This window comes from Synechococcus sp. CCY9202 (assembly GCF_034931685.1).
Lineage (GTDB): Bacteria > Cyanobacteriota > Cyanobacteriia > PCC-6307 > Cyanobiaceae > CBW1002.
On the sequence record NZ_JAYGID010000127.1, the window covers coordinates 1 to 47,318 of the forward strand.

General features: G+C 65.7%; 47 protein-coding genes. 17 read left to right on the top strand and 30 right to left on the bottom strand.

Annotated features, from left to right (window positions below; genetic code table 11):
- Positions 1-144 precede the first annotated feature (144 nt).
- The 5 genes from VB777_RS15425 to VB777_RS15445 all read right to left on the bottom strand — a co-directional run bounded on the left by VB777_RS15425 (position 145) and on the right by VB777_RS15445 (position 4,406).
- Positions 145-837 carry a DUF429 domain-containing protein gene (locus tag VB777_RS15425; RefSeq protein WP_323250026.1) on the bottom strand — a complete coding sequence of 231 codons (693 nt, stop codon included), beginning with the start codon at positions 835-837 and terminating at the stop codon, positions 145-147.
- A 56-nt stretch (positions 838-893) separates the two neighbouring features.
- Entirely contained in the window at positions 894-1,445 is a 552-nt protein-coding gene (locus VB777_RS15430) for a hypothetical protein (RefSeq protein ID WP_197155033.1), read from the bottom strand.
- Positions 1,446-1,496: 51 nt separating this feature from the next.
- Positions 1,497-2,882: an oxygen-independent coproporphyrinogen III oxidase gene (gene hemN, locus VB777_RS15435; RefSeq protein ID WP_323250028.1), complete on the bottom strand. Its 1,386-nt coding sequence runs from the start codon at positions 2,880-2,882 to the stop codon at positions 1,497-1,499.
- A 71-nt stretch (positions 2,883-2,953) separates the two neighbouring features.
- Positions 2,954-3,643: a biliverdin-producing heme oxygenase gene (locus VB777_RS15440; protein WP_197170052.1), complete on the bottom strand. Its 690-nt coding sequence runs from the start codon at positions 3,641-3,643 to the stop codon at positions 2,954-2,956.
- A gap of 97 nt (positions 3,644-3,740) precedes the next feature.
- Complete coding sequence (locus VB777_RS15445; protein ID WP_197155027.1) at positions 3,741-4,406, bottom strand: Fe2+-dependent dioxygenase; 666 nt, start codon at positions 4,404-4,406, stop codon at positions 3,741-3,743.
- 184 nt (positions 4,407-4,590) lie between these two features.
- On the opposite strand from VB777_RS15445, the gene VB777_RS15450 reads away from it, so the two are divergent.
- The 4 genes from VB777_RS15450 (at position 4,591) to VB777_RS15465 (ending at position 7,991) form a co-directional block, all read left to right on the top strand.
- Complete coding sequence (locus tag VB777_RS15450) at positions 4,591-4,842, top strand: hypothetical protein (RefSeq protein WP_197155025.1); 252 nt, start codon at positions 4,591-4,593, stop codon at positions 4,840-4,842.
- Complete coding sequence (locus VB777_RS15455; protein WP_322757093.1) at positions 4,839-5,777, top strand: ion channel; 939 nt, start codon at positions 4,839-4,841, stop codon at positions 5,775-5,777. The genes VB777_RS15450 and VB777_RS15455 overlap by 4 nt, the downstream gene beginning before the upstream one ends.
- Positions 5,778-5,952: 175 nt before the next feature.
- Positions 5,953-6,750, top strand: coding sequence for an acyl-CoA desaturase (locus tag VB777_RS15460; protein WP_322757094.1), 798 nt, complete (start codon positions 5,953-5,955; stop codon positions 6,748-6,750).
- A 302-nt stretch (positions 6,751-7,052) separates the two neighbouring features.
- Positions 7,053-7,991 carry a phycobilisome rod-core linker polypeptide gene (locus VB777_RS15465; RefSeq protein WP_197159233.1) on the top strand — a complete coding sequence of 313 codons (939 nt, stop codon included), beginning with the start codon at positions 7,053-7,055 and terminating at the stop codon, positions 7,989-7,991.
- A gap of 147 nt (positions 7,992-8,138) precedes the next feature.
- Here VB777_RS15465 and VB777_RS15470 read toward each other — a convergent pair whose 3' ends face one another.
- Both VB777_RS15470 and VB777_RS17510 read right to left on the bottom strand, forming a co-directional pair.
- Positions 8,139-9,440, bottom strand: coding sequence for a NupC/NupG family nucleoside CNT transporter (locus tag VB777_RS15470; RefSeq protein ID WP_323250032.1), 1,302 nt, complete (start codon positions 9,438-9,440; stop codon positions 8,139-8,141).
- A gap of 182 nt (positions 9,441-9,622) precedes the next feature.
- Positions 9,623-9,967 carry a ferritin family protein gene (locus tag VB777_RS17510; protein ID WP_416238375.1) on the bottom strand — a complete coding sequence of 115 codons (345 nt, stop codon included), beginning with the start codon at positions 9,965-9,967 and terminating at the stop codon, positions 9,623-9,625.
- Positions 9,968-10,296: 329 nt separating this feature from the next.
- Between VB777_RS17510 and VB777_RS15480 the strand changes: the two genes are divergently transcribed.
- From VB777_RS15480 to gorA, 3 genes are all read left to right on the top strand, one after another.
- The gene (locus tag VB777_RS15480) at positions 10,297-10,602 is read left to right on the top strand and encodes a metalloregulator ArsR/SmtB family transcription factor (RefSeq protein ID WP_323250034.1); all 306 of its coding nucleotides are present in this window, start codon (positions 10,297-10,299) and stop codon (positions 10,600-10,602) included.
- A 41-nt stretch (positions 10,603-10,643) separates the two neighbouring features.
- Positions 10,644-11,312, top strand: a complete 669-nt coding sequence (locus VB777_RS15485; protein WP_323250036.1) for a pentapeptide repeat-containing protein — start codon at positions 10,644-10,646, stop codon at positions 11,310-11,312.
- Positions 11,313-11,411: 99 nt separating this feature from the next.
- Entirely contained in the window at positions 11,412-12,818 is a 1,407-nt protein-coding gene (gorA, locus tag VB777_RS15490) for a glutathione-disulfide reductase (protein WP_323250038.1), read from the top strand.
- A 5-nt stretch (positions 12,819-12,823) separates the two neighbouring features.
- Here the strand turns inward: gorA and VB777_RS15495 are convergent, their stop codons facing one another.
- The 4 genes from VB777_RS15495 to cysK all read right to left on the bottom strand — a co-directional run bounded on the left by VB777_RS15495 (position 12,824) and on the right by cysK (position 18,134).
- Entirely contained in the window at positions 12,824-15,613 is a 2,790-nt protein-coding gene (locus VB777_RS15495; protein ID WP_323250040.1) for a cation-transporting P-type ATPase, read from the bottom strand.
- A gap of 81 nt (positions 15,614-15,694) precedes the next feature.
- Positions 15,695-16,093, bottom strand: a complete 399-nt coding sequence (locus tag VB777_RS15500; protein WP_197155004.1) for a hypothetical protein — start codon at positions 16,091-16,093, stop codon at positions 15,695-15,697.
- A gap of 154 nt (positions 16,094-16,247) precedes the next feature.
- Complete coding sequence (locus VB777_RS15505; protein ID WP_197155003.1) at positions 16,248-16,712, bottom strand: CAAD domain-containing protein; 465 nt, start codon at positions 16,710-16,712, stop codon at positions 16,248-16,250.
- A 444-nt stretch (positions 16,713-17,156) separates the two neighbouring features.
- Positions 17,157-18,134 (bottom strand): cysteine synthase A, encoded by a 978-nt coding sequence (cysK, locus tag VB777_RS15510; protein WP_197170045.1) that lies wholly within the window; start codon positions 18,132-18,134, stop codon positions 17,157-17,159.
- 238 nt (positions 18,135-18,372) lie between these two features.
- Between cysK and VB777_RS15515 the strand changes: the two genes are divergently transcribed.
- Positions 18,373-20,061 carry a SulP family inorganic anion transporter gene (locus tag VB777_RS15515; protein WP_197170044.1) on the top strand — a complete coding sequence of 563 codons (1,689 nt, stop codon included), beginning with the start codon at positions 18,373-18,375 and terminating at the stop codon, positions 20,059-20,061.
- Between the two features lie 27 nt (positions 20,062-20,088).
- Here VB777_RS15515 and VB777_RS15520 read toward each other — a convergent pair whose 3' ends face one another.
- Positions 20,089-20,784, bottom strand: coding sequence for a Coq4 family protein (locus VB777_RS15520; RefSeq protein WP_322757101.1), 696 nt, complete (start codon positions 20,782-20,784; stop codon positions 20,089-20,091).
- A 103-nt stretch (positions 20,785-20,887) separates the two neighbouring features.
- On the opposite strand from VB777_RS15520, the gene VB777_RS15525 reads away from it, so the two are divergent.
- Entirely contained in the window at positions 20,888-22,426 is a 1,539-nt protein-coding gene (locus VB777_RS15525; protein WP_323250042.1) for a SulP family inorganic anion transporter, read from the top strand.
- A 39-nt stretch (positions 22,427-22,465) separates the two neighbouring features.
- Here the strand turns inward: VB777_RS15525 and VB777_RS15530 are convergent, their stop codons facing one another.
- The 6 genes from VB777_RS15530 to corA form a co-directional block, all read right to left on the bottom strand.
- Positions 22,466-23,671 carry a HAMP domain-containing sensor histidine kinase gene (locus VB777_RS15530; protein ID WP_323250044.1) on the bottom strand — a complete coding sequence of 402 codons (1,206 nt, stop codon included), beginning with the start codon at positions 23,669-23,671 and terminating at the stop codon, positions 22,466-22,468.
- A 32-nt stretch (positions 23,672-23,703) separates the two neighbouring features.
- A complete protein-coding gene (locus VB777_RS15535) occupies positions 23,704-24,408 on the bottom strand; it encodes a response regulator transcription factor (protein WP_197159232.1) in 705 nt (234 codons plus the stop codon).
- Positions 24,409-24,491: 83 nt separating this feature from the next.
- Positions 24,492-25,136 carry a Crp/Fnr family transcriptional regulator gene (locus tag VB777_RS15540; protein WP_197154993.1) on the bottom strand — a complete coding sequence of 215 codons (645 nt, stop codon included), beginning with the start codon at positions 25,134-25,136 and terminating at the stop codon, positions 24,492-24,494.
- A 306-nt stretch (positions 25,137-25,442) separates the two neighbouring features.
- Positions 25,443-26,459: a phosphate ABC transporter substrate-binding protein PstS gene (gene pstS / locus VB777_RS15545; RefSeq protein WP_323250046.1), complete on the bottom strand. Its 1,017-nt coding sequence runs from the start codon at positions 26,457-26,459 to the stop codon at positions 25,443-25,445.
- 179 nt (positions 26,460-26,638) lie between these two features.
- Positions 26,639-27,619 carry a phosphate ABC transporter substrate-binding protein PstS gene (gene pstS / locus VB777_RS15550; RefSeq protein WP_323250048.1) on the bottom strand — a complete coding sequence of 327 codons (981 nt, stop codon included), beginning with the start codon at positions 27,617-27,619 and terminating at the stop codon, positions 26,639-26,641.
- A gap of 113 nt (positions 27,620-27,732) precedes the next feature.
- Positions 27,733-28,842, bottom strand: coding sequence for a magnesium/cobalt transporter CorA (gene corA, locus VB777_RS15555; RefSeq protein WP_323250050.1), 1,110 nt, complete (start codon positions 28,840-28,842; stop codon positions 27,733-27,735).
- Positions 28,843-29,150: 308 nt separating this feature from the next.
- On the opposite strand from corA, the gene VB777_RS15560 reads away from it, so the two are divergent.
- The 3 genes from VB777_RS15560 to VB777_RS15570 all read left to right on the top strand — a co-directional run bounded on the left by VB777_RS15560 (position 29,151) and on the right by VB777_RS15570 (position 31,629).
- Positions 29,151-29,441, top strand: a complete 291-nt coding sequence (locus VB777_RS15560) for a hypothetical protein (RefSeq protein WP_323250052.1) — start codon at positions 29,151-29,153, stop codon at positions 29,439-29,441.
- Positions 29,438-30,604 carry an esterase-like activity of phytase family protein gene (locus VB777_RS15565; protein WP_323250054.1) on the top strand — a complete coding sequence of 389 codons (1,167 nt, stop codon included), beginning with the start codon at positions 29,438-29,440 and terminating at the stop codon, positions 30,602-30,604. Before VB777_RS15560 ends, VB777_RS15565 begins: the two co-directional genes overlap by 4 nt.
- An 89-nt stretch (positions 30,605-30,693) precedes the next feature.
- Positions 30,694-31,629, top strand: coding sequence for a CHAD domain-containing protein (locus tag VB777_RS15570; RefSeq protein ID WP_323250056.1), 936 nt, complete (start codon positions 30,694-30,696; stop codon positions 31,627-31,629).
- 235 nt (positions 31,630-31,864) lie between these two features.
- Here the strand turns inward: VB777_RS15570 and VB777_RS15575 are convergent, their stop codons facing one another.
- Positions 31,865-33,094, bottom strand: coding sequence for an NAD(P)/FAD-dependent oxidoreductase (locus VB777_RS15575; protein ID WP_197154983.1), 1,230 nt, complete (start codon positions 33,092-33,094; stop codon positions 31,865-31,867).
- A 191-nt stretch (positions 33,095-33,285) separates the two neighbouring features.
- Here VB777_RS15575 and VB777_RS15580 point away from each other — a divergent pair, with 191 nt between their 5' ends.
- From VB777_RS15580 to VB777_RS15590, 3 genes are all read left to right on the top strand, one after another.
- The gene (locus VB777_RS15580) at positions 33,286-33,498 is read left to right on the top strand and encodes an acetyltransferase (protein WP_197154981.1); all 213 of its coding nucleotides are present in this window, start codon (positions 33,286-33,288) and stop codon (positions 33,496-33,498) included.
- A gap of 164 nt (positions 33,499-33,662) precedes the next feature.
- The gene (locus VB777_RS15585; protein WP_197154980.1) at positions 33,663-34,076 is read left to right on the top strand and encodes a cupin domain-containing protein; all 414 of its coding nucleotides are present in this window, start codon (positions 33,663-33,665) and stop codon (positions 34,074-34,076) included.
- A gap of 183 nt (positions 34,077-34,259) precedes the next feature.
- Positions 34,260-34,796: a thermonuclease family protein gene (locus VB777_RS15590; protein ID WP_231597851.1), complete on the top strand. Its 537-nt coding sequence runs from the start codon at positions 34,260-34,262 to the stop codon at positions 34,794-34,796.
- Positions 34,797-34,960: 164 nt separating this feature from the next.
- Here the strand turns inward: VB777_RS15590 and ppk2 are convergent, their stop codons facing one another.
- From ppk2 to VB777_RS15615, 5 genes are all read right to left on the bottom strand, one after another.
- The gene (gene ppk2, locus VB777_RS15595; protein ID WP_322758834.1) at positions 34,961-35,773 is read right to left on the bottom strand and encodes a polyphosphate kinase 2; all 813 of its coding nucleotides are present in this window, start codon (positions 35,771-35,773) and stop codon (positions 34,961-34,963) included.
- 350 nt (positions 35,774-36,123) lie between these two features.
- On the bottom strand, positions 36,124-36,492 hold the full coding sequence (locus VB777_RS15600) for a hypothetical protein (protein ID WP_231597850.1): 369 nt from the start codon (positions 36,490-36,492) through the stop codon (positions 36,124-36,126).
- A complete protein-coding gene (locus VB777_RS15605) occupies positions 36,489-36,734 on the bottom strand; it encodes a hypothetical protein (protein ID WP_197154977.1) in 246 nt (81 codons plus the stop codon). The genes VB777_RS15600 and VB777_RS15605 overlap by 4 nt, the downstream gene beginning before the upstream one ends.
- A gap of 45 nt (positions 36,735-36,779) precedes the next feature.
- The gene (locus VB777_RS15610; protein WP_323250064.1) at positions 36,780-37,406 is read right to left on the bottom strand and encodes a DUF4335 domain-containing protein; all 627 of its coding nucleotides are present in this window, start codon (positions 37,404-37,406) and stop codon (positions 36,780-36,782) included.
- A gap of 108 nt (positions 37,407-37,514) precedes the next feature.
- Positions 37,515-38,075, bottom strand: a complete 561-nt coding sequence (locus VB777_RS15615) for a DUF3038 domain-containing protein (protein WP_416238376.1) — start codon at positions 38,073-38,075, stop codon at positions 37,515-37,517.
- Positions 38,076-38,171: 96 nt separating this feature from the next.
- On the opposite strand from VB777_RS15615, the gene VB777_RS15620 reads away from it, so the two are divergent.
- Complete coding sequence (locus VB777_RS15620) at positions 38,172-38,711, top strand: adenine phosphoribosyltransferase (RefSeq protein ID WP_322757112.1); 540 nt, start codon at positions 38,172-38,174, stop codon at positions 38,709-38,711.
- 6 nt (positions 38,712-38,717) lie between these two features.
- Here the strand turns inward: VB777_RS15620 and VB777_RS15625 are convergent, their stop codons facing one another.
- The 5 genes from VB777_RS15625 to dapB all read right to left on the bottom strand — a co-directional run bounded on the left by VB777_RS15625 (position 38,718) and on the right by dapB (position 42,065).
- Positions 38,718-38,930 (bottom strand): DUF2949 domain-containing protein, encoded by a 213-nt coding sequence (locus VB777_RS15625; protein WP_197154965.1) that lies wholly within the window; start codon positions 38,928-38,930, stop codon positions 38,718-38,720.
- A 12-nt stretch (positions 38,931-38,942) separates the two neighbouring features.
- Positions 38,943-40,124, bottom strand: a complete 1,182-nt coding sequence (locus VB777_RS15630) for an FAD-dependent monooxygenase (protein ID WP_323250067.1) — start codon at positions 40,122-40,124, stop codon at positions 38,943-38,945.
- Positions 40,125-40,197: 73 nt separating this feature from the next.
- Entirely contained in the window at positions 40,198-40,464 is a 267-nt protein-coding gene (locus VB777_RS15635; RefSeq protein WP_197154963.1) for a high light inducible protein, read from the bottom strand.
- 99 nt (positions 40,465-40,563) lie between these two features.
- Entirely contained in the window at positions 40,564-41,208 is a 645-nt protein-coding gene (locus tag VB777_RS15640; RefSeq protein ID WP_197154962.1) for a hypothetical protein, read from the bottom strand.
- Entirely contained in the window at positions 41,208-42,065 is an 858-nt protein-coding gene (gene dapB, locus VB777_RS15645) for a 4-hydroxy-tetrahydrodipicolinate reductase (protein WP_323250070.1), read from the bottom strand. The genes VB777_RS15640 and dapB overlap by 1 nt, the downstream gene beginning before the upstream one ends.
- Before the next feature lie 181 nt (positions 42,066-42,246).
- Here dapB and VB777_RS15650 point away from each other — a divergent pair, with 181 nt between their 5' ends.
- Positions 42,247-46,254, top strand: a complete 4,008-nt coding sequence (locus VB777_RS15650) for a magnesium chelatase subunit H (protein WP_323250072.1) — start codon at positions 42,247-42,249, stop codon at positions 46,252-46,254.
- Between the two features lie 37 nt (positions 46,255-46,291).
- Here the strand turns inward: VB777_RS15650 and VB777_RS15655 are convergent, their stop codons facing one another.
- A complete protein-coding gene (locus VB777_RS15655) occupies positions 46,292-46,999 on the bottom strand; it encodes a response regulator transcription factor (protein WP_323250074.1) in 708 nt (235 codons plus the stop codon).
- Positions 47,000-47,318: the final 319 nt, after the last annotated feature.

The following is a 47,318-nucleotide window of genomic DNA, read 5'->3' on the forward strand; positions in this document are numbered from 1 at the left end:
CCAGGCGCCAGGGCCCGGCAACGGCCGGCTCCGGCGGCGGCGCGGGTGGCGATGCGGGTGGCGGAGCGGGCAAGCAGGAACGGGGACGGGATCCGGACACGGCAACCAGCCGAACCAGCTCACAGTAGTTCATCTGTACCAGATTCAGACCAGAATCTGCATCGGCAGGCCCGTGCCGTCGAGGTCGCCGCCGAGGCGCAGGGCCGTGCCGGCCTCGATGCGCGCGGCGCTCCACAGGGCCGCCAGGGCATCGAGGATGTCGTCATCGGCCACCTGGCGGCGCAGGAAACGGGCGCGGATCGCGGCCGCCGCCCCCGGAAAAATCCGCTCCACCAGGGCCAGGCGATCGGCGGCGCCGGCGGCGCTCCTCTTGGGGTGCGGCATCGGCACACCACCGTTCCACTCGCGGAAACACAGCTCCGGGTGCACCTCCACCAGGCAGCGGGCCTGGCCTGGATCGCGCTGCAACCAGGCGTCCACCTGGCGCACCTTGGCGAGGATGTGGAACGCCTGCTTGCTGAGCTTGCAACCCTGGGCCGCCTGGGACAAGGCACAGGCCTCCGGGTAGCTGGTGGCGGCCAGCACGCCGCGCAGGGGCGCTGAAAAGACACTGCTGCGGCGGGGGCCCAGCAGGCGGCGGGCTTCGCGATCGCAGCGGCGGGGCCCGGCTTCGGGCAGACCGATGGGGATGTCGATGGCGGTGAGGTGCCAGCCCGGCCCCTCCAGCAGCTCAAGGGCGGAGGGGAACAGCCGGGCGGTGACGGGCTCCCCCGGTCCCTCGCAGGACACCGCCAGCCAGCCGGCCCGGCAGCCATCCACCCCGCGCAAGCCCTGCATGCCGTTCCGTCCGTGCTGGGGAGGCGATCCTGGCGCGCGGCTGTTGGCCGCGGCCCTCAAGGCCCTGGGGCAATCCATTCCAGCCGCCGCACGCTGCGCCGCAGCACCTCCACCAGCTCGCCGCGCATCAGCAACCCCGTCCCGCCCCACACCAGGCGCAGGGCAAGATCGAGCGGACCGGCGCCGAGGTCGCGCAGCGGCATGAAGCCAAGTCGCTCGAAATAGCGCACCAAGCGGCGGTGCTGACGCGGATCGTCGCGGATGGCGAGCAGGCGCGCCTGGCGGCAGGGCGTGCACTCCAGGGCCCAGGCGCCGGTGGCGGCCCAGATCAAGGGGCCCACCGCGGCGGTGTCCTGTCCCTGCACCCGCATGGTGTCGAGCTGCAGGCCCGCGGCCGTGGGGAGCGCCCAGCCCTTGAGCTCCCCCAGCAGCAGGGGAGGCTGCTGCGGCCGCGAGCGGGCCACCACCACCCGCAGGCCCCGGATCCCCAGACGGTCGGACACCTGCAGGCGCAGAAGCAGGCCGCCGCCTGCGGCACGGCGTTCCAGATCCGCCAGGGAGGGCAGCGCTGCCAGGGCCGGCAGCGCTGACGGGGAGGCAGGGGCCATCGCACCGGCAGCCAGACCAGGCCATCCTGACGGCGGGCCGCCGCGCAGGTGTCAGACCAGCCGGGAACCGCTGGCCCGCCGGCGCTGCTCCGGATCGAACACCGCGGCGATCGAGCGGATCAGCCAGCGGCCCTGGGACGTGACCTCGACCAGGCCCTGATCGCCCTGGCGCTGCAGCTGCACCAGGCCATCCGCGGCCAGGGCCTGAAGGTCGTGCCACTCCTGCGCGAAACCCTCCAGGGGCAGCGCAACCCGGAAGCGGCACATCACCTCCTGAATCAGCCGGCGCCGTTCCAGCACCGCCGGATCGCGCACCACCAGGCCCCGTTCCACCGGCAGGCGACCGGCCTCGAGCGCGGCGTAGTAGGCGCGCAGATCACGCAGGTTCTGGCTGAACAGATGGGGGAACTGGCTGATCGCCGTGGGGCCCACCCCCAGCAGATCGAGCTCACCACCGGTGGTGTAGCCCTGGAAGTTGCGGTGCAGCCGGCCCTCGCGGGCCGCGACCGCCAGGCTGTCGCCCGCCAGGGCGTAGTGATCCATGCCGATAGCGTCGTAGCCGGCGGCGGCGAGCAGCTGGCTGGCGGACTCCAGCATGGCCAGCCGCTGGTGCTGGCTGGGCAGATCCTCGGCCGCGATCTTGCGCTGCAGGGGCAGTTGCTGCGGCAGATAGGCGAAGGAGAACAGGGAGATGCGATCGGGCCGCAGCTCCCGCACCAGCTCCAGGGTGGTGCGGAAGCGCTCCGGTGTCTGCAGCGGCAGGCCGCAGATCAGATCCACGTTGACGCTCTCGAACGAGGCCTCCCGCATCCAGGCCATCGCCCGGCGGAGCTGCTCGACGGGCACCACCCGATTGACCGCCTTCTGTACCTCGGGATCGGCATCCTGGATGCCGAAGCTGATGCGATTGAAGCCGAGCCGGCGCAGGCCGAGCAGCTCGTCACGGCTGAGGAACTCGGGATTCACCTCGATCGAGGCCTCCAGATCGGTGGCGAGATCGAAGTGCTGATCCAGCAGCTCCCACAGCTGCCCCTGTTCCGCCGGCGTGAGGTAGTTGGGGGTGCCGCCGCCCCAGTGCAGCTGCCCCACCCGCCGCCGCTGGCCCGCGGCGGCCCCGATCAGCTGCAGCTCCCGCTCCAGCGCCTGCAGATAGGGGCCCACCACCCGGGAGCCGGCCTGGGTGGTGACCCGGTTGCAACCGCAATACCAGCAGGCATGGCGGCAGAAGGGCACATGGACATACAGCGACAGGGGTTCGGCAGCGGGCCTGGCCAGCTGGGCCGCCAGATCGGCGGCGCCCACCGCCTCCGAGAAGGAGGCGGCGGTGGGGTAGCTGGTGTAACGCGGCACCGGCTTGTCGTACTTGAGCAGCAGCGCGATCGGGGTGGAAACCGAGGGCTTGGCGGCAGAAACGGAACGGGATGGCGCGAACGTCATCAGATCGGGGGCTAGGGGAGCGAAGGGTGCGGCGAGAGCGGATGGGGAACGGCTGGACAGCGGCGCTCCGCTCAGACCAGCTCGCCCAGTTCGGCCAGCAGGCGCTGGGTGGCGAGGAAGGCGTCCTCCGCTTCCTGCAGCAGCTCCTGCTCCTGGGACTCGCTGAGCCGCAGCTGCTCGAAGCCGTCGTGGAGACCCTGCTTGAGCTCACTCAGGGGCCGGTCGAACTGCCAGAACTCCACGGCAGGCAGGCCGTGGCGGCGCAGGATGGCATTGGCCTGCTCGCTGAGCTGCTGCCCGCCGGAGAGATCACCGCCGTAGCGCACATACACGTGGGCGAGGAAGCGGTGGGGCGCGGTCTCAGCGAGGGTGGAGAGCTGCTCGAGCCAGGAGCTGGCGGCGGCAGACGGAGACGTGGCGGGAACGGCCGCAGCCTCCAGCTGGGCCAGGTCATGGCCGAGGGCGGCGCTGCGAGCCAGATCAGCCCAGGGCAGCGTGGCCCCGAGGGCCTCCGCCAGGGCCGGCCCCCGCCGCTCGATCAGGGCGTAGGCGGGTGCCAGGGCCCGCAGCAGGGCGGCCAGCTGCAGCGGACTGGCTTCTCCGGCCAGCAGCGAGCGGGAGAAGGCCATGCCTTCCGCTTTGTGGTGCGCGGCGCCGATGCGGCCATGCAGCCGCCGGACGCGTGGCCCGAACCCCTTGCGCATCACGGCATCGGCAGGCCGGGCATGGTCCGAGATGGACCCGGGGATGGCAGCAGTCATGGGCGGACACGCCGAAAGCGACGAAGCAACAGTCAAACTGTATAACGCTACTGTTGTTACGCAGAAAAATTGTTACATGGCTTCCGGGGCGCCGGCCTCACTCGCCCCACATCCGCAGCAGGTTGGTGTAGCTGCGGCAGAGCAGATCGAAGATCTCCCCCTTGCCCTGCTGCTGAAACAGGGCCCGCCGCGCCGCGTCCAGCTCAAACAGCAGTTCCCGCTGTTCACTGCTGCGGATGCGACTCTGGATCCAGCCCACCGCCACCAGGCGCTCACCGGCGGTGACCGGCTCGACCCGATGCAGCAGGGTGCTGGGATACACGATCGCCTGGCCTGAGCCGAGACGCACGCGCTCCTCCCGATCCGGCGACTCCAGCACCAGATCACCACCCTCGTAGGCCGCTGGATCGGTGAGGGCCACCGTGAAGGACAGGTCAGAGCGACCACCGGCCATGAAGGCGTTATCCACGTGGCGCCCATAGCCCTCGCCAGGGCCGGTGAGGCTGAACAGCACCCCATGGACATGCAACGGCAGGGCCGCCGAACGCACCAGCGGATCGGCCAGCAGGGCCTCCCGCACCTGAGCCTCCAGCTGGTGATGCAGGTCGGAGCCCCGCTCCAGCTGCCGGTTGCGTTTCACCCCGCGGGCATGCCAACCGGCGGTTTCGGCACCGGGCCGCCAGGGAGCGTCGTCGGCCCGCAGCGCCTCAGCCAGGGCACGGGTCGCCTCAGGGCTGAACAGGGGCTCGACAATGAAGCGCATGAACGGAGGCCGTCGGTGGATCCCACCATGCTTTGCCGTTGGATCACGCCGCGCTGTGCCTGTTGATCCGCGCCACTGCGGCGGTTGATCACGTCAGCCAGGCCGATGGATCACGACCTGCTCCGCCCAGCAGCCACCGCCGGGCGCGGTCTCCTCAAGAATGGTGGCCAGCCGCACCACCTCCATGGCCCGCCCCAGCATCGCTCTGTTTCTTGCCACCGCCGGCCTGATGGCCGGAGCCGTGGGCTGCGGCAAGGCACCCGACTCCGGCAGTGGCGGCGAAGAGTCGTCCGGCATGAGCACGCCGGCTCCGCAGACCGCACCGAAGATGCAGAAGGAAGCGATGGGCGAGGGGGCGATGCAGGGCAAGACCAAGGATCAGGAGATGCACGGTTCAGATGAAGGCGGTGAAGGCGGCGAAGGCGGCGAGGAGTGAGCCAGAGGCGGCCGCAGCGCCGACCCGAACAACGGGAACAGGCCAGACGACTGAGGGGCCTGCTCACGATCACCGAGGCACAGAGCGGCTTCCGCCACTGGCGAGAGCCCTACCTGCTGATGCTGTCCGTGTCGTGGCCCCTGTTCCTGGGGCTGATCACGACGCTGTACCTGCTGATCAACCTGCTGTTCGCCGCGCTGTACCGGCTGGATCCGGCCGGCATCGGCGGGGTTTCAGGCGGAGGCGCGGCCAGTTTCGCGGACGCCTTCTTCTTCAGCGTCCAGACCCTGGGCTCGATCGGCTACGGCGTGCTCCACCCCAGCAGCCTCACCGCCCACCTGATCGTGACCGCCGAGGCGCTGACGGGGCTGATCTTCATCGCCCTCACCACCGGCCTGGCCTTTGCCCGCTTTTCCCGCAGCTCGGCCCGGATCCGTTTCTCCAGCCTGGCGGCGGTGCATCCCTACAACGGCGTTCCCACCCTCACCTTCCGGGTGGCCAATGAGCGACGCAACACCATCCTGGGAGCGAATCTGAAGGCCTACCTCAGCATCGACGAGCGCAGCAGCGAAGGCCACCGGATGCGGCGACTGCATCCCCTGCGCCTCAGCCGGGAAGACGGCATCGCCTTCACCCTGGCCTGGACGGCGATGCATCCGATCAACCGCGACAGCCCCCTGTGGGGACTGGGTCCCGACCAGCTGGCGGTGGACCATGCCGAGGTGGTGGTGTCCTTCAGCGGCACCGACGGAATCCTGGAGCGTCCGATCCACGCCCACGCCAGCTATCCGGTCGACTGCATCGCCTACGGGCGCTGCTTCGTGGACATGGTGGAAACCGACGGTGCCCGGGCGGTGATCGACTTCTCCCGCTTCCACCAGACGCGCGCCTGCCCGATGCCAGACCCCGGGGAAGAACGGGCGGAGGAAGGCTGACCGTTCAGTCGAGCCGTGTCGGCTGCCTAGGATCAGTCCTGCTGTGAGCTGATTTCTGATCCCTCTTCGCCGCCGGCTGGCCTACGGATGTGGCCCCGTTCTGATCATCCTCAGCCATCTGGGCTGCCTGCTACTGCTGAGCACGGGCCTGGAGCTGGGAGCAGCGCTGTGGGCCGTGGGGCTGTATCTGGCGCGGATGCTGGCCACCACGGCGATCTACCACCGGCTGATCACCCACGGCAGTTACCGGGCACCGCGGCCGATCTGGTGGCTTGGCTCCCTGGTGGCGGCCTCCGCCGGACAGATGGGACCGAGCTGGTGGAAGGCCCATCACCAGCAGCACCATCGCCATGTGGACACCCCCCGCGACCCCCACAGCCCCCTGCAGCCGGCGACGGGCTGGTGGCATGGCCTCTGGCGTTCCCAGGCGGGCTGGCTGCTGAGCAGCAGCTTCTTCCCCGAACAGCTGCCTGCGGATGTGGAAGCCGATCCGGTGTTGCGGGCGATCGACCGCTTGCACATGCTGCCGGTGCTGGCCCTGGCGGGCCTCTCCTACGCCCTGGGCGGCCTGCCCTGGCTGGCGGCCTTCTGCCTCAGCACCACGGTCCTGTTCCACGGCGTGGCGACGGTGAACTCCGCGGCCCACCTCTGGGGAGAGCAGCCCTTCGAGAGCGGCGATGCCAGCCGCAACAACCGCTGGGTCGCCCTGATCACCCTGGGTGAGGGTTGGCACAACCTGCACCACGCCTTCCCCTCCTCAGCCCGCCAGGGCCTGGGCCTGCGCCAGGGCGAACCGGTTGTCCTGCCCGATCCCACCTATCGCTTCATCCTGCTGCTGAAGCAGCTGGGCCTGGCCAGCCAGCTGCGCCTCCCCTCCGACCAGGCCCTGCGGGCCCGTCGCCGCCAAAGCGGTGGCAGCACAGCTGACCTGATCCGACTGGACAGCCATCAGGCCAGCCGCATGCGGGCCTGACGCCGAAGCCCGGGCGAAGCTTCAGCTTCAGGGACGAGGAGCCAGGAACGGAGGCCCAGGAGCTCGAGAGATCAAAAGCTCAGGGGGTTCGAGCCGGAGGGGATGGATAGGGAGGTCGACCGGACGAGATGCTCATAACATGACTACATATTTCGTGAGCAAACGCATCATTCAAGCAGTAGATTCGTAGAGCTTGCATACAGCGACGCCGTTGCATGATTTCCTCGGACAGTTACACCTAGCATCGCGCCGGCCATGACTGTTGCCATGTGCCCTCCCCTAGCCCTTTTGCCATTCTTCGCATGACCCTGGTCAGAGCGCCCCAGCTGGGCATTGATCGCTTCGCCAATGATCGCGACAAGGAAAGCTGGTCGCACGCCTCATCCGAGGACCGAAGCACCATCATCCGGGCGGTCTATCGGCAGGTTCTCGGCTATCAATACGTGATGGCCAGCGAACGGCTGAGCGCCGTGGAATCCCTGTTCCGCAACGATTACCTCAACGTCCGCGAGCTGGTGCGGGCCGTCGCCAAGAGCGGCCTCTACCGCAGCCGCTTCTTCGAGAACAGCAATCCCTACCGTTTCATTGAGCTCAACCACAAGCATCTGCTCGGCCGGGCTCCCCAGAACAAGGCGGAGATGCTGCATCACTTCACAATCCTGCAGGAGCAGGGTTATGATGCAGAGATTGATTCCTACATCGATAGCGTCGAATATCAGGAGCGTTTTGGTCAGGATACCGTTCCCTATCTGCACGGCTGGGATTACTCCAAGGGCCATGAGGGCCGCCAGTTCTCCTGGCTGATGCAACTGGCCCGTGGCGCCGCCGCCTCAGCCAAGGGCGACGCCTCCGGCAACCAGTTCCGGCTTGGGAAAGCCCTCCATCAGGATCGGGCTCTGCCCGTCCAGGGTTCGGCACCCCGAGTGGTGATTGTCTCCACCGAAGGACCGTTCCAGGCCCTGGTGAGCACGACCCACGATCTGGGCGAGTCGTTCGAGTCCGGTGAGTTCCGCAGCACCCCCACCCAGAGCCATCGCCGCGAAGCCCTGCGGGTGGATGCCGGCAGCCGCAGCAGCGACGCCTCTGGCCGCGTGGTGACGATCACCGCCACCGGCATCGCCGACAATTCCTACGTCCGCAGTGGTGCCTACGTGCTGCGGATTCCCTTCAGCCGCATGAATGAAGCCCTGCGTCGGGTCAATCGCCTCGGCGGCCGGGTTGTGGATGTAGCGGTGAGCTGAGAGCTGCTGCCCAGGGTCGCCAACAACACCTGAGCAGTGGGGGCTCCCCGATGGCGGGAGCCCCTCAACCAAAAGTTTTCGGCGCGTCGTCATGCTTCGGGCCAGCACATCTGGTGCCCGCAGCTCTGGCATCAGCACCAACAACGCTTATGGTGTCAACGAGAATCCCGTGAATCCACCCAGCAATCCTGCCACTGCACCGGTGAGCAGGCAAGCCAGCGTGGAGGCCAGCAGCACGCGCCAGGCCAGTGTTCCCACCACTCCCTTCTGCTCGGGCGCCAACGCACACAACCCCCCCACAAAGATTCCCAGCGAGGGGAGATGGGCAAAGCCGCAGAGTGCGTAAGCGAGGATCACCACCGAGCGCGGATCGCTCCATTGGCCCGCCTGCAGGCTGCTGGCCAGGCTGACGAACGCAGGCACCTCCGTGGCCACCAGCCGCAACGCCAGCAGTTCCGAAGCTGGTACCGCGTCGCTGAAGGGCACTCCGATCATCCACACAAACGGAACAAACACCCAGGCCAGCAGGGATTGCAGCGTGACCTGCGGCTGGCCGAACCAGCCGCCCACCCAGCCGATGCCTGAATTGGTCAAGGCGAGCAGTCCAACGAAGGCAATCAGCACGGCCGTGATGCCCACGGCCAGCTTCAGGCCATCGTTGGCGCCCTGGGTGATGGCCTCCACGCTGCTCCCATAGCGCACCTCTTGCACCGGCTCGGGCAGCAGCGGCCGTGATTCGCTGGCTGGTACAGGCAGCCGCACCAGCGGTGCCGGCACGAGGAGGCGCGCCATCATCACTGCCGCCGGAGCACTCAGCAGGTTGGCCGTGATCAGATGGCCGGCAATGCCCGGAAAGTGGGGCTGGAGCACACCCACATACAGCCCCAGCATGGTGCTGGCGATGGTGGCCATGCCGGCGGTGAGTACCACCGCCAGTTCATGCGGCTGGGCAGTGGCCAGATAAGGGCGAATCGTGAGCATCGATTCAATCCCCACAAACACATTGCTGGCGGTCACGGTTGCCTCCACGCCTGTGATTCCCAGGCTCCGGCGGAAGAAGCGCGCCAGAGTGGCAATCACCCTCTGCATGACCCCCAGGTGATAGAGCAGAGCCGTGAGAGCTGCGAAAAAAATGGCAATCGGGAAGGCCTGGAAGGCCAGGATCAAGCCCAGGCTGCCCTGTTCGCCCGCGGGCACCGCCAGCGGGCCAAACACGAATTCAGCACCCGTGCGGGCAGGCGCCAGTAGCGCCACCACAGCCCCATTCAGCCAGGAAAACACCACCCGGCCGAACGCCAGCTGAAACAGCAACACCCCAAGCCCCAGCTGGGTGGCCAGGGCCACCCCGATCAGCCGCCAGGGCGTGGCCCTCCGATCCTGCGAGAACAACCACGCCACCAAGAGCAGCAGTGCAATTCCGAGAGTTCCTCGCACCGCCTGCCAGAGCATGGTCCTTTTGCCACGGGTGCTGTAGCGGCGTCAACTTAAGGCGGCGCGGCCCATGCTGCGGCCATGGCTGCGATGGCAGAACATTGGAGATCGACGAAGCAGTCGCCCTTGAAGCCCCTGACGCAGGCCAGGCCAGCAACGGATCAACGGGTTGAAAAGTCTCCATGCCGATTCGCGTCCTGTCACCAGGGCTCGAAACAGTCGAACAACGGCGCGAAGGCATGGTCAGGATGGGCCTTGAGAGGGCGGTCGATGAGGATGGAACGCCAGGTGCCGATGTATTCCGTGAGGCAGAACGAATCCAGCACCCAGCTGAGCGGAAACCAGGTGATCGGTCGCTTGGTGCCGAGGCTGGGCAGATCGATCTCGATGCCTTCGGCCATCAGGGCACGGTTGAGAAAGCCTGCATGGCGCGCCTCATCGAGGGCCATCAGGTTGAACAGGCGGCTGAGCTCCGGACGGCCAGCCTTCTGCAATCGGCTGGAGAGCTCCTTGAACAGCAGAAAGCCGGAAAATCCAATACGCACGACCGCACCAGATCACTCTCTTGGTCCTCCGTCTCCGCTGCTGAACGATGACCCAGCCGGTTCAACGGCGCCTTGCGATCAACGTGCTCGCGGTTGTCATCGGCCTCCATCGCGCCGAGCATGGAATGGACTCGAAGCCGGGGCGAGGGCGAGGGCGCGACCGGAACGGCCGGGCTGTGCCGGGTTGGGACAGGACAACTTGAAACAACGTCATCGCAATACAACGTCTTCCCAGTTTTCTTGAAACAGCAGAGCGCGTTGACCAGATGATGGAGATCCACGCTAGGCTTGGACTCCAGCCATCGCCGCCTGTTGCGGCCCTCTCCGCGATGGACGCCCTCGCCGAATACTTCAAGGTCTTTTCCGAACCCAACCGGCTCGCCGTGCTCGACGCCCTGCGCGCCGGACCGCTCAACGTGACGGCCGTGGTTGAGAAGACAGGCCACAGCCAGGCCCTGGTATCGAAACACCTCAAGCTGCTCACCATCGCCGGTGTGGTGCGGCGACGGCCGGAGGGAAGCCTGGTGTTCTACGAGGTGATCGATAAAAGCGTGTTCAAGTTGCTGGCCCGCGCCGAAAAGTTGATGCTCTCGGCGAAGCGCCAGCAGCTCGACGCCCTGGCGGCGATCCTCTGACAGGCTGCCGAGCTGCTGTGTCGTCTCCCTCCTCTGCAGACGTGCCTGTCTCGCCAGGTCTGCCCACCGATCTTGAAAGCCTGCGCCAGGCCCTCGCCGCTGGAGATCGGCAGTTCCCGGGCCTGCAACTCCGTGATCTCGATGGTGTCGATCTCGACCTGAGCGACTGTGACCTCAGCGGCGGCACCTTCCAGGAAGCCCGCTTCGGCCGCAGCCGCTGGCAACGGGCCCGGGTGACCGGTTGCCGTTTCCAGGGGGCCCTGCTCTGGGGAGCGGATCTTTCCGGGCTGCAGGCCGCGGGTTCCTTCTGGCACGACGCCGATCTCTCCGGCGCCCGGCTCCAGAACGCCGACTTCTCCGGGGCCCTGATGCACCGCTGCTGCCTGCGGGGGGTGGTGGCAGCCGGCAGCCACTGGCGCGACACCCGCCTGGTGGAGGCCGATTTCCGCAGCGGCCTCGACCAGCTCACTGATCTGGGCCGCGCCGATCTGCGGGGTGCCGATCTCAGCTATGCCCAGCTGCAGGGCTCCCAGCTGCACGGCGCCGACCTGCGCGGCGCCTGCCTCTACGGCGCCTGCCTCTACGGCGCCAACCTCTCGGGCGCCGATCTGAGTGAAGCCGATCTGAGCGGCTGCGACCTGCGCGACACATCCCTGGCCAGCGCCCGGCTCGACAAGGCCGTCCTCAGCGGCACCCTGCTGCCCGACTGAACGCCCGCTGATCACCTGACCTCAGAGACCTCGCCCAAGTGAGTTCGCCTGATTGACATAGCTTGAGGCCCAGCGATAGGCATCGAGAGCTCCCCTGCCATGAGCGACCACTTCGATCTGATCGTGCTCGGTGCCGGCTCCGGCGGCCTGGCCGCCGCCAAACGGGCCGCGTCCTATGGCGCCCGCGTGGCGATCGTGGAAGGGGATCGGGTGGGCGGCACCTGCGTGATCCGCGGCTGCGTGCCCAAGAAACTGCTGGTCTACGGCTCCGCCTACAAGCACCTGCTGGCCGATGCGGCCAGCTACGGCTGGTCGATGGGAGAGGTGCGCCACGACGCCGGCACCCTGCTCGCCAACGTGCGCGCCGAAGTGGATCGGCTCAACCAGTTGCACATCGGCCTGCTCGAGAAGGCGGGGGTGGAGCTGGTACGTGGCTGGGGCCACTTCCTCGATTCCCACAGCGTCGCGGTGACGGCAACACCAGCCACGCTCCGGGACCAGTCCTCGGAAACGGATCCGGCCCCCGGCAGCCCTCCCCGCATCCTGCGCGGTGAACGGATCCTGATCGCCGTGGGGGGCCGACCCACCCGCCCGCTGATCCAGGGGGCCGAGCATTGCTGGGTGAGCGACGACCTGTTCCTGCTCGAATCCTTGCCGGAACGGGTCGTGATCGTGGGTGCGGGCTTCATCGCCTGCGAATTCGCCTGCATCCTCAATGGGCTCGGCGTCCAGGTGACCCAGCTGGTGCGCGGTGATCACCTGCTGCGCGGCTTTGATCTGGAGGCCGCCCACGCCGTGCAGGAGGGCATGGAAGCGGCCGGCATCGACATCCGCTTCGCCCACAGCCCCGCCCAGATCGCAGGAGAGCCGGGGGCCCTGGTGGTGACAGCCCAGAGCGGCGAACAGATCGCCTGTGGTGGGGTGTTGCTGGCCACCGGCCGCCATCCCTATCTGGAGCCTCTGCACCTGGATGCGGCCGGCGTGGCCACAGACAACGGCCGGCGCATCCCGGTGGACAGAAACCAGGCCACCAACGTGCCCCATATCTACGCGGTGGGAGATGCCACCGACGTGATCAACCTCACCCCGGTGGCGGTGGATGAGGGGCGCGCCTTCGCCGACTCGGTGTATGGCGGCAAACCGAGGCAGGTGAACCATGACCTGGTGGCCAGTGCCGTGTTCAGTCAGCCGGAACTGGCCACGGTGGGCCTGAGCGAAGAGGAGGCGATCGCCCGCTGCGGCCCTGAGGGCCTGCGGGTGCATCGGGCCCGGTTCCGCCCCATAGCCCAGGCCCTGCCCGCTCGAGGTCCGCGGGTACTGCTCAAACTGGTGGTGGAGGCGGCCACCGACAGGGTCCTGGGGGTTCAGATGGTGGGTGAGCACGCCGCCGAGATCATCCAGATGGCCGCCATTGCGATCGGCATGGGAGCCACCAAGGCGGACTTCGACCGAACCATGGCCCTGCACCCCAGCGTGTCTGAAGAATTCGTGACCATGGCCAACTGAGCCTGTCAACCGGCACGCTGCAGCGGCAGCAGACCTTTGCGCAGATCATCCGCCAGCAGGATGGTCACCGGCGCCACCAGCATCCAGGGCAGCCAGGCGGCAGGAAAGGGGGCCATGGCGAACAACTCCGCCAGGGCCGGCGTCAGGATCAAGGCGGCGGTGAGGGCCAGCTCAGCCATGACCCCAATCCAGAGCAGGGGATTGTCCCGCCAGGCCGGCAACGACCAGCCGCTGCTCCGCTCCCTGCGGCAGGCCAGCAGCACCCCCACCTGGGAGAACACGATCAGACAGAAGGCCACGGCCGAAGCCTGCCGCTGCAACCAGAGCAACTCGGCTGGAGCACTGCGATGCAACAGGGCCGGCGCCAGCTGCCGCAGCGCCGCCAGATCAAAGCCAGCCCCCTGCCACACCAGCAGATAGCCCCCCATGGCCAGCACGGCCTCGATCAAGCCGAGGAACAGGTAAGCCCGCAGCAACAGGGCTCCGCTCAGCAACGGCGTATCCCGCTTCCGCGGTGGTCGGCGCATGCCACCGGCCTCCGGTGGCTCCGCCCCCAGACCCAGGGCCGGCAGCAGATCGGTGCCCAGATCCACCGCCAGGATCTGCAGCACCGTGAGGGCCGCGGGGATGCGCAGCGCCACCATCGCCAGGAACGGCAGGATCTCCGGCACGTTGGAGGCGAGGATGTAGGTGAGAAATTTGCCGATATTGCTCACCACGGCCCGCCCGTAGCGGATCGCCTCGATGATCGTGGCGAAGTTGTCGTCCAGCAGCACGATGTCGGCCGCTTCCCGGGCGACATCGGTGCCATTGCATCCCATCGCCAGGCCCACATCGGCGGCTCGCAGGGCCGGGGCATCGTTGACACCGTCGCCGGTCACGGCCACCACCTCCCCGAGGGCGCGATAGGCCTGCACCAGCCGTAGCTTCTGCTCTGGAGCCATCCGGGCAAACACCAGGCGGGTGCGGAATTTGAGCAGCTGGCGCAGCTGCACATCACTGATCCGGGCCAGGGCGTCACCCTCGATCACCCGCACCGGATCCGCCTGACGGACGGCGCTGGGCTCAAGCAGGCCGATCTGCTGGGCGATGGCCTGGGCGGTCACGCCGTAGTCGCCCGTCACCATGGTGACCTTGATGCCGGCCTCGCGGCAGCGCCGGATCGCCTCGGGCACCTCCGGCCGTGGGGGGTCGTACAACCCCAGCAACCCCACGAACACCTGCTGCTGCTCCACAGCCTCACTGGCATCCGTGCCGGACCCGCCATCGTGGGGCGGCAGCCGTATCGCCACGGCGATCACCCGGTAGCCCTGGCTCGCCAGCCGGTCATTGGCCTCGCGGATGCGGCGACGCTCGGGCTCCAGCAAGGGGATCGGACCCGCCGCAGCCATGCCCGACACGCAATGGTCGAGCACTTCCAGCGGCGCCCCCTTGGTGATAACCAGAGCCTGAGACTCCAGCCAGCCCCAGCCCTTTCCACCGGACTGCCAGCCCGGGCCCGCCTCCACCACCACGCTCATGCGACGGCGGTGCGAATCAAACGGAATCTCCTGGCGGCGGGGATGGAGCTGGGGCAACCGCTCGGGGTTCAGTCCGGCCGCATCGGCCGCCACCAGCAGGGCCGCCTCGGTGGGATCGCCCACCACATGCCGGGCCGGGGCCAGCTCGAGATGGGCGTTGGAACACAGGCACGACCAGACCAGCAACCAGTTGTGCAGCAGCGGGTCCGGGTACGGCAGCCAGGTGTCCTGCACTGCCATGCGATTGCAGGTGAGGGTGCCGGTCTTGTCGCTGCAGATCACGCTCACCGACCCGAGCGTTTCGATCGCCGACAGACGCCGCACCAACGCGTTGCGCTGGGCCATGCGGCGCACGTTCAGGGCCAGGGCGAGGGTGACGCTGGGGAGCAGTCCCTCCGGCACATTCGCCACCAGGATCCCCACGGCGAACACCAGGCCCTCCAAGGGCCCCATGCCGACAAACACGAGGCTGAGACCGAACACGAGCAGCCCCATCGAGACCGCGATCGTGGTGATCACCCGCACGATGCGGGCCACCTGCCGTTCGAGGGTGCTGGGGCTGCGTTCGGTGCTGGCCGTGAGGTGGGCCACCTGACCGAACTCGGTCTCGGCGCCGGTGGCATAGACCACGGCGATGCCACGGCCGGCGGTCACGGTGGTGCCGGCCAGCACCAGATTGGAGCGCTCGCGCGTGGGGATCGGATGGTCACTGCGCTCCGGCGGCAGCGTTTCGGCCTGACGGGCCACCGGCAGGGATTCGCCGGTCAGAACCGACACATCCAGATAAAGCCGGATCGATTCGAGCAGGCGCCCATCCGCCGGCACCTGATCGCCTTCCTCCAGGGCGACCCGATCGCCTGGAACGAGCTGATCGGCCTGGCAGGTCTGCAGCTGACCATCGCGCCACACCTGCACCTGGCGGGGCAGGGCGCGCGTCAGGGCAGCCAGGGTGCGTTCAGCCTGGAATTCCTGCCAGAAGGAGAACGCCCCGTTGATCAGCACCACGGCCCAGATCGCCCAGCCGAGGGCCGGGGTCCCTGCAACAAAGGCCAGGCCGCCGGCGATCCAGAGCAACAGGGCCATGAAATGCACCAGCTGATCCACGAACCGCAGCCAGAGGGAGCGGCGACGCAGGGCCGGCAGACTGTTGGGCCCGAAGCGCTCCAGTCGCCGCAGAGCCTCGGCGCTGCTCAGCCCGGTCGGGGTGGTCTGCAGGGCGTCGCACACCTCGCTCTGCGGGAGCGACCAGATCGGCTGGGCGGCGGAGAGCAGCACGAAGCCTGAGCGGCAGGGTGATCCAAGAGTGGATCGCCAGACTCACGGCGTCAGTGCCATCGGGCAGTGCCTTTTTGAAGCTCAGGAGACGTCGATGCCCCAGGCCTGGCGGATCGCTGGATTGGTCAGTTCCCAGGCGTGCTCGGTGGGAACCACGGCAGCCCGATGCCGAGCCGGCTGAAGCTCGCGGCGCTCCATCTCAGCGTGCAGCAGGCTGATGAAGCGTTCACTCTCCTGGCGCAGCAGGGCCACATGGGCGGCACCGCCGGCCGCCGCGCGCATCTCTGGCTTGCTGGCACAGAGATCCAGACCCTGCAGATGCTCTTCCAGCCAGACCGCCTCGTATTGGAGCATCGAATCGCTGCAGTCGTGCAGCTGCCGTTCGTAGGCAGTCAGGTGCCCCTCCAGCTGGGCCGGCGGCGTGGCTGGAGAAGGCGCCTTTGCATTGAGGCGCTGCATGATCTCGCGGAGATGGCTCATGCCTCGGCTGCAGACGGAACAATCGGTTTGTTGGGAGGGTAGGAGCGGCCGTCAGCTCCGCGACCCAGGCGGTGCCATGCCGTTACGGAAGCCATGATCGACTGAAGCCGCTCCAGACCAGGCCGGTTCTGACCGAAATCCGTCGTGACCAGGCCTAACCCAGCAGATCCTTGCGGATCTGGTGGATGCGGCTGAGCAGCTCGGCGCGCTTCTGCTGCCGCAGGGCGTTGCGGGCGAGAAAATTAAGCACCGCCACCAGACCGACCAGCTCCAGCAGGCCACCAATCAAGGGCAACTCATCGATAGCCTGCAAGGTGGCACCCGTGAGCTTGAGCGCCACACCGGCCACCACGGCCAGGAGCAGCAGCCGCGCCACCGGCAGCAGATCCTCGAAGGACTTCAGCTGGGATGCTCCAAGCTTGCCCAGCACCTGATTGAGAAACTGGAGCGGCAACCGCAGGGCCTCTGCGGCAGAGGTTTCGGCCGCTGCCCCTGCTGGCTGCGCTGGCCGCGGGGCCAGGGGCGCGGGCTCAGCCACCGGAATCACAGGATGGATCGCCTGCACCACAGGCTTCTCAGGCAGATCCTCCAGAACGGGGGCGGGGGCAGGGCTCGCCACCGGGACAGCCGTCGCAGACATGACCTCAACGTGAACATCCCCCTCTCTGGCGGCTTCGGGCGCTGACGCGATGGCCGCAACAGGGTTCTCGAGCGGCGGGGCCTTCAGCTCAGAACCGGACTGCAGCTCAGCGACAGGCTCCGGCGACGGCTCCGCTGACGGCACCGGCTCAGCGCCAGTCCCTGGCACACCCGCTGAAGGCTGGTGCATCTCGGGCTCAGAGGGAGCTGACTGCGCTGGCTCAGACGACTCGGCTGGTGGATGAAAAGCTTCTGGCTGAGCATCAACTGGTTGCGCTTCAGCTGGTTGCGCTTCGACAGGTTGCGCTTCGACTGGAAGACCAGCTGGGGAGTCGTTCTCCGGCATCGGACCTTCGGCTGCGACGGATCACCCCCTTATACAAGGCCTCTCCCGCACCCTTCATCGGTGTCAACACGGGTTGGTTCAGACCGCCAGGCCACGCTCGTTGAACACGCCTTCGAAGAGGGCCGAACTGAGATAGCGCTCACCGGAATCGGGAAGCACCACCACGATCGTCCTGCCGGCGAAAGCCTCCTCCCGCGCCAGCCGCAAGGCAGCAACGGTGGCCGCTCCGCAGGAAATGCCGGCCAGGATGCCTTCCTCACACATCAGACGGCGCGCCATGCCCATCGCGTCGTCGTCGCTCACGGTTTCGACGCGATCGACCAGATCCAGATCCAGGTTGTCGGGCAGGAAACCGGCCCCGATGCCCTGGATCTTGTGGGATCCGGGCTGCAGCGGCAGGTTGGCCTTCGCCTGGCTGATCACCGGACTGTTGACCGGCTCCACCGCCACCGAGACCAACGGCTGGCCCAGAGTGGTCTTGATGTAGCGGCTCACGCCGGAGATCGTGCCGCCGGTGCCGACCCCCGCCACCAGAACGTCCACCTCGCCATCAGCGTCGTTCCAGATCTCGGGGCCCGTGGTGTCGTGGTGAATCTGGGGATTGGCGGGATTGCTGAACTGCTGCAGCAGCACGTAGCGATCCGGATCAGACTCGGCCAGCTCCTTGGCAGCCCCGATCGCCCCGCCCATGCCCAGCCGCCCCTCGGTGAGCATCAAACGGGCGCCATAGGCCGTAAGCAGCTTGCGCCGCTCCAGGCTCATGGTTTCCGGCATGGTGAGCGTCAGGGGAATTCCGCGCGAGGCCGCCACAAAGGCCAGGGCGATGCCGGTGTTACCGCTGGTGGGTTCGATCAGTTCCTTGCCCTGACCCAGCCGTCCGGCCTGCTCGGCCTGCCAGATCATGGCCGCACCGATGCGGCACTTCACCGAATAGGCGGGATTGCGCCCCTCGATCTTGGCGAGAACCCTCGCCCCGCAACCGGCCGTGACCCGGTTGAGCTGCACCATCGGGGTATTGCCGATGCTGAGGCTGTTGTCGGTATAGATCGGGCTCATCCGCCGGTACCAAATCCGCTGGCACCCTAGGCAGCCCCTTTTCGGATGCCTTCAGCAGGAGCAAAACCCTGGGAAAACAGGCCATACGGACAGGGGCTTTGTGAAGAGCGATGGCCCGGTTTCCGGATGAGCCCACGCGAACGGAGCCTCATCCCTAATGTTCGCGTCACTCCGGCGGCCTGTATCGGGCAAGCATCTGACGCTGTGCCTTCGGAACATTTCCCTTGTCTGCATCTCCATGTCGCCTCCCGCTGCGCCGGCGTTCTCGCCCTCGGCAGTGTTCAACCGGATCAGCTCCCAGCACATCAAGGGGGACCTGTTCGGTGGCGTCACCGCCGCGGTGATCGCCCTTCCCATGGCCCTGGCCTTCGGTGTCGCCTCCGGAGCTGGTGCCGCCGCAGGCCTCTGGGGGGCCGTGCTGGTTGGCCTGTTCGCCGCCCTGTTCGGCGGCACCCCCACCCTGATCTCGGAGCCCACCGGTCCGATGACAGTGGTGATGACGGCGGTGATTGCCAAGCTCACCTCCCAGAATCCGGAACACGGCCTGGCCATGGCCTTCACCGTGGTGATGCTGGCGGGTCTGTTCCAGATCCTGTTCGGCTTCCTGAAGCTGGGCCGTTACGTCACGATGATGCCGTACACCGTGATCTCGGGCTTCATGTCCGGGATCGGCTTCATCCTGATCATTCTTCAGATCGGTCCCTTTCTGGGGCAGGCGATTCCCAAAGGTGGGGTGCTCGGCACCTTGAATGCCCTGCCGGGCCTGATCACCAGCGCCCGGCCCACCGAAGTGATCCTGGCGGTGATCACCCTGGCGATCCTCTGGCTGACGCCATCGAAGGTCAAGACGATTGCGCCGCCCCAGCTGATCGCCCTGATCCTGGGCACGCTCCTGTCCCTCTCGCTGCTGAGTGGCGGCGGCGATGGTGAAGAGATCCGCCGGATCGGCGAGATCGCCTCCGGTTTTCCGAAGCTGCAGCTGCCCTACTTCTCCCTGCCCCAGCTGGAGACGATGCTCGTCAACGGCGCCGTGCTCGGGATGCTGGGCTGTATCGATGCCCTGCTCACGGCGGTGATCGCCGACAGCATCACCCGCACCGAGAGCGATTCGAACAAGGAGCTGATCGGCCAGGGCCTCGGCAACCTCGTCTCGGGCCTGTTCGGCGGCATCGCCGGTGCCGGCGCCACCATGGGCACGGTGGTGAACATCCAGGCCGGTGGCCGCAGCGCCCTTTCGGGCATCACCCGCGCCCTGGTGCTCATGCTGGTGATCCTGGCGGGCACGCGCCTGGCGGCCCAGATCCCCCAGGCGGTGCTGGCCGGCATCGCCCTGAAAGTGGGTGTCGACATCGTCGACTGGAGCTTCCTCAAGCGCGCCCATCGGATCTCGATCAAGGGCGCCCTGATCATGTATCTGGTGATCGGCCTCACCGTGCTGGTCGATCTGATCGCGGCCGTGGGCATCGGCGTGTTCATCGCCAACATCCTCACCATCGACCGGATGAGTTCGCTCCAGTCGAAGCAGGTGAAATCCGTCAGCACCGCCGACGGAGAGCTCAATCTGCCCAGTGAGGAGAAGGCCCTGCTGGATCGGGGCAACGGCAAGGTGCTGCTGTTCCAGCTGACCGGCGCCATGATCTTCGGGGTGGCCAAGGCGATCGACCGGGAGCACAACGCCATCGGCAGTTGCCAGGCCATCGTGTTTGACCTCACGGAGGTGTCCCACCTGGGGGTCACCGCAGCCCTCGCCGTTGAGAACGCGGTGGAGGAGGCCCTGGAGAAAGGTCGGCAGGTGTTTGTGGTGGGGGCCAACGGCACCACCCGCAAGCGGCTCGAGAGGCTTGGTCTCTACGCCAAGCTGCCGGTGGATCACCTCGAGATCAGTCGTCATGAGGCGCTCGAGCGAGCGGTTGCGGGGCTCGTCTGAACGCAGGGAGATTCTGCGGGGCTCGGCTCAGGCGGCGGGTACTGCTGGGGTCAGTCCATAGGGCTCACCATCGGCGGGTTCGAGGATCCCCAGCTCCTCCCGCCAATCGGCCACCGGCCTGTGCCAGCCCTCTTCCCAGTGGGCCACGGCCAGGCAACTCGCCTGCCGAGCCATCGCCATGCCGTGCGCCACAGCCGCGCTCAGTCGCGGCAGGCGCTCGGTCTGGAAGCGGAAGGTGGCCAGTTGTCCGGCTGTGGTGAGCAGCACGTAGGCGGGAAAGCCGATCTGACAGGCGGTGATCGCCAGCACCCCACTTTCCCCTTCGGAAACCGTGCCGAATCCACTCACCACATGGTGGATGTCGTGGGTGGTGGCGATGCGCTGGGTCAACCAGTGGGCCTGGGTTCCCGTGGGCCTGGGCCGGAAGAATTCAGGGTCGTAGTCGAGCTGACGAATCAGCTGGGCGTAGCTGCGGCCCAGGCTTCCCTCCGGCAGCTGGATCAGCCGATCCAGATCCGGCTGCAGGGGCGGGTATCGGGCATCCATCATCGCGGCACCACCAGGGACGCTGCGAAAGCGGCCGATGCAGGCCTCCATCTGCGGTGTGTCGAGCATGTTGTCGACCAGATCCGCCACCGAACCCAGGTCGCCGCCACTGCGGCCGATCGCCGCCAGCAATTTGAGGTTGTTGGCGGCCCTGAGCAGTTCACCGAATCGAGCCATCCCTGGACGCGCGACTACCTCCAGCATCGCCCCACCTCTGGCAACGCTGACCGGTGGGCGCCTGCGACGCTGGACAGCCAGCCAACAGATACCCAAACTCCTGATGCAAGTCCCGCTGCGCGAGTGGTGGCAGCAGCCCCACCGCGACGTCCTCTCCGGCCTGGTGGTGGCCTTCGCCATGATCCCCGAGGCGATCGCCTTCTCCGGCATCGCCGGGGTCGATCCCAGTGTGGGCCTGTTCGGTGCCTTCTGCCTGGCGGTCACCCTGGCGATCGTGGGCGGCCGCATGGCGATGATCACCTCGGCCACCGGCTCCACGGCCCTGCTGATGACCGGCCTGGTGCAGCAGGGCGATGCCCTGGGGGCGGGCCTGGGGCTGCAGTTTCTGCTGGCCGCCGGCATCCTCACGGGCCTGCTGCAGATCGCCTGGGGCTATCTGCGCCTGGCCCATCAGATGCGCTTCGTGCCCCAGCCGGTCATGGCTGGTTTCGTCAATGCCCTGGCGATCCTGATCCTGCTGGCCCAGCTCCCCCAGCTCGGCCTCGACGCCTTCCACCCCGAGGTGGTGACGGTGCAGCCCGCCCAGTTGCCGGCGGTGTGGGGCCTGACCCTGCTCACCCTGGTGCTGATCTATCTGCTGCCACGGGTCACCAAGGTGATTCCCTCGGCCCTGATCGCCATCTTGATCACCACGGGGATCGCCATCCAGCTGAAGCTGGATGTGCCCACGGTGGCGTCGCTCGGCACCCTGCCCCAGGGTCTGCCGAGCTTCGGTCTGCCCCAGGTGCCCTTCAACCTCAACACCCTCGGGCTGATCCTGCCGACGGCTCTGGCCATCTCCCTGGTGGGGCTGATGGAGACCTTCCTCACCCAGGACATCCTCGACGACATCACCGACCAGACCAGCCACAAGCACGTCGAGGCCCGCGGACAGGGGATCGGCAATATCGTCAGCGCGCTGTTCGGCGGCATGCCGGGCTGTGCCCTGGTGGGCCAGTCGGTGATGAACGTGGGGTATGGCGGCCGCACCCGGCTCTCCACCCTCACCTCGGGCATGAGCCTGCTGGCGATGATCCTGCTGGCCCGCGAGTGGGTGAATCAGATCCCCATGGCCACCCTGGTAGGCGTGATGATCATGATCGCGATCAACACCGCCAATCTGCGCTCGATCACCGAAATCCGCCGAATCCCCCGCAGCGACACCGCCGTGATGGTGCTCACGGTGGTCATCACCGTGCTCACCCACAACCTGGCCATCGGTCTGCTGGCGGGTGTGGCCCTGGCGGGCATCCTGTTCAGCCGTAAGGTGGCCAAGGTGATCGAGGTGGAGAGTCGCCTCGACGGCGACGACCATCGCATCTACACGGTGCGGGGTCAGCTGTTCTTCGTGAGCAGCATCTATTTCCGCCAGGGCTTCGATGTGCATGAGCATCCGGCCCGGGTCAGCATCGATATGGGAGAGGCGCACATCTGGGATCAGAGCGGAGTCACCGCCCTCGATCAGGTGATCCGCCGCATCAAGCTCGGAGGCAGCTCCGTGGAGGTGATTCACCTCAACCCCGCCAGCACCGACCTGTTCGCCCGGATCGGCATGGCAGAGGAGGCCGGCGGACGCGGCGGAGACCTGGCTGGAGCCCACTGATGACCTGGACAGCCGGATTGCCATCCCAGACTGACGGCATTAGCGGCCCGATGGCCAGGCGCTGAACGGACGCTCCAGCCGGCGTGTGCCCCGCTCCGGCAACCACAACTCCAGAACCGCACCCCCCCCGGGGTGGTTGCGGGCCTGGACCCGTCCACCCTGGGTCACGGCGATCTGCTGCACGATCGACAGGCCCAGGCCACTGCCGGTTCGTTTGCTGCGCACCCGGGAGGGATCGCCGCGATAGAAGCGCTCGAACAGATGGGTCAGATCCTGCTCGCTGAGGCCGGGGCCGTGATCACGAACGCTCAGCAGTGTCCAGTCGCCACTGCTGACCAGTTCCACCTGAACCGCCGTGCCATCAGGCGCATAGCGGATGGCGTTATCGAGCAGGTTGAGCAGGGCCCGATGCAGCCGCGACCCATCGCCCCACACCACCGTCGGGGCCGGATCCTCCCCTTCCGGCTCCGGCGGCTGTCGGGGCACCCGGTGCAGGGCCAACTCGATCCGGCGCTGTTCCGCCAGGGGACGCAGACCTGCCCACACCTTTTCCACCAGGGCACCCAGATCGACCGGATCGCTGCGACCCGGATCTCCAGGCAGGGCATTCTCCAGCCGCGAAAGCTCCAGCAGATCCCCCACCAGCTGCTGCAACCGCAGCAACTCCCGCTGCAGCCGCTCCACCAGAACCGCATGGCGGCTGTTCACCTGGGAAGCGAGGCTGTCGCCCACCAACAGCAGGGCCGTGAGGGGGGTCCTGAGCTCATGGGCCACATCGCTGACCCAGCGCTCCTGCTGCTCCAGCTGGGCTTCCAGGGAGCGGCGGGTCTGCAGCAGCACCGCCACCCAGCCATCGTCACCGGGGAGGGCATGCACCTCCAGATCCTCTTCCCCGTGCTGCCATTCCAGCCGTTGAAGCCGCTGCTGGCTGCGGGCGCTGTCGATGGCGCTGCGCAGCTGCGGTTCACGGCAGAGTGCCTGAAGCGGCTCACCCCGGTGGAGACCAGCCGCTGGTAACTGCAGCAATCGCACAGCACGGGGATTGATGGTGCGGATCACACCCTCCCCATCCAGCAGCATCCAGCCCAGGGGTGCCGCCTCAATCCAGCGCAGCAGCTGGCGACGGCCGGGGCGTTGCGACGGTATGGCGCGCCCCCGCCCTCGCCGCCGAGACCAACCCGCCAACCACCAGCCAGCCAGCAGACCCGCTGCCACTCCAAGCCCAAATCCGACCACAACGTTCATCTCACGGCCGCAAGCGGCCCCACCGGCACGCCTCAGCCGAAGCGATAACCGAAGCCCCGCACCGTCTGCACATGCTGCGGTGCCGACGGATCATCTTCGATCTTCTCGCGCAGCCAGCGGATGTGGACATCAACGGTCTTGGGATCACCGAAATAATCGAATCCCCAGAGACGTTCCAGCAGTTTGTCGCGGCTCCAGACCCGGCGTGGATGCTGCATGAACAGCTCCAGCAGCCGGAATTCGCGGCGGGAGAGGTTGACCTCCAGACCGTCGCGCAGAACCCGGCATTCCTCCGGATAGAGGCAGAGGTTGGCGTGCTGCAGCATCTGGCGCTCATCCCGCTGCTGCAGGGTGCTGCGGCGCATCAGGGCGCGGCAGCGGGCGACCAGCTCACGCATGCCAAACGGCTTGACAAGGTAGTCATCAGCTCCCACCTCGAGGCCCAGCACCCGATCCGTTTCCGAATCGCGCGCGCTCACCACCAGAATCGGGGTCTGGTTGTGCACCTGGCGCAGCTTTCGACAGAGATCAAGGCCCCCCAGACCGGGCAGCATCAGGTCCAGCACCACCAATGCAAATCCTTCGCTCCCCTGCTCCGTCGCATCGGAGTGGAGGAGATCAAGGGCCTTGCGGCCATTGCTGCAGCCAGTCACGGCATAGCCCTCGAGGGCCAGGGCCTCACAGACGGTCTCACGGATGGTGTCGTCATCCTCGACGACCAGAACAGAGGCAGGCATACCCCCATTGTTGGTGATGGGAGCCTGGTTCAGCAGAGTGGACTGCTCGGCCTCACCCAACGGTGCCACGACCAGGGTCGCCGTCATGGGCGGATCTTGCGGGACGGGGTGAAGCCGATCACCAGGCGACGCTCGTCGTCGATCTGCAACCAGCCTTCGTCGCGCAGCACACCGAGGATGCGCGTCACGGTGACGCGGGTGGTGCTGAGGGCACTGGCGAGATCCTGGTGGGTGAGGCGCAGGTTGAGGCGCAGCCCCTGGGGGCAAGGCTGGCCATACTGCTCAGCCAGCAGCTCGAGGAAGCCGCGCAGCCGCTCCTCGATGCGTCGCAGACCCAGCAGGGCCAGCATCGCCTCACTCTGGCGTTGACGGGCCGCCACGGCACGCAACATGGCCGTGGCCAACTGAGGATCGTTCTGGATGTCCTGTGAGGTGAAGCAGAGCAGGTCCGTATCGGTCACCGTGATCGCCTGGAAGGCCTGCACATCGGTGAGTGGCTCGCCGAAGGGTTCATTCGGACCGGCCAGACCAAGCAACAACTCATCGCCGTGAATCGATACCGCACCGAGTTTCACCATGCCCCGCACCACCAGCCAGATGGTGTGACGCAGTAACGGCACACTGCTGCCGGCAGCGAGATGAACCAGGCTGCGTTTCTGATAGCACTCCTCCAGCACAGCCCGGAAGCCATCGCTGCGGCCTGCTTCCGGGGAAGGGGTGAACACCATGATGAGTGCCGGGTGGCGGTTTGCACGCGATTGTATGGAGCGCGACACGCCCCAAGCACCAAGATGAGGTAGTGCCTTGATTAAGTCGAGGCTAAGAGCGCCTGGACAGGTCGTTCAGGCCAGGGGTTGGGCAAAGCATTACGCCGAACATTGACCTCGAACCCAGTTAGAAAGCCGCCAGAGATCGAGGGAACAAGAACCCTCAACCCTGGCGGGAGCCAAACCACGGATTCTTCCCAGACGATGCCCAGCGTTGCTGAGAACCGTTTCGTGAGAATCCATTGGTGAGAAGTCAGTGGGGAATCATCAGCTGCCGATCTTGGCCACTTCGGCGCGGGCCTTGTTCAGCACCTCACCGGTGAGGGGGACATAGCCGAGCTCAGCTGCCTGCTTCTGCGGGGCCTCACCCAGGGACCAGTCGAGGAAGTTGCGCACGGCCTCGGCCTTCTTGTCGCCATAGCCAGTTTCGTAGGCCAGGATCCAGGTGAAGGCCACGATCGGGAAGCTCTCAGCTCCAGCGGGGTTGCAGTCTTCACCACCCAGTTTGTCGTTGAGTACGACATTGTTGAGCGCTGCGGCGCCACTGGCCACACTGGCAAGCACGAATTGACCATCCTTGTTCTGCAGCGCCACTGGGCGCAGCGGATCCCGCACATAGGCAAGGTTCACATAGCCGATCGAACCAGGAGTGTTGGACAGCAGGCCAGCCACGCCCTCGTTACCCTTGGCCCCCACGCCAACGGGCCAGTTGACGCTCTTGCCCTTGCCCACACTCTTGCTCCACTCAGGCGAAAAACAAGCCAGGGAGTTGGTGAAGGCGTAGGTGGTGCCGGAGCCATCGGATCGGTGGGCCACCGTGATCGGCTTCGACGGACAACCGAGATCCTTCCAGTCCTTGATCTTGCCGAGGAAGATATCGGCGAGTTGAGCCTGGGTGAGTTTCAGATCGGGACAATCGGCATTGTTGTAGGCCGGCGTGACTGTGCCGCCCAACATCGGAATCTGCAGAGCACCCCGCTGGCCCGCCGCACCTGCCTTGAAGTCTTCCTCGCTGAGTTGCTCATCACTGGCACCAAAGTCCACCGTGCCGGCGGCAAACTGACGCACACCCGCACCTGAACCCACCGACTGATAATTCACCTGATTCCCGGTTTCAGCCGCATAGTCGCTGCTCCAGCGTTGATAAGCCGCCGCAGGAAAGGTTGCCCCTGCTCCACTGATGGTGGTACCGCCTCCGCCTCCGCAGCCGGTCAGACCGATCGCCGTGAGAGTCGCCACCGCCGCGATGGCACGCGGACGGAGGAGGGAGCTGGGAAAAGCCATGGACAGAAAGAGGGGTTACAGGACGTTGATCGTAGACAGCGTGCTCGAGAGCGAGCTCCAATGGCGACGAGTTGGTGTTCCCGCTAGCGGGCAAGCTTTGGAGAACGCTGCATCGGCGGATCCAAGGAAGAGCGGGCTGAACCAGCAGCGATGGATGGCGCCGGTCCAGCCCGCGGAAATCACTTGCCGATGCGAGCCACAGCCTTGCGGGACGCGGCCAGGATATTGCCCTTGAGCGGAACATAGCCGAGGTTATCGGCCTGGTCCTGGGCAGCGGGGCTGAGCAGATAGTTCATCGCCCTCTGGATCGTGGCGGCCTTGGCACCGTTACCTTTCTGATAGGCAAGGATCCAGGTGAGGGTCGAAATCGGATAGCTGGCTACACCGGCGGGATTGGGATCCTCCCCGGCCAGGTTGCTATCCAGACGGATGTTGTTCAGTGCCGCGGCGCCGCTGGCCAGATTCGGCAGCACAAACTTGCCTGCCTTGTTCTGCAGAGCTGCTGCCTTGATCTTGCCCCTGACAAAGGCCTGGTTCAGATAGCCGATTGAGCCACTGGTGTTGCTGATCACACCAGCCACTCCCTCATTGCCCTTGCCGCCGATACCAACGGGCCATTTGACGGTCTTTCCCTCACCAACCTTGCTTTTCCAGGTGGGAGAAAAGGCCGAAAGCGAGTTGGTGAAGGCGAAAGTCGTGCCGGAACCGTCAGAACGGTGCACCACCTTGATCGGGCCCTTGCCGCACTTGAGCTGATCCCAGGTCTTGATGGTGCCCAGGAAGATATCGACTGCCTGCTTCTGCGTGAGCTTCAGGTTCGCGCAATCAGGCTTATTGTAGGCAATCGCGATCGTGCCTCCCACGGTGGGGAACTGAACCACGCCGCGCGACACCTTGGCAGCTTCAGCAGCTTTAATGGGTTCATCGGTGGCGCCAAAATCCACGGTGCCGGCAACGAACTGACGCACACCGGCGCCAGAACCAACAGCCTGGTAGTTCACGCGCGTCCCGGTCTTGGCAAGCCCATCAAAGGCACGCAGGTAGAAGGGAGCCGGGAATGTGGCGCCGGCCCCATTGAGAGTGGACTGGGCGGATGCTGCGGCTCCGGCGCCAAGTGCTGCCAGGGTTCCGAAGATCAGGGCCTTCTTGACGAAGGTCATTGAATAGCCATGGGGAGGGGCCCATCCTGGATAGCAACTGGCCGGTACGCCAGTCGTTATTGCAGGGTTAAGGCGAGGCATCCCCGTCGTCTGCGCGACACCCAACCGGGGATTCAACGACGCGGCGTCGTCCAATCTTCGAACCAGCCACGGCGCCAAAGCCAGGAGGCCTGGAGAACAGCAACAGCGCCCATCAGCAGGATCACTGTCAGATAACCATAGCGCCAGTGAAGCTCGGGCATCACGTCAAAGTTCATGCCATAGATTCCTGCAATAAAGGTAAGCGGGGCAAAGACACTGGTGAGGATTGTGAGTGTCTTCATGACCTGGTTCATGCGATTGCCGATGCTGGCGGCATAGGCCTGTGTGATCGCATCACACTGGGCCCGTAGCGATTCACACTGATCAAATAGCAACTCCACCAGGTCAGCCATCTCCTGAAATCCGCCCAGGGCCTCGGGGCCCAGCAGCTGCTGGCGCTGGCGCAGAAGGGCTCGGATCTGATGGCGCAACGGCCAGATCTGGCTGCGGATCGTGCGAACGCCACTACGAAACTGTGTGGTTCTTCCCAATACAGTTGGCTTGGGTTGGCGTAGGGCGGCAGCTTCCAGGTCATCCAGTCTGTTAGCAATACTCTCCAGCATCGGGAACAGATCATCAAGCAGATCATCGATCAGAAAATGCAGCAGATCGTCCAGATCGCGATGCTCCACTGCTCCGGCCCGAGAGATCAACCAGTCGGTAAGGTCCGCAAATGGTTCTCCGCTGCTGGCCTCCTCCAGTGTGACCAACAGATCGGGCAACAGAAGCAATCCCACCTGCTCACTCACCAGATGGGCAGGATCCTTGGCGAAACCCAGCCGGTGCAGCACCACCAGCACCGCCTCGCCAAAGGAATCGACCCTGGGCCGCTGGGGCACGTCCAGCAGGGGAGGCAGCAGCTCCGCTGGCACGTCGAGGCTCGCCAGCAAGGCCTCGATCCGACGGCGATCCCGCAGCCCACTGATCCGCAACCACACTGGCAACTGCCGCTGTCGTGCCACATCCAGCAGGCTGTCGTCGCCGGTCTGCACCTGACGGAGCACAGGCCCCTCAGGCAGAAACACGACAGCGGAAAACGTGGTGGGCCGTTGCCCGCCGTGCACATACAGGTGACTGGGCAGATTGGCCGGTCTCTCCTCCAGACGCTGGGAGGTCAGAGCTCCAGGCGTGAGACGCAGCACCGTTCCTCCGGGATGAGCCAGCCATGGAACACCCTGCCCCCACTGAGAAGGGCCGCCTGAAGAAGCAGGCAGATGCCCACCGGTTTTAGCCAGGAACGCTGCAGGAAGGCCATGGCGTTGACAGTGGAATCACGCCCCCCCATTCCAGACTTGCTGCAGCCGTGGAACAGTGCCGTGCATCACAGCCGGCTGAAGCGTCGCAGCACCCCGGCAAACCGCCAGCTGAGGGGGAGCCGGAAAGCTTGAGCCAGTCTTAACCAACATCGCCGAACCAGCCTGACTACATTGAAAGGATCAGAACGTTAAGGATGATCTTGGGCGACGAACGCTCAGAACTCGCCCAATCGAGCTCGGGTTGGGCTCCGGATGGAATCCAATCACCGATGGAAGCCCATGGAGGGTACCGGGGAGCTGGGTGGTCTCCCGAGAGGCTGGTGTTCCATCAAAATCTTGAATCCTTTGCTGAGCGGGTCGGCCTGATCGTGGGATTACAGGCCAATGGCAAGATCTCCCAGGAACAGGCTTATGCCGAAATCCGGGCGATCTGGAAAGATTTGCGCTATAGCAAAGATGCGTTACTCGACACGAAGACTCCATGATCGTGGCGGCTCCGGTCGCCCCTCCTGCCGATCTGCCCTGTCCGCTCTCTGCTGGCTGGCAATTGCTCTTCACCCAGACCATGCCCCGCAGGGGAACGGAGGGAGAGCCGATCGGAGGCTTTTCAGGGGCTGTGTACGAGCCTGAAGACGATGTGCTCTGGCTGATCAGCGATACACCCCGCGGCCAGCTGCTCGGCTGGCGTGGTCTTCGTCAGATCCTGAGGGGCCCCAATGGGATGGGCCTCCATCCGATGGGATCGAACCGGAAGGAGGAACCGCAACTCCTGCAGCTGTTTGCCACCATTCCCTTGCAGAGCGGAGAAGCCGGCAACGGCAGCGGCAGCGGCAACAGCTTTCGACCTGAGATGGATGGCGAAGGGCTGGTGCTCCAGGGCTCTGACGCCTGGGTGGCCAGCGAAGGGCGCCTGACACCGGCACAGCCGGCCAGGTTGCTGCGCTTCGATCGCCACTCCGGGGCACTCAGGCAGGCCCTCCCTCTGCCTGAGGCATGGCACCTGCGGACCCGATCTGGCCTTGCGCCGAACGGCGGACCGGAATCCCTCACCCTGCTGCCTTCTGGCTCGACAACACCGAACCCAACGCTGCGGCTGCTGATGGCGACAGAACAGCCGCTGTTGCAGGATTCAGCCCGGGAGCGTCGCACCCTGCTCTGGTCCGTGCCGGCCAGCTCAGCTGACATCACCAGCCGGGTGCTGCCTCCCTTGCTGGCTCCAGACGTGAGTGAAGCCTGGGGGCTCACGGATCTTCTGGCCTTGTCGGGTCCATCCGCCACGCTCCCCACCCTGGCCCTGTGGCGATCCTTCACACCTCCAGGCTCCTGGCGAGCCGAACTGAGCCTCGTCGAACTCCAACAGGACCAATGGCACAGGAAGGCCCGCTGGGATCTGATCAGCAGCGGGCTTCCACCCGACAACTGGGAAGGATTGACCCAGGGGCCCACTCTGGCGGATGGTCGCTCCAGCTTCGTGCTGGTGAGCGACGACAACTTCAACCCCTTCCAGCAGAACCTCCTGGCGGTGATCGCGCCCCGGCATCAGCCAGGCTGCAGTCACCAGGGAGACCTGGCGCCCTCAGGGCAGCAGAACCGTGCAGTGACGCTCCGCACACCTAAGGTCAGTGGAGGAGGCCAGGCAAAGCAATAACCCAGCCTGAACGTCTGACTCACCTCGCGCTGGCAGGTTGAACCATGAGCGGATTCTCAGTCCTGATCACCCTTGCAGACAGCAAAGCCATGGCCACGTCCCCCCGTTGTGGCGATTATGTGGCCGATCTGATTCAGAAGCAGACCCGGCGGATTGGCAGACTGCATCCCGAAGTTCTGGCGGATCAGGACCCCGAAGCTCTGCACCAGCTGCGGGTGACACTGCGTCGCTTACGCACGGTACTGAATCAATTCGGAGCTGCTTTGAAACTTCCCGATGGCGTAAGCGAGCAACGCCTGGCCCGCGTCACACGCCAGACGGGACTGACCAGGGATCTGGACGTGCTCAGGCAGCGACTGGAGCTCGATCTGTTTCCCGCCCTGCCCATCTCTGCCGATGGTGAGGACTCCGATCCAACGATCAAGGCGAAGGCCTTGAAGCGGCTGCTTAAAGGGCTCGCACGCAACCGCCGCCAGGCCTTTGAAGGATTGGGAAAAGCTCTGCAGGATGCCAACTATCTGAAGATGTTGGCACGGCTGAGCAAATGGCTGAGAAAGCCGGATTTCACCATTCTTGGGCAGCAGCCGATCGGCGATTGGCTGGTCGAGTGGCAAGGATCTCTCAGCCATGGGTTGTTTCTCCATGCGGGTTGGCAGGAAGCCAATCCACGCGACAAGTCGTTACACGAACTCCGAAAGCGGATCAAGGAGGCGCGCTACGCGCTCGAAAACCTTGAGCCTTTCCTGCCCAGCGGCGGTCACCATTGGATTCAGGAGTTGAAGCTCGCACAGGAGTCCCTTGGTGAGCTCCATGATCTTCAGGTTCTGGCCGATGTGATCGGCGAACAGGAGCTGCGGCCACGGGTGGCTGACCTGCCTGAGCTGGGGGTAGCCATCCAGCATCAGCTGGACCGCTGCTGGGAAGACTGGCAATCGCTCGCCAGTCGCCTCAAGGCGAGGGAACGGCGCTGGGAATTTCAGGGCCTGTTTCTCAGCTCATGCCCAGGAGTGACCGATGAAACCTGACAAAAGGTCCGGCCAGCGTCGTCGCGCCCGGGGCCATGGCTCAGACCACCCGGCTTCACAGGCAGAGCATCCCAAAAGCTGCCAGATTCACCAGAGCACAATCCGTCACTGGTGCAGCTTCGTATCGGATCCCGATCATCCCGGCCAGCAGATTCCTCTCTATGCCCTGGAGCAACGCCAGCGGGCTGCCAGTTACACCCAGCAGCACCACTAGGGGAGTTCAGGTTAGGGGAGTTCAGGAGACGCCCGGCATGAACTGACGTTCATGTCCATAGCCCTTCAACATACGGTTCCAGTAGAGCCAGGGGAGCACCTTGGTCTTGACGATCCACATGGTCCATCGCTCCTGGGTGGGATCGCAGGGGAAGGATGGTTTGGGATTGCCATCATAATCAAACTCAGCCATGATCGTTTTGCCATAGCCAGTGATCAGCGGACAGCAGGCATAGCCGTCGTAACGGGCCTCCAGGGGACGTTGATCGAGGAAGGCCAGCAGGTTGGCCACCAGCACCGGCGCCTGGCCCCTCACCGCCGCAGCCGTCTTGGAGTTCGGTAGAGACGAGACATCCCCCAGGGAAAAGACGTTCGGGAAACGAACATGCTGGGTCGTGAACTTATCCACCTCGACCCAACCACCCGGGCCAGCCACGGCCAGGGGACTCTCGGCCACCACATCGGGCGCTGCCATCGGTGGGGTGACATGCAGCATCTCGTAGGAGATCACTTCTTCACGGATGGTGTCCCCGTCTTTCACGTGGAACACGGCCTCCTTGCTCGAGGCACGCACCTCCTTGAGGGTGTGCAGAAAGTTGGTGGTGATGCCACGGCGTGCCACCACCTTCTTGAGGGGCTCAGCATAAATCGGGATGCCGAAGATTCCCGGAGTTGCCGTGGCATAGATCACCTTGGTACGGGAAGCGACCTCCGGCGAGCGTTTGAACACGTCGTCGGCCATGTACATGATTTTCTGCGGTGCACCGGCGCACTTGATCGGCGTCTCCGGATAGGTGAACACGGCATTTCCACCCTTGAAGTTCTGAATCGTCTGCCAGGTGTAGGCAGCGTGCTCCCGCGAATAGTTGCTGGTGACACCGTCGCTGCCCAGCGCCTCGCTCAGGCCCTTGATCCGCTCCCAGCAGAGCTTGATGCCGGTCGCGACCACCAGCACGTCGTAGGTGATCGTGGCGCCTCCGGCGGTGCGCACCGCATTGGCATCAGGATCAAAGCTCGCGACGGCATCATGAATCCAGACCACGCCCTCCGGGATCAGGTCCACTTCCAGCCGGTGGGTCTGCTCCAGGGTGAAGACACCGCCGCCCACCAGGGTCCAGCCAGGTTGGTAGTAGTGATCCCGCGACGGCTCGAGGATGGCGACCTCCAGCTCCGGCCGGGCCCGCCGCAGCTGGCTGGCCGCGGTGAGGCCGGCGGTACCGCCGCCAAGGATCAGGATCTGGTGATGGGCCATGGTCCGGCCGACAACGAAGCTGGCCTTGATCTACCTGGATCCTGCGCCTTCGTCCAGGAAACCGTCACGGGAGTGGTGCAAAGCCGGTGAGGCCGGCCACAGAAGACAAGCAAACGTGACGACCGATACCGAACCGCGGCGGTTGTGATCAGACTTGAGAAAACCCTGACCCCGTGGGGCTGGAGGTCGTCATGTTTCTGAAATTGCGCCAGGAGGACGAGGCCCTTGTTGAAGTGCTGGACCTGAAGCAACTGTTCGATCCCTTCGCGGCGCGGGTGCTGGGGCGCTTCCACGCCGGAGAGGAGATGCAGGAACCCGAGCCTTTCGGCAAGGCAGATCTGCAGTTTCCCTCCGGGGAAGGCCTGCCGCGCTGCTGGGTCGATCCCGACTATCGGAAGCTCTGAGTTCATGGAGCGACGCTGCATCAACAGCAGACAACCAGACCGGAAAACAGAGCAGGCCGGACAATAGCCATGCCGTGGAACCCTGACTGGGGCCCAATCGGGTAGCAAGTAACACCAGAATCCCAGGAAGTTGTTGCAAGTCTTCATCCACTTGCAACAACTCCATGGGCCTGGCCCGACACATTGAGCTCCTGCAGATTCAGCGATCCTTCTCCGGTCACACCCTGTTCTGCGAGCCACAAGCCAGCGATGAAACCCTGATCGCCGAGGTGGGCACCGATCGGATCGATGAACTCTTCTGCCACCGAAACCAGACGGATCAGCTGATGGTGCTGCGCGGCTCGATTGATCTGGTGGTGTTGCAACAGAAGCGTCTGCACCACATCACCCTGCGTGAGGACGAGCCCGCATGGGTACGCATTCCCCCTGGGGTGCCCCATGGCGCGATCAACCGCGGCCGCACTCCAGCCCTGGTGGTGAACGCGGTGCTGCGCCATGGGCCAAACGACCCCCGCGACTACCGCCCCCGGCGGGTACCGGAGGCCCTGCTCGATCAGTGGCGCTCCCTGGCGGCCTGAATGCTCGTCACCGCAGTGCCGAGCGGGGCGACTCTGCCTAGAGTCCCGCCCAGCCGCCTCTGCCGATTGGGTTCCGCCCCTGCCCCCTGCTCTCGATCAGCAGCACCACTGCCATCACTTCCGTCTGCCCGTGGAGCCGCTGCCATCAGGACGGCCTCGAGGGTGGTACGTGGCTCCCTGGCAGTGCTGCTCCCCCTGAGCCTCGTCAGTGGTGGGGCCCTGGCAGAAGCCGTCATCCCGACGCAACCGGCAGTGAGCGCGCCACCCGGTAGCGCTCAGCTCTCCAGCGCCACGGTGATTCATGTGTCCACAGGTCAGGATCTGCTGGTCAACGTGAAGGGACAGGAGCGACGGGTGCGGCTGGCCTGCATTCAGGCCCCACGCCCCCAGCAGCAACCCTTTGCACGTCAGGCACGCCAGCTGCTGCTCGACAGCCTGCCTGCCGGGACTGCCGTGACCCTGGAACTGCGCGCCCGAGATGTGTTTGCCCGGGAGGTGGCGGTGGTGCGACACCAGGGCCAGGACGTGGCAGCCCGCCAGCTGCAGCGTGGCGCTGTCTTCGTCTTCGACGGTTATCTCGGCCTCTGTGACGATCTCCCCTATGCCTCCCTGGAGGCCGAGGCACGCCGCCGCAAGCTTGGCGTCTGGTCGACGCCCGGAGGGATTGAACGCCCCTGGGACCTGATCCAACGGTTGGGCGACACCACCGCTGAACCTTGATCCAGCGCGAACACGCCCCATTGCTGCTGCACCCGCATGACTCCTGAACCTCGCGAACGTCCCGCCTGGATGAACTGGATGTTTCTCGTCATTTTCCTCTGGTCGTCCTGGCAACTGGCCGGCTACTGGATCGAGCGGCTGCATGGCTAGGTTCACATCCCGATTCAGGGATAACAATTGGGCACGAAGAATCGCTCATTGATCGGCGGCCGGTCAATCCATGGGGCCGACCGGCGGGGTGGCAAAGCAATCTTGGGTGGGGTCATGTCGGTATACGGCACTTTGCTCAGCAGGTGGTGAATTGTATTGAGGCGAGCCCGGCGTTTGTCATCCGCCTCCACCGTGAACCAGGGTGCCTCCGGGATGTTGGTGTGGGCGAACATGTCATCCTTGGCCTGCGAAAACTCGATCCATCGATCGCGAGCCTCCAGATCCATCGGTGAGAGTTTCCAGCGCCGGGTGGGGTCATCGATGCGCGCCTGAAACCGGGCCTCCTGTTCCTCGTCGCTCACGGAAAACCAGTACTTGAGCAACACGATGCCGGAACGTACGAGCATCCGTTCGAACTCCGGACACGACTGAGCGAACTCCTCCACTTCAGCCTCACTGCAGAACCCCATCACCCGCTCCACTCCGGCGCGGTTGTACCAGCTGCGATCGAAGATCACGATCTCACCGGCGGAGGGGAAATGCTCCACATAGCGCTGGAAATACCACTGGCTCTTCTGCTGATCCGAGGGGGTTCCCAGTGCAACCACACGGCAGCCGCGTGGATTGAGCGGTTCGGTGATGCGCTTGATCGTGCCACCTTTACCTGCCGCATCCCGGCCTTCGAACAACACGATCAGGCGAAAACCGCTGCTCTTGATCCAGTACTGCATCTTCACCAGCTCCTGCTGCAGGCGGGTGAGCTCCCGCTCATAGGCTTTACGATCGAACTTCGCCGTGGACTCGCCAACGCCCCTGACCTCAGCCATGGGCAGCGAATCCACCGCCACGTCGGTGAGGTCATCAAGCTGGGCGGAGGGGTAATACCGATCGCTCAATGCTCCGAAGTGAAGACGCACGGCCGGAATCGCGTCGTCGGTCCTGCGACCGCGGGTGGTCTTGGAGGTTGGTCTCGATAGGCGCGGCTTCTGATCTGTGGCCGCCACTTGTCTGGCACCGTTCTCCAGGGCTCTGGCACTCTCCTTGCCCTTGCCACTCCCCTTGCCTTTGCCACCACTGCTCCTGGCTTTGCCCTCCACGTCAGACCTGGCCGGACTGGATTTGCCGCGTTTGACCATCGCTTCATCACCGGGAGGACACTCCTGATGGATAGCGCTGATCAACTCGGCCGGCGAGGCTGAGGCAGGAAGGCCCGCACGAAGCGAAGAACCGCCGCCACAAGCAGCAGCAGGCCCGCCACCGCCACCGCAAGCACCAGCGCGAGGGCGGCAAGCTGAAGCATTCCCAGCAGGAAACTCCCGAGGCCGTCGATCAGGTTGGCGATCGCCGTGCTGACCAGAAGGATCGTGTCAAAGCGACTGGGCAGCTGCAGCAGGCCCACCAGCAGACCGGCACCGAGCGCGCCCAGGGCCAGAGCGGCGAACACCTGGCGCCAGCGGGGCGGGCGACGACGCCTTCCCCTGAACACATTCCGCTGCTTGGGCCCACTGGTGCGGGGCAGATGGATGGCGGGTTGATCGCGGCTCATCCTTCAAGCCGATGACCGGCCCCTCGCATCCAGCGCTCGAATTCCATCAGCACCAGCTCGTTGGGGCAATCCACCAGGGACAGATCTCCCACCGTGCAGTCGCCCTGGCCGCCGTGGTGCAGGGAGAGATGGAAGGTCCTGCCGCTCAGCCCGCAGACCTCAGGGTCGCTGCGCACCACCACATCGAGGCTGGCGCCGAGGCGGGTGACGCGGCGCCGCAGTTCCGACCAGGTGAGAGACATGGGATGGCTGCCGCCTACAACCACTCCAGTGTGACCAGCCACCGTTCAGGGGGGAGACGCAACCGTGGCCTCGTTGGCGGCGGCCGGCGCGGCCCGCTCATCGGGGGCGACAGGCTTCAAGGGAGCCGGTGGCGGCACCAGCCAGCCGAGGCCGGCGCTGACCGCCAGCACCACGACCCCTCCCAACGGCGCCGCCAGACGTCGACGCAAAGGGACCCGCTCCAGGAGCTCGCGGGTGCGCAACGGCTGGGGCTCCGGCACCTCCCAGCGCAGGGTGACGCGCCCATCGAGGCGCACCTGATCCAGCACCCGCACCAGATCCGCAAGCTCGGCGTCGTCGAGCACCACCTCCAGGGGGGGCGTATCGGGCTGACTGCTGCGCAGCTGCAGCCGGTGTCCACCACCGGACTTGCCCCGGATCTCCACCGGCAGGTCGGCGCCACCCACGGGCCGGTCCACGCCGCTGATCAGTTGCCGCGCGTAGGGAAGCACCACCTGCATGAGCGCCATCAGGTGCTCCTTGCGTCCCTCCAGTTCGGGCCGGCCGGTCCACTGCAGCGACCAGCCGGTGAGGATGCCGATCACCGCACCGCTGTGCCCCACCGACACATCGGGCAGGCCCTCCAGTTGCAAGCGGCAGCTGGTCTGGTCGTAGCGAAAGGTCTGCTTCAAGGGAACGGGGAACGGGCAGGGGGCGGAGGAAGGGAAGGCGGCCGGCGAAGCAACGTGAGGGTCAAAGCAGGCCGCTGATCAGGGGGCTCCTGATCTGGAAGCCACCGATCAGGGTGCCGCATCCCGCAGGCTGGCCCGCATCCGCTCGAAGCCGCCGGGACCGGCCCCCAAAGCCAGGGCCTGAATGTGGCGACGGCGCTGGTCGGCGCCGCCCTGCGGATCGAGCAGTTGCTGCACGCCACCACGGCGAGGGTTCATGCGCTCATTCAGCAGCTCGGCCAGCCGGGCTTCGAACAGGGCCCAGCGCTGGCGGGTCAGCGCCTCCGGTTCCGCCTGGGAGAGCAGGGCACGCAGCATCGGGTAGAGCCGATCCGCCAGGGCGCAGAGGATGCGGATCAGGGCATCGGTCTCAGCCTCGTCGAGCGAGCCGCGGCGGGTGGTGCGGCGCAGGGGGTTGTGGCAGCGGCGCTTCCACAGCTCCACCCGGTTGGGGAAGAGGCCGGAGAAGCCCAGCTGCTCGCTCATCCACACCATGGCTTCGCCGCCGTTGAGATCAAGGGCCTCAACGGCGAGCAGCATCAGGTCGAGCCGCTCGACGCCGCGCCTGGGCAGCGGCTCGCCCCCCACAGGCTGAGTCTCGGGGTGCTGCATGGGGAGGGTCTGGACCATGGCTGCGATGATGCCAGCGGCAGAGCCCTTCCGTCACGCCCGCTGGGGTTTCCGCCGCGCCGCTTCCGTCCGATTCACTCCTCCGTCTGCCCCGCCATGGTCGCCAGCCCATCCCCGCTCGATCTGCGGCAACTGGTGCGCGACATCCCTGACTTTCCCAAGCCGGGCATTCTGTTTCGCGATCTCACGCCCCTGATGCGGGATCCGGATGGCTGGCAGGAGGTGATCCGCCAGCTGGCGGTGCTGTGTGAGCGCCTCCAGCCGGATCTGATCGTGGGCATCGAATCACGGGGCTTCATCGTGGGCACGGCCCTGGCCACGGCCACCCGGCTGGGCTTCGTGCCGGTGCGCAAACCCGGCAAACTGCCTGGCGCCGTGACCGGTGTGGATTATGAGCTCGAGTACGGCAGCGACCGGCTCGAGATCCACAGCGATGCCCTGGCCGCCGGCGAACGGGTGCTGATCGTCGACGATCTGCTGGCCACCGGCGGCACGGCCTCAGCCTGTGCCGAGCTGGTGCAGGCGGCCGGCGGTGAGCTGTGCGGCTTCGGCTTCGTGGCCGAACTGGCCGCCCTCGAAGGCCGTCGCCGCCTGCCGGAGCAGCACCCGGTTGAATCGCTGATCATCTACGCCTGAACCCGCTCAGGTGTGGCTGTTCTGCCAGCGCAGCACCTGATCGAACTGATCGAGGCTGATCAGCCCGAAGCGCCACAGCACCACCGGTAAGGGCGCCTGCTCCAGCCGGGCCTGGCGCAATCCCAGCGCCAGGGCGCTCTCGCTCAGGCCCAGCTGCAGCCGCAGATACTGCACCAGGGCCGAGGGCGGGGTGGGTTGGGGCGTGGTGCTGATCACCATGGCGTCATGGTGTCAGGTGCGGCTGGGAAGGCAAGTCCCGTTGGTCATCTGCGACAACAGCAGCCGCCGCAGCGGCGCGAACCTCTGCAGCAGCAGCACGGCCAGGCGGCGGGGCGGCAGCAGCAGGGGCAGGCGGGTGGAATAGAGCCGCACCAGCAGATCGGTCACGAGCAGGGTGGCAAGCAGATCGGGCCAGCGGCGGCGGGCGTAGGCGGCGGGCAGGCGGCGGGGCCGCAGCCGGCCTGAGGCAACGCGACGGGCCAGTCGGTGCAGCACCGCCACGTCGCGCCAGCAGAGGTTGAGGCCCTGGCCGCCCACCGGATGGCAGCGGTGGGCGCTCTCGCCCACCAGCACCAGCGAACCGCTGTGCAGGCGACGGGCCAGCAGCCGCTCCACCGGGAAGGCCCGTGGGGTGTCGAGCAGGGCGTCGGGCTGGAAGCGATCCGGCAGCGTGCCGGCCAGGGCGTCGAGGAAAGCTGGGCCACTGAGCTGCTCCAGCTGGCGGCAGCGGGCCACGGGGGCACTCCAGACCACCTGCACCTGCTGGCCGCCGAGGGGCAGCAGGGCGAAGGGCCCTTCCGGGCGGAACAACTCCCAGGCCTGATCGGGGGCGCTGCCACGCAACTGCACCTGGGCGGTGAGACAGGCCTGGCGATAGGCACGCCGCCAGACACCGATGCCTCGGGCGGTGCGCAGGGGCGAGGCCGGCCCATCGGCGGCCACCAGCAGATCGCAGGCGCCAACAGCGGCATCGTCCGGGAGGCTGGCCTGCCCGAGCTGCAGGGTCACAGCGGGATGGGCCTGCAATCGCTCCAGTAGCACCGCCAGGAGGGGGCCGTGCTGCGCGATCCAGCCCACTGCAGCCGCTCCTGTTTCCGCCACTGAATCCACCTGAGCGAGATCCGCAGCCACGAACCCCACACCAAACTCACCGCCGGGATCGAGCGCAAGATCACGCAGCTGCAGATCCCGGAAGGGAGTCAGCAGCGGCTCGAGCGCCTGCCACAGCCCCAGCTGCTGCAGCAGGCGCCGGCTGGAGTGGGTGAAGGCATAGGCGCGGCTGCGTTGCTGCAGCCGCTCGGCATCCAGGGGATCCACGAGGCGCACAGCCCAGCCGGCATCCGCTAGGGCGAGGGCCGCCAGGGCACCGGTGGGACCGGCTCCGTGAACCCGCGCCTGCAGCGGCAGGGTCATCCGATTGGGTGGCAACAAAAAAGAACCGCAGCGGAAAGCCGCTGCGGTGGGGAGATTAAAGCGAGCGGCTGGCTCAGCCGATGCCGAGCAGGCCGCGGGTGAAGGCTTCGCCGCCGAGGGCGATTTCGGTGGCGATCAGGGCGATGAAGCCGAGCATGGCCATGCGGCCGTTCAGCTTCTCGGCGCGCTCATGGAAACCCCAGCCGCTCTCGGCGCTCACCACTTCCATGCGGGGCTCGCTGGCGAAGGCATTGAGGCGGCCACCGTCTTCGGTGGTCACGGTGGCGCCGCGGATGACGGCAGCGGCAGCGGCGGGGGTGGTAGCGGTGGCTTGAGCCATGGAGACCTCGTTACGGGGTGTTACGAAGACTGTAACGCAATGTTTCGTTTCTGTCAGCAAACCCGCCTTGATGGGCAGCTGGCTCAGGCCAGGCCCGCCTCAGCGCAGCCGCCGCAGGCAGAGCTCCTCAAACGCCGGCCGCAGCAGGTAGGGGTACTCGCCCACCCACAGCTTCGGCTGCGGCAGCCAGGCATCGCTGATCGCGCCGATGCGGGCGAAATCCTTGCGTTCACTCAGCACCAGGGCGCGCACCACCATGCCCCGCCGGATCGCCTGGTGCTTCTTCTCCATCGGAAAGCGCACCTGGCCCAGGTAGCCCTCCTCATCTTCGAGCTCGAGGCAGAGCCAGGTGCGCTTGTTCTCCACCAGTTCCAGCCGCCCCTGCTTGCCCGCCTGCTCGCGCCGCTCCTCCACCACCTCACGGGTGTAGAGATCGCCCACCTCACCCTCGAACAGGGCCGCCACCGGATAACGGCGCAGGGTGGCGTTGCGGCGCCCCGCCTCCAGGATCGGGCCCCAAAGCATGTAAAGCAGGAACACAAAGCCCACCACCAGCCACACCGGCCCGAAACGGCTGGAGAACAGGCTCTGGGCCACCAGCAGGGAGATCACCCCGCCGATCAGCGAGATCAGCAGCCGCTGCAGCACTTTGCGCGGATTGCCGCTGGAGGCCGCGAACTGGGGACCGGTGGCCACCGCCGGAATCAGCCGCGACAGTTCACCCGGTTTCAGGGGCAGCAGCATCAGAGCAGCCGCTCCAGGCCGTAGACCAGGCCCCCCAGCTTGCGCACCTGCCGCACGGTGAGCAGCACCCCGGGCATGTAGGCCGAGCGGTCGATCGTGTCGTGGCGCAGGGTGTAGATCTCGCCGGGGGCGCCGAACATCACCTCCTGATGGGCCACCAGGCCCGGCAGGCGGATCGAATGCAGCCGCAGCCCGCTCTCCCGCAGACCACCGCGGCAGCCCGCCAGGCTTTCGTGCTCCTCCACCTGGGCCGGATTGAAGGCCTTGCCCAGATCCTCCATCAGTTCGGCGGTCTTGATGCAGGTGCCGCTGGGAGCATCGGCCTTGCGGTTGTGGTGCAGCTCGGTGAGCTCGGCGAAGTCGTAGAAGCGGGCGGCGGCGGCGGCGGCCTGCTGCAGCAGCACCATGCCCACCGAGAAGTTGGGGATCACCGCTCCCCCCACCGACGCCTTCTCACTGAAGCTGGCCAGATCCGCCAGCTGCTGCGGGCTCAGCCCCGTGGTGCCGATCACCGGATGGACCCCGTAGGCGATCGCGGCGCGGGTGTGCTCGTACACCACCGACGGATGGGTGAAATCCACCAGCACGGCACCAGCGCCGGGGCCGGCGTTGCGCACGCTCTGGCTCACCTGGCAGAGGGTGCCCTCGAGATCGGCGGTGATCGCCAGCTCCAGCTCCTCCAGCCCCAGCTCGAGCCCCAGATCGGCGCCCTCCTTGCCGGGGGTGGTGTCGATCGCGCCGACCAGGGCGCAGTCCGGTGCCGCCAGCACGGCCCGCACCACCTCGGCGCCCATGCGGCCCAGGGCACCGGCCACCACCACCGGGATCGGCGCAGCGGCGGAGGTGGAGGCGGGCATGGCTGGGGAAACGGGAACGCTCGTCATGGCGATCGGCGGAACCAGGCGAGCCTATGCGGGCTTCCGAACCGGCCATTACGCCGGCAAGGGCCGATCCGCAAGCCCTGTAACGCCTTGAAAGAAGGGCTCGCGAGAGTGCACGGCCCTTCGTAGGCTCCTTCACATTGCTCAATCCGCCCGCATGTTCACGCAGGTCCGCTCCGCCAACCGCCGGGTCAGCCCTGCCAGCCGTGAGGGCCGCGCCGTGATGAAGGCGGTGTACGTGGTGCTGGAGCCCCAGTACCAGAACGCCCTCACCACCGCCGCCAACAGCCTCAACGACCAGAACGGTCCCCTGGCGATCGAACTGAGCGGCTACCTGATCGAAGAACTGCGCGATCCGCAGAACTACGCCGATTTCTGCGCCGATGTGGCCGATGCGGATGTGTTCATCGCCTCGCTGATCTTCATCGAAGACCTGGCCCAGAAGGTGGTGGAGGCGGTGGCGCCCCACCGCGACCGGCTCAAGGCCGCCGTGGTGTTCCCCTCCATGCCGGAGGTGATGCGTCTCAACAAGCTGGGCACCTTCTCGATGGCCCAGCTGGGCCAGAGCAAGAGCGCCATCGCCAGCTTCATGAAGAAGCGCAAGGAGGCCAACAGCGCCGGCTTCCAGGACGCGATGTTGAAGCTGCTCAACACCCTGCCCACGGTTCTCAAGTACCTGCCGGTGGAGAAGGCGCAGGATGCCCGCTCCTTCATGCTCAGCTTCCAGTACTGGCTGGGCGGCACGCCAGACAACCTGCGCAACTTCCTGTTGATGCTGGCCGACAAATATGTGTTCCCCCGCAGCGGCAACGACCGGCCGGAGCTGCAGGTGGCCGAGCCCGTGGTGTTCCCCGACCTGGGCATCTGGCATCCCCTGGCACCGGGGATGTTCGAAGACCTGAAGGAATACCTCAACTGGAACACCAGCCGATCCGATCTCTCCGAGCAGGCCCGCCAGGGTCCGGTGATCGGCCTGGTGCTGCAGCGCAGCCACATCGTGACCGGCGATGAGGCCCACTACGTGGCCGTGATCCAGGAACTGGAATACCGCGGCGCCACCGTGATCCCGGTGTTCTGCGGCGGGCTCGATTTCACCAAGCCGGTGAATGCCTTCTTCTACGACCCGCTCAACCCGGATCAACCGCTGGTGGATGGGGTGGTGAGCCTCACCGGCTTCGCCCTGGTGGGCGGCCCGGCCCGGCAGGACCATCCGAAGGCGATCGAGGTGCTCAAGAGCCTCAACCGCCCCTACATGGTGGCGCTACCGCTGGTGTTCCAGACCACCCAGGAATGGGAGGAGAGCGACCTGGGGCTGCACCCGGTGCAGGTGGCCCTGCAGATCGCCATCCCCGAGCTGGATGGGGCGATCGAGCCGATCGTGCTGAGCGGCCGCGACGATGCCACCGGCAAGGCCCACACCCTGCAGGACCGGGTGGAGGCGATCGCCGAGCGGGCGATCCGCTGGGCGTCGCTGCGGATCAAACCCCGCAGCGACAAGAAGCTGGCGATCACCGTGTTCAGCTTCCCGCCCGATAAGGGCAATGTGGGCACCGCCGCCTACCTGGATGTGTTCGGCTCGATCCACCGGGTGCTGGAGGAGATGAAGCGCAAGGGCTACGACGTGCAGGGCGTGCCCCACACCCCCAAAGCGCTGATGGAGGCGGTGATCAACGATCCCGAGGCCCTGCAGGGGGCACCGGAGCTGGCGATCGCCCACCGCATGAGCGTCGAGGAATACGAGCGGCTCACCCCCTATTCGCAGCGGCTGGAGGAGAACTGGGGCAAGCCGCCCGGCAATCTCAATTCCGACGGCACCAACCTGCTGATCTACGGCCGCCACTTCGGCAATGTGTTCGTGGGGGTGCAGCCCACCTTCGGCTACGAGGGCGACCCGATGCGGCTGCTCTATTCCCGCAGCGCCAGTCCCCATCACGGCTTCGCGGCCTATTACACCTATCTGGAGAAGGTGTGGGGCGCCGATGCGGTGCTGCACTTCGGCACCCACGGCTCGCTGGAGTTCATGCCCGGCAAGCAGATGGGCATGAGCGAGATGTGCTACCCGGATTCACTGATCGGCGCCCTGCCGAACCTCTATTACTACGCCGCCAATAACCCGTCCGAAGCCACGATCGCCAAGCGACGTGGCTATGCCGCCACGATCAGCTACCTCACCCCACCGGCCGAAAATGCCGGTCTCTACAAGGGGCTGAAGGAGCTGGGCGAGCTGGTGGGCTCCTACCAGCAGTTGCGCGAAAGCTCCAGAGGTGTGCAGATCGTCAACGCGATCGTGGAAACGGCGCGCCAGTGCAACCTCGACAAGGATGTGACCCTGCCGGAGGGGGAAGCCGCCGAGCTGAATCTGGATGGCCGCGATGCCGTGGTGGGGGCGGTGTACCGCCAGCTGATGGAGATCGAGAGCCGGCTGCTGCCCTGCGGCCTGCACACGATCGGCAAGCCACCCACCGCCGAAGAAGCGATCGCCACCCTGGTGAACATCGCCGCCCTGGAGCGGGAAGAGGAGGGCATCCGCTCCCTGCCGGCCCTGCTGGCCCAGAGCCTGGGGCGCACGATCGAAGCGGTGTATCGCGGCAACGATGAGGGGGTACTGGCCGATGTGGAGCTGAACCGGCGCATCACCGAAACCAGCCGCCTGGCGGTGGGGGCGATGGTGCGGGAGGTGACGGGCCGTGATGGCCGGGTCACCCTGCGGCGCAACTTCGGCTGGCTGGTGAGCCTGCTGGAGCGGATCGGCTTCAAACTGCCCAGCCCCTGGCTGCGCGCCTGCTGCGGCGCAGGCTTCGTAAGCGTGGATGCGGGCGAACTCGACAAGCTGTTCGCCTACCTGCGCTTCTGCCTCGAGCAGATCTGCGCCGACATGGAAATGGAGAGCCTGCTCAAGGCCCTCGATGGCGAATACGTGATTCCAGGGCCGGGCGGCGATCCGATCCGCAACCCGGGGGTGCTGCCCAGCGGCAAGAACATCCACGCCCTCGATCCCCAGGCGATCCCCACCCGCGCCGCCATCGCCGCCGCCAAGGTGGTGGTGGATCGGCTGATCGAGCGCCAGAAGGCCGAGCAGGGCGCCTGGCCCGAAACCATCGCCTGCGTGCTCTGGGGCACGGACAACATCAAGACCTACGGCGAATCCCTGGCCCAGATCCTCTGGTTCATCGGCGTGCGCCCCGTGCCCGATTCCCTGGGCCGCGTCAACAAGCTGGAGCTGATTCCCCTGGAGGAACTGGGCCGGCCGCGGATCGATGTGGTGGTGAACTGCAGCGGTGTGTTCCGCGATCTGTTCATCAACCAGATGGGCCTGATCGATCAGGGCGTCAAGATGGCCGCCGAAGCGGACGAACCGCTGGAGAACAACTTCGTGCGCAAGCACGCCCAGGAGCAGGCGGCCGCCAATGGCATCAGCCTGCGCGATGCCGCCACCCGTGTGTTCTCCAATGCCAGCGGCAGCTACTCGTCGAATGTGAACCTGGCGGTAGAGAACAGCACCTGGGAGGAGGAAGGGGAGCTGCAGGAGATGTATCTGAGCCGCAAGACCTTCGCCTTCAACGCCGACAACCCCGGCGAGATGAACCAGAAGCGAGAGGTGTTCGAATCAGCCATGAAAACCGCTGATGTGACCTTCCAGAACCTCGATTCCGCCGAAATCTCGCTCACCGATGTGAGCCACTACTTCGATTCCGATCCCACCAAGCTGATCCAGGGCCTGCGCGACGACGGCAAGGCCCCGGCCAGCTACATCGCCGATACCACCACCGCCAACGCCCAGGTGCGCTCCCTGAGTGAAACCATCCGCCTCGATTCCCGCACCAAGCTGCTCAATCCCAAATGGTATGAAGGCATGCTCAATTCGGGCTACGAAGGGGTGCGTGAGGTCGCCAAACGGCTCAACTTCACGCTCGGCTGGAGTGCCACCAGCGGCTCGGTGGATAATTTCGTCTATGAGGAAGCCAACGACACCTTCATCAATGATCCCGAGATGCGCAAGCGGCTGATGGAACTCAACCCCCACAGCTTCCGCCGCATCGTGGGCACCCTGCTGGAGGTGAATGGCCGTGGCTACTGGGAAACCAGCGATGAGAACATCGCCCAGCTGCAGGAGATCTACCAGGAGATCGAAGATCGGATTGAAGGCGTTACGCCCCAGGGCTGAACCTTCAGAAGCCAAACCGCAAACTCAGGCTGAAGACCTAATTGAGCAGATAACCAACACCACGGATGGTCTGAATGAGCGGCTCCAGATCGGGCCGCTCAATTTTTTTACGCAAATAGCGGATATACACTTCCAGGATATTGGCATCACCAAAGAAGTTCTCCCCCCACACCGCCTCAAGGATGCGTTGCCGCTCCTGCACCTGGCCGGCGTGACGCAAGAGAAAGAGCAACAGGTCGTATTCCTTCACCGATAATCTGATTGCCGACCCGGCACGCTGCACCTCACGGGTTTCGGTATTCAAGGTGAGATCCTTGTGGCCTAGCAGATCACCAGCAGCATACACGTGACCCATGCCGGAGCGTCGCTGCCACACCCGCAAGCGAGCCAGCAACTCCTCAATGGCATAGGGACGGCTGATCACATCATCAGCACCAGAATCGAGGAGAGCCACACGATCAGAGAAGTCACTGGAGTCGCATAGCACCAGCAGTGGAGTCACTGATCCGCTATCACGAAGCCTGGAGCACAGCTCAGAAGCATCGGACAGGTGAAGAGCGGCATCAATCAGAGCCGCCATCGGGCTCTGCTCCTGCATCCGAATCAACACATCTTCACTAGAGTCACAAACAATGATGCGATAACCAACCGCATCACAGGTTTTCGCCAGACGTTGAGCTTCGAGACCACACGCCTTTAACACAAGAAGAGGTCGATCGGGAACCACCGAAGGAAGAATGGACAAGGCGATCGATCGGACGGCTTCGGTTCAGCCACTCTCAAAGTACGATACCTCCCAATGGACATTCAGTCTGCACATGAAAATGCCGCCCCCGGAGAGGAGGCGGCATGAACGGCCTAGCTGACGAATCAGCTAAGGAACAGGTAGAGAATCAAGGACACTTCGAAATTTACAAGATTTGCCAGCCTCTGATCACCATAAAAAATGCCTTTCGGCATCGTCGCAGCAGATCGTAAGTGCTCAAGCAATACAATATTGTCGGCAAATTGCTTCGTATTGGATACTGCTTAGGCAATAGTCAGGGCGTTAGTTGATCGTTGGA

Coding starts and splice junctions, on each gene's coding strand:
- VB777_RS15425 (WP_323250026.1), bottom strand. CDS start 837: ATGCAGGGCTTGCGCGGGGTGGATGGCTGCCGGGCCGGCTGGCTGGCG.
- VB777_RS15430 (WP_197155033.1), bottom strand. CDS start 1,445: ATGGCCCCTGCCTCCCCGTCAGCGCTGCCGGCCCTGGCAGCGCTGCCC.
- hemN (WP_323250028.1), bottom strand. CDS start 2,882: ATGACGTTCGCGCCATCCCGTTCCGTTTCTGCCGCCAAGCCCTCGGTT.
- VB777_RS15440 (WP_197170052.1), bottom strand. CDS start 3,643: ATGACTGCTGCCATCCCCGGGTCCATCTCGGACCATGCCCGGCCTGCC.
- VB777_RS15445 (WP_197155027.1), bottom strand. CDS start 4,406: ATGCGCTTCATTGTCGAGCCCCTGTTCAGCCCTGAGGCGACCCGTGCC.
- VB777_RS15450 (WP_197155025.1), top strand. CDS start 4,591: ATGGCCCGCCCCAGCATCGCTCTGTTTCTTGCCACCGCCGGCCTGATG.
- VB777_RS15465 (WP_197159233.1), top strand. CDS start 7,053: ATGACCCTGGTCAGAGCGCCCCAGCTGGGCATTGATCGCTTCGCCAAT.
- VB777_RS15470 (WP_323250032.1), bottom strand. CDS start 9,440: ATGCTCTGGCAGGCGGTGCGAGGAACTCTCGGAATTGCACTGCTGCTC.
- VB777_RS15480 (WP_323250034.1), top strand. CDS start 10,297: ATGGACGCCCTCGCCGAATACTTCAAGGTCTTTTCCGAACCCAACCGG.
- gorA (WP_323250038.1), top strand. CDS start 11,412: ATGAGCGACCACTTCGATCTGATCGTGCTCGGTGCCGGCTCCGGCGGC.
- VB777_RS15500 (WP_197155004.1), bottom strand. CDS start 16,093: ATGAGCCATCTCCGCGAGATCATGCAGCGCCTCAATGCAAAGGCGCCT.
- cysK (WP_197170045.1), bottom strand. CDS start 18,134: ATGAGCCCGATCTATACCGACAACAGCCTCAGCATCGGCAATACCCCG.
- VB777_RS15515 (WP_197170044.1), top strand. CDS start 18,373: ATGTCGCCTCCCGCTGCGCCGGCGTTCTCGCCCTCGGCAGTGTTCAAC.
- VB777_RS15520 (WP_322757101.1), bottom strand. CDS start 20,784: ATGGCTCGATTCGGTGAACTGCTCAGGGCCGCCAACAACCTCAAATTG.
- VB777_RS15525 (WP_323250042.1), top strand. CDS start 20,888: ATGCAAGTCCCGCTGCGCGAGTGGTGGCAGCAGCCCCACCGCGACGTC.
- VB777_RS15530 (WP_323250044.1), bottom strand. CDS start 23,671: ATGAACGTTGTGGTCGGATTTGGGCTTGGAGTGGCAGCGGGTCTGCTG.
- VB777_RS15535 (WP_197159232.1), bottom strand. CDS start 24,408: ATGCCTGCCTCTGTTCTGGTCGTCGAGGATGACGACACCATCCGTGAG.
- VB777_RS15540 (WP_197154993.1), bottom strand. CDS start 25,136: ATGGTGTTCACCCCTTCCCCGGAAGCAGGCCGCAGCGATGGCTTCCGG.
- pstS (WP_323250046.1), bottom strand. CDS start 26,459: ATGGCTTTTCCCAGCTCCCTCCTCCGTCCGCGTGCCATCGCGGCGGTG.
- pstS (WP_323250048.1), bottom strand. CDS start 27,619: ATGACCTTCGTCAAGAAGGCCCTGATCTTCGGAACCCTGGCAGCACTT.
- VB777_RS15560 (WP_323250052.1), top strand. CDS start 29,151: ATGATCTTGGGCGACGAACGCTCAGAACTCGCCCAATCGAGCTCGGGT.
- VB777_RS15565 (WP_323250054.1), top strand. CDS start 29,438: ATGATCGTGGCGGCTCCGGTCGCCCCTCCTGCCGATCTGCCCTGTCCG.
- VB777_RS15570 (WP_323250056.1), top strand. CDS start 30,694: ATGGCCACGTCCCCCCGTTGTGGCGATTATGTGGCCGATCTGATTCAG.
- VB777_RS15575 (WP_197154983.1), bottom strand. CDS start 33,094: ATGGCCCATCACCAGATCCTGATCCTTGGCGGCGGTACCGCCGGCCTC.
- VB777_RS15580 (WP_197154981.1), top strand. CDS start 33,286: ATGTTTCTGAAATTGCGCCAGGAGGACGAGGCCCTTGTTGAAGTGCTG.
- VB777_RS15585 (WP_197154980.1), top strand. CDS start 33,663: ATGGGCCTGGCCCGACACATTGAGCTCCTGCAGATTCAGCGATCCTTC.
- ppk2 (WP_322758834.1), bottom strand. CDS start 35,773: ATGGCTGAGGTCAGGGGCGTTGGCGAGTCCACGGCGAAGTTCGATCGT.
- VB777_RS15600 (WP_231597850.1), bottom strand. CDS start 36,492: ATGAGCCGCGATCAACCCGCCATCCATCTGCCCCGCACCAGTGGGCCC.
- VB777_RS15605 (WP_197154977.1), bottom strand. CDS start 36,734: ATGTCTCTCACCTGGTCGGAACTGCGGCGCCGCGTCACCCGCCTCGGC.
- VB777_RS15615 (WP_416238376.1), bottom strand. CDS start 38,075: ATGGTCCAGACCCTCCCCATGCAGCACCCCGAGACTCAGCCTGTGGGG.
- VB777_RS15620 (WP_322757112.1), top strand. CDS start 38,172: ATGGTCGCCAGCCCATCCCCGCTCGATCTGCGGCAACTGGTGCGCGAC.
- VB777_RS15625 (WP_197154965.1), bottom strand. CDS start 38,930: ATGGTGATCAGCACCACGCCCCAACCCACCCCGCCCTCGGCCCTGGTG.
- VB777_RS15630 (WP_323250067.1), bottom strand. CDS start 40,124: ATGACCCTGCCGCTGCAGGCGCGGGTTCACGGAGCCGGTCCCACCGGT.
- VB777_RS15635 (WP_197154963.1), bottom strand. CDS start 40,464: ATGGCTCAAGCCACCGCTACCACCCCCGCCGCTGCCGCTGCCGTCATC.
- VB777_RS15640 (WP_197154962.1), bottom strand. CDS start 41,208: ATGCTGCTGCCCCTGAAACCGGGTGAACTGTCGCGGCTGATTCCGGCG.
- dapB (WP_323250070.1), bottom strand. CDS start 42,065: ATGCCCGCCTCCACCTCCGCCGCTGCGCCGATCCCGGTGGTGGTGGCC.
- VB777_RS15650 (WP_323250072.1), top strand. CDS start 42,247: ATGTTCACGCAGGTCCGCTCCGCCAACCGCCGGGTCAGCCCTGCCAGC.